The following is a 56,573-nucleotide window of genomic DNA, read 5'->3' as shown; positions in this document are numbered from 1 at the left end:
GCGAAGGCGAGTGGCTGGCCATGAGCGACGACCCGGAGTGGGGCGGCCAGGGCCTTCCCCATGCGGTCTCCATGGCGGCCAACGAGTACTTCTACGGTGCCTGCAACGCCTTTATGCTCTACAACATGCTCTCCCACGGCGCGGCCAAGCTCATCGAGAGCTACGGCACCGAGGCCCAGAAGAAGCAGGTCCTGAAGAAGATGTTCTCCGGTGAGTGGTCCGGAACCATGCTTCTTACCGAGCCCGAGGCAGGCTCCGACGTTGGGGCCCTCACCACGGTGGCCACGAAAAACGACGACGGCACTTATTCCATCTCCGGCAGCAAGATCTTCATCTCCGGCGGTGAGCAGAACATGGTGGAAAACATCATCCACCCGGTGCTGGCCCGCATCGAAGGGGCTCCCGAAGGCACCCGAGGTATCTCCCTGTTCATGGTTCCCAAGTACCGCATCAACGAGGACGGCAGCCTGGGCGAGTTCAACGACGTGGTCTGCACCGGCATTGAAGAGAAGATGGGCCTCCACGGCAACTGCACCTGCTCCCTGACCCTGGGCGGCAAAGGCCAGTGCATCGGCACCCTTCTGGGCGAAGAGAACAAGGGCATGGCCGCCATGTTCCAGATGATGAACGAAGCCCGTCAGATGGTGGGGCTCCAGGGCTTTGCCAACGCCACGGCCTCCTACATCCACGCCCTGAACTACGCCCGTGAAAGGGTCCAGACCAAGGGGCTCACCGATCCGTCCGGGTCCGCCCCCGTGACCATCATCCACCACCCGGACGTCAAGCGTCAGCTCCTCATCATGAAGTCTTACGTGGACGGCATGCGAAGCCTCATCTACTTCGGCGGCCTCTGCCACGACAAGATCGCCATGAGCGAGGACCCGGACGAGCGAAGCAAGTACAGCCTCCTTCTGGAAGTGCTCACCCCGGTCATCAAGGGCTACATCACGGACAAGGCCTTTGAGGTCTGCAGCCATGGCATCCAGGTGTACGGCGGCTACGGCTACGTGGAAGAGTTTCCCGTGGCCCAGCTTTTGAGGGATTCGCGTATTTTCATGATCTACGAAGGCACCAACGGCATTCAGTCCATGGACCTTCTGGGCCGCAAGCTCGGCATGAAAAAGGGCAAGCCCTTCATGGACTTTCTGGAGACCATCCACCACACCATCGACCAGGCCAAAGAGATTCCCGACGTGGCGCCCCTGGCCGAGAACCTCCAGGCCTTTTTCACCAAGTACACCGAAGTGACCGCCGCCATCAGCAAGGCCGCCATGTCCGACAAGGTGCTGGACGCCTATGCCTTCTCCCATCCGCTCCTGGAGGTGACCGGCGATCTCACCATGGCCTGGATGCTTCTGTGGCGCGCCACCGTGGCCGCTCCCCTTGTGGAGAAGAAGAAAAAGGATGCCGCATATTACAAGGGCCAGGTCACCACCGCCCGGTTCTTCATCAACACCATGCTGCCCGCCGCCATGGGCAAAATGGATGCGATTCAAACCTGCGATGGTGCCGTGACCGCCATGGACGACGCAGGATTCGGGGGGAAATAGCATGACGGGCCCCGCCGCCACTTCGGGGCCTCCTTGCTGTTGAGAGAGGAAAGCCGGGGGGAGCCTTTTTGCAAAAAGGCTTGCCCCCGGATCCCGGATCGGAAATAGTTGTGAAGAGTTATCCATCTGCTTTGCACGGGTAAAGCGTGGTGGCCGATGCGGGATCCCGAAGGCTGTGTGTGTTGGTATATTTTATGATGATGTTGTTTTTTTGTAAGTAAAACTCCTGTGCAACAGGCAGTCCCGTTTGGTGTTCCGGACCGAAGGCCAAAGGGGCCTGCACCTTGGAGGCCAGGGGCGATGATTGCCCTGGCCGCCGGGGGCACATGGGAAATGGTTTTTGCGTTGGGAGATGCCCCGGGAATCGTGCGACACCATGCATGGCATTCATTTTAGGGCATGCCAAGAATAAATGACACATGACGGGATCATCCCATAAATCCTCAGCATGATTTTTTGATCGTTGCTTTGACACATAATGAATTTAAGGCGGCGTTTCGTTATGTATTATTATTTTAGGGCATAGCCCTTAACGGGATAGGCACAAGATGACGGACACGACCAAGACGGCACTGGAAGGGTTGGGCAGCAAAGAGAAGGCGACGCTGGCCATGGACATGATGCATCGCATTATCATGCATCACGTCCTGTGGTTTACGGAGGTGAGGCATCAGATGGGCACGGAAAAAGCCCACGACACCCTCTGGAAAGCTTTGGAGACAAGCCGGGGTATCCAGCTGAAACGCCTCTCCAAGACCCTAGGCTTCGGCCTCACCGACGGCATTCCCGATGCGCTCCTTAACCTGGATGACGAGGCCATGGACGCGTTTCTGGAGTCCATTTCCATCAACTGGCTGGCCAACGACGGGGTGTGGTTCCAGTCCGTGGAGTTCACCCACGGGATGAACGACGCCAAGCGTTGCAACGACTCCTGCTGGGCACATTTTTCACCCTTTGAGGCCTCGGCCGTGAAACGGTTTCTGGGGCTCTCTGAAACGCCCGGGCTGGAAGGGCTCAAGGCGGCCTTGAAATTCCGCATGTACGCGCGGATCAACGAGCAGTCCATTGTGGAGGAAGAGGAAAACAGCTTTGTTTTTCAGATGAACAAGTGCCGGGTCCAGACCGCGAGGCAGCGAAAAGGCCTGGACGACTACCCCTGCAAATCCGCAGGGCTTGTGGAATATCCCTCTTTTGCCAGGGCCATTGACCCGCGCATCCGCACCGAGTGTGTGGGATGCCCGCCGGACGCCCATCCCGACACCTGGGTCTGCGCCTGGAAATTTATCCTGGACCCGGAAGGGGGACGCTAAGCACCACCGATTATCGGGGCCGACCGTAACGGGTCGGCCCACACCGATGTTCTGGCTCAAATCTCTCCTTAATTCATGATGTTTCGGTTCTCTGCATCGATGTGACCCATGAATTGTACCAGCATTTCTTCCTGCCCTCTAACGTCCGACCGCGTTGGGGGTTCCACCGTGCTGTGAGCCAGAGCTTTTTTTCAAGGCACCGCCGTTGCTCGTTTTGAGGGACGGCGGTGTTTTTTTGTGAATAGGAAATAGGAAATAGGAAATAGGGGATAGGGCAAAAAGGCGAAAGGCGAAGGGCGAAAGGGGAAAGGTGAAGGGTGAAGGGTGAAGGGTGAAAGGTGAAAGGTGAAAGGTGAAAGGTGAAAGGCGAAGGGCAAAAGGGGGACGGACGGCGTGAATGCCACAGTGCTTTGCCCTGAGGAACGAAGGGGAGAGCGCTGTGGCAATCTGCTTTCAAGGTGGCTCACCTTGCCGCCGGAGGCATGTTTTTTGCCTTTTTTAATCGTTAATGGTGCCGCCGGATGAGCTTTCCGATGGTGAGGCCCTGGACCACGATGGAGAAGATCACCACCACGTAGGTCATGGTGACCAGGCCGTCGCGCACCGGGATGGTGGCGGGCAGGGAGAGGGCAAGGGCTACGGAGATGCCGCCCCTGAGGCCTCCCCAGGTGAGGATGGAGAGGGCGCCCTTGGCAAAGGGGCGGAAAGGCTTGAGCAGGGCCAGGGCCCCTGTGAGGGAGACGAACCGGGCCACAAGGACGATGCCGAAGGCCAGGACACCCAGGGCCAGGAATCGCTTGCTTACGGTGAGGATGAGGATCTCAAAGCCGATGAGCAGGAAGAGGACGGCGTTGAGGGTCTCGTCCAGGAGCTCCCAGAAGGTGTCGAGGTGCTCCCGGGTTTTGTCGCTCATGGCAAAGGCCCGCCCCCGGTTTCCGATGAGGAGGCCGGCCACGACAATGGCGATGGGACCGGAGAGGTGGAGGGCAAGGGCCAGGGCGTAGCTGCCGGTGACCAGGGCCAGGGTGATGAGGACCTCCACCTGGTAGTTGTCCACCTTGGCGAGCATCAGGTAAGCGATCCAGCCTGTGACCAGGCCCAGGACGAGGCCGCCGGCTACCTCGGTGGCGAAAAGGGCCGCCACGTGGCCGAAGGAGAGTTCTGCCTCGCCCGTGGCGATCTCCAGGATGGTGAGGAAGACCACCACCCCGATGCCGTCGTTAAAGAGGGACTCCCCGGTGATCTTGACCTCCAGGCTTTTGGGCGCTCCCGCTGATTTGAGGATTCCCAGCACGGCCACCGGGTCCGTGGGAGAGATGAGGGCCCCGAAGAGGAGGCAGTGGATGAAGGCCAGCTCCAGGCCCATGAGGCTTGCGGCACCGTAGACCAGCACAGCGGTGACAAAGGTGGAGGCCACCACCCCCACCGTGGCAAAAAGGGCGATTTCAATCTTGTTTGCCAGCAGGTCGTCCATCTCCACATGCAGGGCCCCTGCAAACAGGAGAAAGGAGAGCATCCCCACCATGAGGGTGGTATTGAAGTCAATACCGGAGATGAGCTTTCCCACCCCCGGGTCCAGCCCGAAGGGTGCCACCAGGATGAGTCCAAGGGACATGAGCATGGCGATCATCATGATGCCGATGGTGGCGGGGAGCTTGATAAAACGGTCGTTGATGAAGCTGAAAAGAGCGGCCAGGGAGATGAGGATGGCAATGGCGTTGAACAGGTGCATGGGTAGGGTCCTGAGCGGGATGGTGATCATGGGAATCAGCTGACGGCCGCCCGTTCATTTTTGCCTCCGGCGGCTTTGCCGGAGGCATGGTGATGGCGCGGCGACAGTTTACGTTGCTTTATGCGGGTATTTCGTCTTTGAGGGCAATGCCCCACTCCGTTGCAAGGAGGTCGGGTCGGTGGCCGGCAAGGCTTCGCTCGCCTGCCCACTGCATGAACTCGCTGTCCCGGGCGGCGCCGGTGCACAGGAGGCCCTGGGCGGGGCGGATGCCGGCACGGCCCAGGTCGAGGCGGTCCGAGTCCCAGCAGACCCGCACGGCAAGGTCGCCGGTGATGAGGCCGTCGGTGTGGGCTTCGCAGGCGTGGGTGAGAAGGGCGAGCTGGTCTTCGTCTAAGGGGACGAGCCCCTCTTTGTGGAGGCGGCGGGCCAGCTCAGCACCCCGGGCTCCGTGGCCGGGGTCAAAGCTTTCGGTTTTTCTGCAGGCATCGTGGAACACGGCAAAGTGTTCCACAACGGCGAGGTCAGCGTCGGTGAGGTCGGCCAGCAGGCGCCCGTTTTCAAGGACCCGGGCCCAGTGGGCAAGGCCGTGACGTCCTTCCAGGGGTTGGACGTACTGGGCAACGATGGCCTCGATGAGAGGTTTGGAGATCACGAGAGTCACCTGTATGCGGTTAAATTGACAGAAAGATCACTATAGGTGGGTTTGGGGGCGAAAGGCAAGGTGATTGGCGGTTTTTCCGCTTTTGGGACAAAAAAAGGTTGCAAAAGGCCGGGGGTTGGTGCATGTTTCTGCTCGTAGAAACAAAAAGGGCGGCCGGACCGGTAAGGGCAGGACCGCGAAAGAGACGATACAGACCCAGGAGAGTAGATATGACCACCGACATCCGCAGCCTTGAAATGCCCAACGCCGAAGGTTACTTCGGAGATTACGGCGGAAGCTTTGTGCCCCCCGAGCTCCAGGCCATCCTCGACGAGATCACCGTCGCATACAACGAGATCAAGGACGACCCCGCATTTGTGGCGGAGCTGACCACCCTCATGAAGGACTTTGTGGGCCGCCCCAGCGCCCTGTTCCATTGCAAAAATCTCTCCGACAAGATCGGGGGCGCTCAGATCTACCTGAAGCGTGAAGACCTCAACCACACCGGCGCCCACAAGATCAACCACTGCCTCGGCGAGGCCCTTCTGGCCAAGCGCATGGGCAAGAAAAAACTCATTGCCGAGACCGGTGCCGGGCAGCACGGCGTGGCCCTGGCCACGGCCGCTGTTCTCGTGGGCCTGGAGTGCGATATCTACATGGGGGTCATCGACATTGAGAAAGAGAAGCCCAACGTCACCCGCATGAAGATCCTCGGCGCCAACGTGATCCCCGTGACCCGCGGCACCCAGACCCTCAAGGACGCCGTGGACGCCGCCTTTGAAGCCTACCTCGCCGATCCGGTGACCCAGCTCTACGCCATCGGCTCCGTGGTGGGGCCCCACCCCTTTCCCATGATGGTCCGCGACTTCCAGAAGATCATCGGCATTGAGGCCAGGGCCCAGTTCCAGGAAAAATACGGCACACTGCCCAACCATATCGTGGCCTGTGTGGGGGGCGGTTCCAACGCCATGGGGCTTTTTACCGCTTTTCTCGACGACAAGAGCGTCAAGATCCACGGGGTGGAGCCTTCGGGCAAAGGCCTTGAAGACGGTCAGCACGCAGCCACCCTCACCCTGGGCAAGCCCGGGACCCTGCACGGCTTCAAGTCCTATCTCCTCCAGGACGACGCCGGCGAGCCCCTGCCTGTCTACTCTGTTGCCAGTGGCCTTGATTACCCCGGCTTAATTCAGCACAGCCTCTTGAAAGACATCGAGCGGGTGGAGTACGTCACCGCCGGTGACGAAGAGACCATCGACGCCCTCTTTGAGCTCTCCCGCACCGAAGGGATCATTCCCGCCATCGAGAGCGCCCACGCCGTGGCCTACGCCATGACCCTGGCCAAGGACCTCCCCAAAGAGGAGTCCATCCTTATCAACCTCTCCGGCCGCGGGGACAAAGACATCGATTTTGTGGTGGAAAACTACGGAAAGAAATACGGTGTCTAAGCCTTGGGCTTATAGACAGAAAAAACAGTGACCGTGTGTTTCGATAAAACACGATCAACAGCGAAAAATAAAAAAAGGCCGCCCACAGAGGGCGGCCTTTTTTGATTTTTGGGTAACGATTCAGTTGGCCTCCGGCGGGTCGCTTTTTGAAAAAAGCTCCGCAAAAACGTTCCGATTGGATGCTCGTTATGTTGAAAATGATCGGAAAACCAAATGAACCATTTGCCCCCGGCAGGGCCGACGGAGGCAAATTTGAGTTGACTCGTTACCGTTTTTTTACCGAAAAAGCTCCATGGCCACCCAGGTGTTGTAGCCGATGTAGGCGGCCACCAGGGCAGCGCCTTCGAATCGATTGATGCGGCCCGACCCCTTGAACCCGTAGCCGATGACAAACATGGAGAGGGTCAGGGCGCCCATGGTGAGGGCATCCCGGGTAAGGACCTCCGGGCCCACATCCAGGGGGTGGATGGCCCCTGCGATGCCCACCACGGCCAGGGTGTTGAAGAGGTTGGAGCCCAGGACATTGCCCAGGGCGATGTCGTGTTCTCCTTTGCGGGTGGCAATGACTGAGGATGCCAGTTCGGGAAGGGAGGTGCCCACGGCCACGACGGTGAGGCCGATGATCAGGTCGTTGACCCCGAAGGCATGGGCCAGCTCCACGGCTCCCCAGACCAGGACCCGTGAGGCGATCACAAGGGCCACCAGGCCGGTGGCAAGCCGGATCAGGGCCTGGGAGAGGGTCTTGGTATCCGATGCCATGCCCTGCTCTGTTTCATCGGCCAGGGTATCCCCCCGTCGCCTGAGGCCCTGGTGGATGGTCCAGGCCATGAGCCCGCCGAAGATGCCCAGAAGGACCCAGGCGTCTGCGGCGCTGATGTGGCCGTCGGCGATCTGGAAGGCGGACAGGGCGGTGATGGCGGTGAGAAGGGGCAGCTCTTTTTTCAGGACCTGGGACTGGACGGTGATGGGGGCGATGAGGGCCGTGACGCCCAGGATCAGGGCGATGTTGGTGATGTTGGAGCCGTAGGCGTTGCCCAGGGCCAGGCCGGGGTTGCCCTGGGTCGCGGCAAGGGCCGAGACCACCATCTCCGGCGCCGAGGTACCGAAGCCAAGGATCACCATGCCGATGAGAAGGGGAGGCATGCCCAGGTGCCGTGCGGTGGCGGCGGCTCCGTCCACAAAACGGTCTGCGCTCCAGACAAGGAGGGCTAAGCCGGAAATGACAGCAAGTAAAGCGAGGGGTGTGAGGGGTATCAAAATATGTAAGCCTTGTAAGGTCAGCTGGTTAAATGCGGTGACGCAGATGGCATGTGCCCGGATGACACGATGCCCTGGAGACTTTTATCAACCATGTGTACCGTAGCATAAACAGAGGTGCAAACAAATTCATCTGGAAAAGGAGGGTGTGGGATGACACACATCATGATTCTGGCAAGGGACGCCTTGGTTTATCAGCCGCTGGTGGCGGCCGCAGGGCTGTCCGACGTGGTTTTGCATGCCTGCGAGACGGTGGCCGAGGCCATGGAGATCGTGGGGGGCTGCGAGGTGATCCTGGGCCAGCCGGACATGGTGGCCCGGGTGCTTCCCGAAGCACGCAAGCTGGTGTGGGTGCAGTCGACCTTTGCCGGGGTGGATGCCCTGTGCGCCCCCGGGCTTCGCAGGGACTATCTCCTGACCGGGGTCAAGGGGATCTTCGGGCCCTTGATGAGCGAATACGTCTTCGGGTACATCCTGGCCCGGGAGCGCAAGGTGTTCGACGTACGGGCCCATCAGCTTCAGAAGGCCTGGCGTCCCCTTTCGTACCGGAGCCTTCGGGGGATGACACTGGGGGTGTGCGGGCTGGGGTCCATCGGCGCTCATGTGGCGGAGACCGCCCGTCATTTCGGCATGAAGGTGGTGGGCTACCGCCGTAGCCCCAAATCGTTTTCCGGTGTTGACCATCTCTATTTCGGGGACGCATTCCATGGGTTCCTGGCCCGGTGCGATTATGTGGTGTCCGTTCTTCCCGCCACTCCGGCCACCCGTCACCTGTTTGACAGAAATGCTTTTTCCGCCATGAAGCCCTCTTCGGTGTTCATGAACGTGGGGCGCGGAAGCACGGTCTGCGAAGCGGACCTTTTCAATGCCCTTGCGGGCCGGCAGATCGCAGGGGCTGTGCTGGATGTCTTCGAGGAGGAGCCCCTGAGCCCGGAGAGCCCGTTGTGGACGTCAGATCAGGTGGTGGTGACCCCACACATTGCCGCCTGCAGTTTTCCCGAAGAGGTGGCCGGGATTTTTATCCGAAATGTTGAGGCCTGGCAAAAGGGCTCGGCACTTTCGTATCCCGTGGATTTTGAGCAGGGGTATTGATGGCCTTTACGGGCCGTCAACGGGTTCTCTCACCAGGTGGCCGTCTCCCTGGAAACCGAACCGGCGGTACCAGGCATCCAGGGCGTCGCTGCCCAAGGGGGGCGGGGTGTCCGTGGGACAGGGGATGGGGCTGAGGCTGAGGGCCACGCTGAAGCGGTTTGCCTGGCTGCAGAGTTCATCCAGCATGGTGGTGCCGTGGCCGCTGCCGGGGATGAAGGCCCCCACATGGTAGAGGTGCACCACTTCACGGTCCTGCTGGGTCATCACGGCCAGGGCCACGATGCCGATGGGGGTGCCGCAGAGGGCTTCAAAGACAAAAGGGAAGATCTCCGTGAGGCCGGGGCCGTACCCCACGCTGAGGGCGACCCGACCGGGAAAGCGGGTGTAGAATGAGAGGACAAAGGCATGGGCGGGGCTTGCCATGGGCGGATCTCCATATGTGATGCTGCACGTCGGGGTTTGATGGCTTGCAGCAGACACACAGAGGAGAAATAAGAGTATGGAGTCCGCATGGTGGATTTTTTTATATCACGTGTGGTTATAGCATGCTGGTGACTGGTGGCAACCCCTAACCCGGATATTTCATGAGAAAACGACCGCCCCAAATATGTAACATGTAATTTATCGTTTTCTGGTCGATTCTCTTACCCTTCGGGCGACACGGGTGCACCCACCTTCTGAGTTATCAGAGCCTTGAATATTGGGTGCACTCGACTCGTGAAACAGACCCGCCGGAGGCAACCTGGGGCCCAGGGGGGCCCCCTGGGCCACGCAGGCTTGTTTTTCAACCTACATGGCTTTGTCTGCTTCGGTCATGCCGAGGCCGATCTCATCGGCCACCTTTCGCATGCCCAGGATGGTCTCGGTGATGAGCTCGGAGATCTCCATGCCGAGCATCTCGGCCCCTTTTTCGATGATGCTCCGGTCCACGCCCGCGGCAAAGCTTTTGTCCTTCCATTTTTTCTTCACGGATTTCGCCTTCATGTCCATGACGCTTCGGGAGGGGCGTACCAGGGCAGTGGAGGCCACCAGGCCGGTGAGCTCGTCAATGGCGTAGAGGGTCTGCTCCAGTTTGGTTTCAGGCTTCACGTCGGTGACGATGCCCCATCCGTGGCTGATTACGGCCCGGACCCAGGCCTGGGGCCATCCGGCGCCCGAGAGGATCTCTTCCGCCTTCTTGCAGTGTTCATCCGGATACATTTCGTAGTCGATGTCGTGGACAAGGCCGATGATCCCCCACTCGTCGGGGTCTTTTCCGAATTTTTCGGCAAAATGGCGCATGACGCCCTCAACGGAGAGGGCGTGGCGGGTGAGGCTCTCGGAGGTGTTGTAGGTTTTGAAAAGTTCCAGTGCGTCGCTACGGGTGGGAAGGCTCATGACGGCTCCTTGCGCTTGGGTGACGGGTCAGGGGAAGGGCACGGACAGTCTCTATCACATTGGGGGCGGGCCCTATTCCCAAAAAAATAAAGATAACCCTTTTGTTTCCAAAGGCAAGGGGGGCCTTACAATTGCTCGTGCTGGTGGCGCCTCAGGGTGGTCTCCAGGACCTTGTTTTCATACTCCAGAAACTCTTCCAGGTCTTTCATGCCGTAGTTCAGCAGTTTTTTGATCCCGAACAGGGCCTGGGGGCTGCGATGGGCGAAGGCGTGGGCGGTTTCCAAGGCGCTGGTGCGAAGATCCTTCTCTTTGACGACGCGGTTGACCAGGCCCAGCCCCAGGGCCTCTTCCATGTTGATGTCACGGCCCGAGTAGAGGATCTCCGCGCACTTGGCGGGGCCCAGGAGGTGGGAGAGAAAAAAGACTCCCCCGCCCTTGGGGGGCAGGCCCAGCTCCATGCCGGGGTTCTGAAAGAGGGTCTCTTCGGTGGCGATGCGATAGTCACAGGCCAAAGAGAGGTTCATGAAGAGAAAGGCGGTGTCCCCGCCCCCGGCATGCACCACAAAGGGGTTGAGTTTGTAAAGCTTCATGATGAACTGGTTGAGGCCGTTGTAGAGGCGCTTGAGCAGGGTCTGGTCGGCGATGGAGGTGGTGCCGAGGTACTGGCGATAGAACTCCAGGAACCTCTCTTTGTCCAGGCGCTGTGGGGAGGCCAGGATCAGGAAGACACGGATGGTGGGGTCCCTGGAGACGGACTCCAGGTAGTCCAGAATACGGTTTTTAGCCGTGAGGTCCGTGAGGTGGTGGAGCAGGTGCTTATGAAAGGTGAGGACCTCCACTTCTTCGATCCGCTGGCAGGTAAAAAGGTCGGTGTTGTGTTGCAGGGGAGGGTGGATCATGGCGTACCTCCGTGTGGGGTGGCCGCTTGGAAAGGGAAGCGGCGGGTCAATGGGGCTTTGGGCAGGAACAGATCAAAATCCGTGCCTGGTGGGCCCGGGGAGGTGAAAGGGCTTGTTCCGGGGAATCGCCACACCGCTGAAAACCATGGAAAACCAACGCTTCACCGCGGCGATGCCATGGGAACCCACCGTTCTCCGGCAAAGGAGACGGCCCTTGGGCGTCGGTGCATGGGCGGGAAACGGGTGAAACATGCTGACACCCTGCAAAGTCGCCTGACAGCCATGGGCCATAAAACCCCTTTTACGCCCCTGATCCATCTCTATCAGATCCCTTTGGCTTGGGCAAATGTATAAGTGCTTGAAAAATAAGGGCCCAGGGCGTATTTTTAAAAGACCCCTCCTTCCTTAGAGTGTTTCTCAACGCATGGCCTTTTTTCCATAAGGATACCCTTCCATGGTTGTCAAACCCACCCTTTTGGTGAGCAAGTGCCTGGGCTTTGAAGCGTGTCGTTACAATGGGCAGGCGCTCTCGGACTCCTTTGTGACGCAGTTGAAACCCCATGTGACGTTTACCCCTGTCTGCCCCGAGGTGGAGATCGGTCTCGGGGTGCCGCGTCCTCCCATCCGCCTTGCCAGGATTGAGAAGAAACTGCACCTTTACCAGCCCGCAACGGAGACGGTTCTTACCGATACCATGGCGGCCTTTTCCCAAACCTGCCTCGACGCGCTTCCCGAAGTGGATGGGTTTCTCCTGAAAAACCGGTCCCCCTCCTGCGGCCCGTCAGACGTCAAGGTGTACGAGGGGCTGGCAAAATCTGCCAAGGCAAAGCGGGGCAGCGGGTTTTTTGCCACCGCCGTCTTTGATCGGTTCCCCGGCCTTCCCGTGGAGGACGAGGGTCGGCTGAAGAATTTTGAGCTTCGAGAGCAGTTCCTGATCCGGATTTTTTCACTGGCCAGATTTCGGAAGGCCCGACAGAGTGGACGGATGCGGGACCTGGTGGCCTTTCACAGCACCCACAAGCTTTTGCTCATGGCCTGGAACCAGACCCGGTTCCGTGCCTGCGGCAAGATCACGGCCAACCATGAGAAGCGCCCCGTGGCCGAGGTGTTCTCCCTGTATGAGGAGGAGCTTAAAAAAGCCCTGGCTGCACGGCCACGGGCACCTTCCATGATCAATACCCTGTTGCACGCCTTTGGCTGGGTCTCCGATGGCCTTTCCAGGGAAGAGAAGGCCTATTTCCTGCAGAGCCTTGAAGAGTACCGGGATGAGCGAATTCCCCTTGCCGCCCTGCTTCGTCTGATCAAGGGGTATGCCGTTCGCTTTGAGCAGGCGTACCTCCTGAGCCAGGTGATCATGGAGCCATTTCCCAACGCCCTGGTGAAGATGTCGGATTCCGGCAAGGGGCGTTGAGATCGGAACGTGGTATCGGGCCGTCGGGCTTTCCCCGGATGTTTCCGTGAACGGTTCAAGGGAACAAACCTTCGGGGGATGCCGTCCCATGGGGTATTTTCCCGTTGTGAAACAAGGGGATGATTTTTTTTGTCCGGGCGACAGGGCCACGGTTGGGCTCTCTGGGCGGTATGATCCCCGGCCAGGGGCTTTTATGGTTGACGATGCCGGGTGGTGTCTGGTTTTTAATTGGGTTTGGCGGGGGATGTGTTTGTGTGTAGACACTTTGGTTGGTGGGGTGTGTCAAAAAGATGGGTGTGATTCGATTCAAGTCGAGCATCGGTGTACAGCTGACGGTCACTCTTTCGATGGTGCTTTTGCTTTTTGCGGTTCTTTTTGCCATGTTCACGACCCGCCATGTCCAGCAGTTCGGGGACACCTTTGCCGATCGGGCCGTGAATACCCTGCACCACCGGGTGGAGTTGAACCTCACGGAGCGGGTCCGGCAGCGGGCCCTCCATTACAACCATTTCTTTGAAAAGGTCGCCCAGAATTCGGCCCTGCTTGCCGAAAAATCCCGGGACCTCGTTTTTGCAGACGGCCCCGGCGGGTCCTTCCCCTGCGGAACCCTTCCCCCGTTATCACCCCTTTCCACCGGGACCCTTGCGGGCCCTTCGGATGCACCTTCCCTTCTGCTTCGCCTTCCGGGCGGAGATGCCGGAGGGGCCTTCCCGCCAAGCGATCGCCACGCCTGCCTTCTCCCCTATCTCGAGATCTTCGGTCACACCTCCATGCCCACCGCCGCAGCCTACGTTATCTACACCAGCGGATTTTCCCAATACTACCCGAATACCGTGTCCCGGGAGGCCTTTGTCGGGCTTACCATGGAGGGCATTATGAGACAGCGGTGGTTTTCGGCGGCCACCCCGGAGGAGAACCCGTCTCTGGCGACGGTCTGGACCCCTGTATACAAGGATGACGCCATGGGCGGGGTGGTGGCCACGGCATCCACCCCTGTGGTCACAGAGGCTGGGGAGTTCAAGGGCATTGCCGGCATCGACCTGCCCGTGTCCGATATTTTTGACCCGCTGGTGCATGAAGAGGCCGGCTCCAAGGACGTGGAGGGGATGTTCTGGTTCCTTGTGGATGAAGGGGGGACCCCGCTGCTGTTTCCGAAGCGGGCCCTGGCAATGTTCGGGGTGCGGGATCCATCCGACGGAAACGGCATGGGGAGCCTTTTGACCTCGTCGTTCAGCGAGGTCAGGCGCTATGCCCACGGGGTGATGAGCCTGGACAAAGGGGTGGGGCACCTCCGGCTTGGCGGGCGGGTCTGGATTGTCTCCCACCATGTGCTGCCGGGCATTGGGTGGGTGCTGGGAAGTGCCGTACCCGAGGATGCCCTGTTTGCCGGCCTGGAAACGGCCCGGGCCGACTACGGCCGAGCCACACGGCGCATGGGCTGGGAGATCGTGATGGGTGCCGTTATCTTTACCTCCCTGGCCCTGGGGCTCTTCTATTTTGTGCTGAGGGAACGCCTGGTCCGCCCGCTTCGAATGCTGGAGCGGCAGGCTCAGCGGGTGAGCCGGGGGAACCTCGACGGAAAGACCGTCGTTCTGTCGGGCAAAGATGAGATGGCTCGCCTGGCGTTTTCCTTTAACAGCATGGTCGATTCGCTCAAAGAGGGACGGGCTTTTCAGGAGCAAACCACAGAGCACCTGGAGGCCATGGTGCGGTCCCGGACCCGGGAGGCGGAGGGGAAGGCCCGTGAGCTTCATACCGCGGTGACGGAGCTGACCACCATTTTTTCAAACAGCATGGTGGGGATCATGCTGCTCAAGGGGGGGCGAACCCTCTGGAAAGCCAACGACAGGATGGCAGAGATCCTCGGGTACGGTACCCCCGGGGAGATGGAGGGGCTCTCCATGAGGGAACTCCATCTCAGCGAAGATGCCTTCAGAAGGTACGGGGCCCATCACTACGACGCCCTGGTCCACGGGGGCAGGACGCAGATCGACTATCGGCTGAAGCGCCGTGACGGCTCTGCGGTGTGGTGCAGCCTTTCGGGAAAGGCCGTGGATACCCATGTGCCCCCGGACCTCAACAAAGGGGTGCTCTGGGTGGTGGACGACATCACCGAGCGAAAAGCCTCGGAGCAGGCAATTCGCGAGAGCGAGGAGCGGTTCCGGGAGATGGCCGAGCTGCTGCCCTGCATTGTCTGCGAAGTGGACCTGGCCCTTCGTGTCACCTACGTCAACAGCCTGGCGCTCAAGGCCTTTCAGATTCAGCCGGAAGATTTCGAGACCCCGGGCATCGCCCTTGATCCCTTTCACCCGGACGACCGGCCGCGGGTCATGGGGCGGGTGGAGATCACCCTGGCCGGGGGGGATGTGGAGCCCGCCGAGTACCGCATGATCAGCCGGGCTGGTGAGGAGAGGCGGGTGTTGCTGCACTCGGCCCCCATCGTCAAAAACAGCGCTGTGGTGGGTATCCGGGCGAGCCTTGCCGATGTGACGGAGTACCGCTCCATGCAGGAGGCCCTGCTCAAGCAGGGCAAACTGGATCTCATCGGTTCGTTTATCGGGGGCATCGCCCATGACTTCAACAACCTGCTTGCCGTTATGGTGGGGCGTGTGGAGCTGGCATCTCTCTGCCTTGACGAGGAGTCGCCGGCCATGAAGCACCTGGCGACCATGGATGAGGCCGTGCAGCGGGCCCGGGACCTGGTGGAACAGATGATCACCCTGTCGGCCCGGGGGGAGAGGGTGGATGCCACGGTTTCGATTCAGGAGGTGCTTCGCCGATGCGTGAAACAGGCCGGGGGACAGGGGGCCGGTGTGCACCTTGACCTGGCACCCGAAACGCCTCTGGTGGCCGTGGACGGGGCCCAGATGGGACAGGCCATCGATGCCGTATTGGAAAATGCCCTGGAGGCCTGCGGCGGGAAAGGGACGGTGTGGGTGAGCTGCGCCTGTTCCGACAAGGGGCCGCGGAGGCTGCCTGCTCCCGGCGGGACCTCTTGTGTGGACGTGACGATACGTGACTCGGGGTGCGGCATCGCCGAGGAGCATCTGCCCCATATCTTTGATCCGTATTACACCACCAAGGAGCGAAGCTCCCGCAAAGGGATGGGGTTCGGCCTTGCCGTGACCCACGCGGTGGTAACACGCCACCGGGGAACCCTTACCGTGGATTCCCGCCTTGGCGAGGGGACAACGGTCTCTATCTGTCTCCCCGTTGAAGGCGCCGCCCCCGCGTGAGGATCAGAGACCGGATATGCGGTCCATGAAAGCGGCCATGGCAAAGTCTTTTTCCGTGAGCCCCTCGGTGTCGAAGGTGGTCAGGGTGACGTCCACCCGGCCGTATACATTGCCCCACTCCGGGTGGTGATCTTCTTTTTCGGCCTTGATGGCCACACGGGTCATGAATCCGAAGGCCGCGTTGAAGTTTTTGAAGCCAAACCGCTTTTTCAAGGTATTTCCTTCCAGGTGCCAGGGCACCTGACATGCGTCGTTCAACTCCTCAAGACGCATGCTGATCTCCTCTTGGGACAAACCATTGGATTTCATGAAACCTCCAGTGTCTGCGGGCGGTCTGACGCCCTGTCTAACGCATGTCCATGCCGAGACGGCCATACCCTTCTGTCCGAATCTTCCACGGGTCGAATACGCCCACACAACAGGCTGTAATAAAGCATCATTGCCCTTGAGCGGTCGTTTGTTCATGAAATACCCGGGGTAGGCGAAAGCCGTCCAGTGATTCGCCGGATTGTCAGTGCTTCCATGAGTAATCAAATGGTGCAGTGGAATCAAGGGGAAATACACCTTTTTTCTCTTTTTCGGCCCGGCCGACCGGGATGAGATGTACCGGTCGGCCGGAGGCGTTGCACCGGGGCTGAGCGACCGATGCTGTCTTTTGGGGCGATGGCTGCACGAAGGTTCAGAAGGTGTAGAGAAGCTTCATGTTCCAGTCGTGGAAACTCACCAGGGAGAGGTCGTCTATGCCGGCAGTGCCTGCCAGCTCCACTTCGAGGGAGAGGGTGTCGTTGAGGGGCCAGTCAATGCCCATGTTGCCCCGTGCGCAGGCATCGGAGCGGGAGAGCTTTCCGTGGTTGGCGGTGCCGTCATCGCTGACATGGATGTCCAGGTAGCCCAGGCCCGCAGAAAGATAAGCCCGTGCGCGGTCCGAGGAGACGGGGTACCAGCGGAGCATGACGGCGACCTGCCGGACGTCCACATCGTCGTCGGTAAGGGGGTTGGAGATGTCGAAATCGTCGAGGAACAGGGTCTCCAGAAGCAGGGCCCAGTCGGTGTGTATGTGGTGCCCGGCCACAAAGCTGGCCCCCGAGGACTTGTCGAATTCAAAGTTCTTGCCCGCAAAGTGGGCGCCGACCCCCATGAAGGTGCCGCAGTTTGCGGCAACGGCGGGCTGGGTGAGCAGGGCAAGCAGGCCGACAATCAGTAGAACGCGTCGTGTCATGGTGTCTCTCCTTTTTTAGCGTGGCAGCGATGGGTGTGGTGATGGACATTTACTGACACGAGGAAAAGTACACAAAGCGTGCCGAACGTCTCGCCCTTTGGCTTTTTGTGGGAACGGTGCGGAGGTGCTTTTGGATCTGATCGGTGGGTTTTGTTTCGATTTCAGGAGGATGGGAGGTGGTGCGATGGCACGGGGAATTCTCAGGCATCCGCCACGGGGCGGGCGGGAGGAGTACAGCAGGGGGAACCCTTTGTTGTCAGGGGTGTCCGTGGGCTTGCCAAGGTGTCGTGCCCGGGTTGGCACGGCATGGTTTCAAGGGGATGGGGCGGGAAAAAGGGCGGTGAAGCGGTGACGCCGGTGGGCAAAAATACGTTCAAGGGTCCTGCGGACCACCAGGGCGTGGACCAGTTCGCCCAAAGGGCCGAAGGGAAGGCGGTAGCGCACGGTGTCCGTCATGAGGACACCCCCCGGCACCTCCCGGAGTTCATGGTGATGGTACCAGAACCGGTAGGGGCCGAGGCGCTGTTCGTCCACAAAACGAAACGGGGCCTTGATGTGCTTGATCTCCGTCACCCACCGCCTGCGCCCGAGAACGGGCAGGCCGATGCGGTACTCGATGATCAGCCCGTCTTCCATGGCCTCCGGAACGTCGGAGACGATCTCGAACCGGAGCCAGGGCGGGGTGATGGTGTCGAGGTTGGCCGGGGCCTGGACAAAGGCCCACGCCTTGTCAAGGGTGGTGGGAAGGAGCTGGCTTTGCCTGAGGGTGTGCATGGCCGTCCTGCCTTGTCTGACAGATGAGTCGGCCCGGTTTCGGCCGCAGTTGAAGTTATTGCTCTTCGATGCGCCAGCCGGGGCCACAGATGATTTTTTTGCCTTTTTCGTCGATGAAGGAGAAACCGCCGCCGCCCCCGCCTTCGGAGGGGAAGGGAAAGACTTTAAAGCGACCCTCCCAGGTTTTCTTCGAGCCGTCGTAGAGGGTATGGGTGATGACCCTGTCCAGCCCCACGGCGTCGGCTCTTAAGTCCTTGACGCTTTTTTTGATGTCCTCACTGGGGATAAAGAAGGTCCAGGCGATCCATCCGGCGATGATGAGCACCACTGCGGCTCCGAATCCGAATTTCCATTTGCTCATGGTGTAGCAGTCCTTTTTTTGATGGGTGTGTCGGGTGGGATCAGTTAAACGCCCCCGGCTTGATTGCGGGGCCTCTGCATGACCGAAATTTTTCCCAGTATACGGGCGATTTGGCCGGATCGCAAGCCTGGGCGGCGGATTGGGTACCAGGTCAGAGAAAAAGGGGCTTGATCCGTCAAGAGGCGTTTGGGTATAGTCATCAGATTCAGAACATGGTGGTTGTCAGAACGGCCCGGAGACGTTTCGGGACCTGGCACCTGCCCCCATCATTACCAACCGCCTGTTCCGTCAGGCTGTGTAGCAAGGGAGCACCATATGGAGATCAAGCGCTATGAAACCAAGGCCCGCATGAGCCGCGCCGTGGTTTACAACAACACCGTATACCTCTGCGGCCAGGTGGCCAAAGACGCCTCAAAGGGCATTACCGAGCAGACCGCCACCACCCTCGAAAAGATCGAGGAACTCCTTGAGAGCGTGGGGTCCGACAAGGACAAGATTCTGTCCGCCACCATCTACATCAAGGACATGGCATACTTTGCGGACATGAACGCTGTCTGGGATGCCTGGGTCACCCCGGGTATGGCACCTGCCCGCGCCTGTGTTCAGGCCGCCATGGCACGTGAAGAGCTCCTCGTGGAGATCTCCATCGTCGCCGCCGTGTAGATGTCCCGGATAAAAAACCGGCCGCAGGGTGCACGATGCCTGGGGCCGTGTTTTTCCGATGGTTTTCTCCACTTCCTCTGGGCTGCCTGCCTCCCCTTGTCGATCCTTCGAATCAATGCGAAATGCCTCATGCCTGCCCCAGTTTTTTCCGGGTGCATTGTCTTTGTCAGTATAAAATAATGAAAAAAAGGCTGTCTCGGGTTCAGAAACGGTGGCGAAAAGCCGATGACTTGAACGGTTTGGTATGTTTTAAGGCCCGTCGCCGTCCTTGCCCCAAGGACGGGGTTCATGCGGCTTTTTGGTGGGAAATACCGGTACGGGCTTTCCGGGCCGGGTCTGGGGGGGCAATGCATCTTTTACGGAATGGGAGGGCCGGGCATGGTCCGTCGTTGCTGCTGGGGGCGCTGTGCGTCCTTCTGTCGCCGATCTGCGCCTGCGCTCTGGAGCCGGTGTCCCTTCAGCTGAAGTGGACCCATCATTTTCAATTTGCCGGGTACTATGCTGCCCTGGAAAAGGGCTTTTACGAGGACGAGGGCCTGGGGGTGACGCTCCTGGAGGGCGGCTCCCGAAAGCAGGGGCCGGTGAGGACCGTGACCCAGGGAAAGGCCACCTACGGCGTGGCCGGTTCGGAGCTGCTCATGTGGCGTCTCAACGGGATGCCTGTTGTGGCCCTTGCTCCTGTGTTCCAGCACTCTGCCACGGTGATTCTCGTGCGGCGGGATTCGGGCATTTCATCGCCCCAGGATTTTGCAGGGCGTCGCCTCGAAATGGGCGAAAAAGCCAACGACGCCGAAGTCTGGGCCATGATCCGGGCCGAAGGGCTGAATCCGGGCCAGTTTACACGGGTTCAAAACGATTTTTCAATTGAGGATCTCATCGCAAAACGGGTGGACGGGCTCTCCACCTATGACACCACCGATCCCTTTGTGATGCGTCAAAAACAGATTCCCTACCGCGTGATCCGCCCCCTTCAATACGGCATCGATTTTTACGGCGATACCCTGTTTACAACCGAAGCGGAAGTGCGCAAACACCCCGATCGGGTGCGCCGTATGGTGCGGGCGTCCATGAAGGGGTGGCGCTACGCCTTTGAGCATCCCGATGAGATCATCGACCTCATCCTTGGGACCTACGTCAAAGGGGCGGACAGTCCCTCCCGCGAGCACCTCGTCTATGAATTCGAGGAGATGAAGCAGCTTGTTCTTCCGCGCCTGGTGGAGCTTGGGCACATGAACGAAGGGCGCTGGAATCACATGGCCGAGACCCTGGTGCAGATCGGCCTGGCAGAGCCGGGGTACGATTTGTCCGGGTTTTTCTACAAGGCTGCCGCCCCGATTCCCTTTGACTGGGACCATTGGGCGGTGAGGGGGGGCGGGGTGGCGCTGATTCTGGCCGTCTCCGTGGGGGTCTGCCTCTGCTTTTACAATCGGAGGATGCGGGCGGAGATCTGCCGACGCATCCAAAGCGAGGAGGAGCGCGAGCAGCTCATCACAGAGCTGACCCAGGCCCTGGAAGAGGTCCGGGAACTCAACGGCCTGCTCCCCATCTGTTCCAGCTGCTTTAAGGTAAGAAACGACAAGGGGTACTGGGAGAAGCTGGAGAGCTACATCGAAAGCCACACCAAGGCACGCTTCAGCCACGGTATCTGCACCGAGTGCATGAAGCAGCGCTATCCCTACCTGTTTGATGAAGAGGAAGATGCCGACGGGGACGCCGACGCCCTGTACAACGAAGAATCCGGCACCCTGCCCCCGTCGTCGTAACGGTTCTGGCTATTCGTTTTCCATGGCCTGCCGGGTCGGTATGTCAATGACAAAGCTGGCCCCCCCGAGGTCCCCCTGGCCGATGCGGATGGTGCCGTTGTGATCCATGACGATGCGCTGGCTGAGGCTGAGTCCGATGCCGGTGCCCTCGCTTTTGGTGGTGTAAAAGGGGTCGAACACGCAGTCCCGGATTCGCTGGGGCACGCCGGGACCGGAGTCCGAGACGCTGATGAGCACCCGCTCCGACTCCATGGCTGTGTTCACCTGGATGACCCGGGGGCCGGGCAGCTCTTCCATGGCTTCGGCGGCGTTGTGGATCAGGTTCATCATCACCCGAAGCAGCAGGTTGCTGTCTGCGTAGCAGGGGAGGGGCTCTTTGCTGAGGCTTGTCTCCACGCGGATGTCGTTTTTTCGAAGGGAGGCCTCGGTGAGCCCCAGGGCATGGGTGACGGGTTCGTTTGCATCCATCACCCTGAACAGGGGCATGCCCGGCTTGAGAAAGTCCATGGCCCGCCTGATGACCGTTTCAATGTCGCAGGATGCCTCCTTGAGCTGGCGGATGCATTTTTGGGTCTTTTCTTCCTGGCCGGGGTCCCCGGCGACTTTCTCCAGGACGCCCAGGTAGAGGTTGATGCCGGACAAGGGGTTGCGGATCTCATGGGCGATGCCTGCGGTCACCCGTCCCAGGGAGGCCATCTTGTCCTTGATGCCCACCATGTGTTCCAGCTCCTTGGCCCGGGTGACGTCGATCATGTTGAGCAGGACAGACTCCTTTTCCTGGTAGACGATGCGAGCCGCCCTGCAGTGGACCCACCTTGTTTTGGGCCCTTTGTCGCCCTCGGTGGACGGCAGGAAACAGAAGTCGGACTCGTTGCAGGTGACCTCGCCGTTTTGGACCACCTCGATAAACCGTTTGATGCTCTCCCTGTCGTCATCGTGGGGGGCAATGTGGCTGAAGACGTCTCCGTTGTCCTGCATGGGGCCGAAGAGCCTCTCCTGTTCCGGGTTCTGATAGACCACGCGGTTGCCCTGGATGATGGAGATGCCCACCGGTGAGTTGACGACCAGGTCAAGGAACTGCTTTCGGCTTGCCTTCAGTGCCTTTTCCGCCCGTTTGAATTCCGTGATGTCGGTGACAAACCCGTCCACGGAGAGGAACTCGTCCCGGGGGCCGTAAAGCCCCACCCCCTGCTCCCAGACCCACTTTTTTTCCCCTGATGCCGTGGTGATGCGGTAGACCAGCCGATACGGTTTTTTTTCCGCCAGGGCCTCCATGATGGTCTCCCGGTTGGGGCCGATGTCGTCGGGGTGGACCACTTTTTGGGCGTAACAGAGCTCCATGCCCGGTGCGCACAGGCTCTTGTAGCCGGTGAGCTCCTGGCACCCCTCGCTGGTGTAGTCCATGGGCCAGTTCTCTTTGTCCACGCGGTGGCTGAAGGCCATGCCCGGGAGGTTGCTTACCAGGGTGGCCAGCCTGTGCCTGTTGGCCCGCAGCTCTTTTTCCGCGGACTGCCGTTGGGCCAGCTCAAGGGTGAGCTCCCGGTTTTTTGCACTGAGCCGTTTGCGCAGGATGAGGTTCCAGGCCATGGCAAGCCCGCATGCGGCAATGGCAAGGGGAAGGGCCGGGGACAAAGGGGGAGGCGGCTGGGAAAGGGGTGTTTCGGCAAAGGCCGCCCCGGGCAGGAGCGTGGCCGCCAAACCGGTTCCCGCAACTGTGCAGATCATGGCACACAGCCTGTTGGTGACAGTGATAAGTGAGCGCATAATATCCTGATATCCCATGATGATGGTGTAAGTATGGAGGTATGATGGCACACTTTGTAGGCAAATAGAATATCAATAATAATTTATTTTATAAAATTTAGTATTCCATGATGACGACCTCTCCGGCATGACCACCACCCGCAACATGGCAGGGCCGTGATTTTTTCCTTTGACTCTCCCCCAGGGGCGGGCTTCAGGGTGTCGGTCATGTGAACGCGGAACAACAGAACAGAGAAGGCGGAGTATGTACAATATCGGCACATTTTCACGGATCACGGGCCTGACCATCAAAGCCCTCAGGCTCTACCATGAGCGGGGCATTCTGGTGCCCCGTTTCGTGGACGAGAAGAGCGGCTACCGGTACTACAACCGGGACGACGCGGCCAGGGCCCGCGTGGTAGTGGCCCTCAAGGCCATGGACTGCTCCTTGTCGGAGATCCGGCACGTCATGGCCCACTGCGCCGATGAGTCCGACCTGGTGGGATTCCTCCAGAACAAAAGGGAGGCCCTCCAGGCCGAGATCGCAAGGCTCCACGACATCTCTTCTGTCATTGACCGCATCATCAACCGAGAAAGAGAGGTCATTAAGATGCAAGGAAAAACGTTTGAGGTGGAAGTGAAACGCGTGGAACCCCGGCTGGTGATTGCCCACCGCTGGACCGGTGCGTGGCAGGATATCGGCGAGGTGGTGCTCAAACTGCGCGGCGCAGCGGAACAGGCGATTTCAGGCCCTGTGGTAAACCTCTGCTACAACGATGAGTACAAAGAATTCGACGCCGACATTGAGGTGTGCATGCCCCTGTCACAGCCCGTGGAAAGCCCCTGGACCTGCCGCACCCTCGAAGGGGGCGAGTTTGCCACCCTGCTGCACCGGGGTCCCTTTGAAACCCTGGGAGAGAGCTACCTCCGGGTCTTTGACTGGATCGACGCCTCAGGCCGCAAAGCCGGCCTGCCCACCCGCCAGGTGGTCCACAAAGGCCCCGGTCCCCTCCTTGAAGGGGACCCCGACAATTACCTGACGGAGGTCCAGGTTCCTCGACCGCAGCGACTCTTCAGCTCAAAAAAAGCCTCCGGCGGCAAGGTGGGGGCACCTTGAAACCCTATGGCGAATGCATGGAGGGAGACATCATGCATTCGCTTTCGGGGCATTCGCGTGGTGTGTGACATTTGCAGGAGAGGCCCATTTTATTCTTCTGGAAATACGATGAAGGGCATTTAAAGGCCAGGGTTAACGCATTTAGATTTTGCTCCCGGCGGTCCTGCCGGGGATCAAGCTTTTGAAAAGTTAGACAAATAGGCCATAATGAAGCCTTTTCCAGGCTTCGTCGAAACAATTTTATGATTTTCACAATAGGAACGTTTTTTGCGGAGCTTTTCTTCAAAAAAGCGACCCGCCGGAGGCCACTGAGTTGTCACATGCGTTGGCCCTGTTTAAAAAAAGCGGATTGCCCTTGTGCTTCCCCCATGATTGCGATGCCTGGAAGAATCGACTGGGATGGTTATGAAACAGATTGATTTTTTTTGCCTGATAAGCTAGCGTGCTAACAAAAAGCGGATTGGCCATTCTGCCGTCTCATTTTACCCAAGGAATATACCATGAAAGGGATAGATCCCAACGAAAGCCTCGGTTTCCAATGCAACCTCACGGTGAAAGCCTTTGTGAACTCCCTTGAAGAGAGGCTCAAAGGGACCGGGGTGTCGCCGTCTCAGCACCGGGCCCTGGCTCACCTCATTGCCCTGGGGCCTTTGCCCCTCACCGACCTGGTGAAGCGGCTGGGCATTGCCACGCCCACCGGCGTGCGCCTGGTGGATCGCATGGAGCGGGACGGCTGGGTGACGCGGGAGCCGGACCCCGAGGACAGCAGGCGTAAAATGCTTGTCCCCACGGAAAAGGCCCATGAGGTCTGGGCAACCATCTCGGTGGTTTCAAAGGAGATGCTGGACCAGGCCTATCAAGGCGTGCCCCCTGAAGAGATCGAGAGGGTCATCGCGGTGCTTGAAAGGGTGCGGGAAAATCTCTCCAGTTCCCATTAACCTCCGGTCCCCTTTTTTTATTGTAAAACCTAGCGTACTAACATTGCGGGGAAGTGCTTATGTTTAACATCATGTTGTACCTGGCAGCTTTTGTGTTGCTTCTGATCTCCTACGCCAAAGACAAAGGAAAGACACGGAAGGCTCTGATGAAAGCCTGGAAGTCGTTTGAGAACCTGATGCCCCAGTTTCTCGTCATTCTGCTGGTCATCGGGTTTCTCCTGGCGGCCGTTGGCCCTGAAACCATCACCCGCCTTTTGGGGCAGAATTCCGGCTGGGTGGGGATGGGCATGGCTGCCCTCATCGGGTCTGTGACCCTTATTCCCGGCTTTGTGGCCTTTCCGCTTACGGCGGCCCTATACGAACACGGGGGAGGGCTCATGCAGCTGGCTGTGTTTGTCTCCACCCTCATGGGGGTGGGGGTGGTGACCCTTCCTGTTGAGATGGGGATTTTCGGGCTGCGGGTCTCCCTGGCCCGCAATCTGTTGAACGTGCTGCTGGCCTTTGGAGTGGCCGTGGTCATGGGGGTGGTGCTTACATGAGACCTTTGCTTAAACGCTACCGTGTTTTTCTTTTGATGCTCGCGGCCTTGGGTTGCCTCGGTTACGTTAACGCAGACCTTGCCGCACGTTCCCTGGGGCATTCCGTGGATTACCTCGTGGAGATGATGTTGGTGATTCCACCTATTTTTGTGCTTTTGGGTATTTTTGATGTGTGGGTGCCTCGGGAAACCATCGTGAGGCTCATGGGCGGGGAGTCCGGTGCCAAGGGCACGCTTCTGGCCCTCTGTCTGGGCTCGTTTGCTGCAGGACCGCTTTACGCAGCGTTTCCCGTGGCCGGGGTGCTGATCAAAAAAGGGGCGCGCTTTTCGAATATCATGATCTTTATCGGGGCCTGGTCCACCACCAAGGTTCCCATGCTTCTCTTTGAAGCCTCATCCATGGGCTGGGATTTCATGCTGTGCCGACTGGTGATGAACCTGACGGGGCTCATAGCCATTGCCCACATTCTGGATGCGCTGTTGCCCGAGGAGCACAAGGCCCTGTCTCCTACAGGCTCATGATGCGCCTGGCGCTCTTCGATGAGGATCATGGCGCAACAAGCCGCAAATACGTTCCGGTTGCCGATTGAGAGCATACGACGTGCCAACCAATGTGGAGATGACCTAAATCTTTTTTAGACCTGTTTGTCAAACCCAAGGCATCTAAATTGGCAAAAGTTTGGCCCCCGGCAGGGCCGCCGGAGGCTTTTTTTTTTTTTCTTATTTTTTCCCCCCGCCTAGGTAGGCTTCCCGGACGCTGGGGTTGGCCAGGAGGGCGTCGGCGTCGTCTTCCAGGACGATGCGACCCACCTCCATGACGTAGCCCCGGTGGGCGAGTTTGAGGGCTGCCTTGGCGTTTTGTTCCACCAGGACCACGGTGACCCCGCTTTTGTTGATCTCGGCCACGGTCTCGAAGATGGCTTTCACCAGAATGGGGGCAAGGCCTAAACTCGGCTCGTCCAGGAGGAGGATCCGGGGATTGTTCATGAGGGCCCTGCCGATGGCGAGCATCTGCTGTTCGCCGCCGGAGAGGGTGCCTGCCAGCTGGTTTTTCCGCTCTTTGAGGCGGGGGAACAGGTCAAAAATCCAGCGCCGGGTCTCTTCCACCCGTTTGTGGCTTTTGGCGGTAAAAGCGCCCAGGTTGAGGTTCTCCTGGACGGTTAAGGTGGAGAAGACGCGGCGGCCCTCCGGGGACTGGGTGAGCTTTTCCTCCACCACCTTGTGGGCGGGCATGGTGTGGATGGGTTTTCCGTCGAACCAGATCTCGCCTTCCGAGGGTTTCAAGAGCCCGCTGATGGTCATGAGGGTGGTGGATTTCCCGGCGCCGTTGGCCCCCAGGATGGTGACGATCTCCCCTTCGTCCACGTGCAGGTTGATGCCGTGAAGGGCCTCCACGGTGCCGTATTTCACATGGAGATTTTTTACGTCTAAAAGCACGTTTCGCCCTCCTCCTCATCGTCGTCGGTGCCCAGGTAGGCTTCGATGACCTTCTTGTTGGTCTTTATCTCTTCGGGCAGTCCCTCGGCGATTTTCTTGCCGTACTCAATCACCACCAGCTTTTCGCAGGCCTGCATCACCAGGCTCATGTCGTGCTCGATGAGAAGCACGGTGATGCCGCGGGCCTTGATGCGGGCGATGATGTCGATTAAGGCGTCGGTCTCCTGTTCGTTCATGCCCCCTGCCGGTTCGTCCAGGATGAGCAGCTTGGGCTGGGTGGCCAGGGCCCGGGCGATCTCCAGGAGGCGCTGGTTGCCGTAGGAGAGGCTGTCGGACCGGGTTTCGACATCTTCCGAGAGGCCCACGAAGTCCAGCTCGGCAAGGGCCAGCTTGATGGCCTCTTTTTCTTCCCGCTTTTGAAAGGGCGTTTTCAGCATGGCGGCGATGGAGCCGGACGTCATGCGGCAGTGGCACCCGGCCAGGACGTTTTCCAGGGCCGAGAGGGTCTTGAAAAGCCGGATGGTCTGGAAGGTCCGGGCCACGCCCATGGAGACGATTCTGTTGGGGGCCATCCCGTTTAAGACGTGTCCGTTAAAGATCACCTTGCCCTGGTTGGGCACGTAGTTGCCGGTGATGAGGTTGAAGACCGTGGTCTTGCCCGCCCCGTTGGGGCCGATGAGGCCGAAGACGTCCCCGGCCTCCACGTCGAAGGAGACCTCGTCCACGGCCCGTAAGCCGCCGAAGTCCTTGATGAGGTTGTCCAGTGTTAACAGGCTCACGGCATCTCCTCCCGTATCTTGTCAAGGGGGTACGTCCTGGGCCGTGGAGGCAGGAGCCCTTCGTTTCTGAAAATCATCATGATCACCATGGCCGCGCCGAAGATCAGCATGCGGGCCTGGCTGAAGTTCCCGAAGTCCAGGGAGAGGGTGACGCCGAAGTGTGCAAAGAGGCTGTTGATGAGGTCGCTGACGGCGCTCATGCTTCGGAAGATCTCGGGCAGGCCGATGACGAGAAAGGCCCCTAGGATGACCCCCCGGATGCTGCCGGAGCCCCCTAAGATCACGATCATGAACATCACCACCGACTCCCAGAAGTTAAAGGACTCCGGGGCGATGATGGTCATCTTGGCCGCGTAGATGGTGCCCACCATGCCGGCCCACACCGCCCCCAGCACAAAGGCGATGAGCTTGTAGTAGGTGGTGTTGATGCCGCTGCCCTCGGCGGCTACGTCGTCTTCCCGCAGGTAGTTCAAGGCCCGGCCGAACCGGGAGTTTTCCAGGCGGTGAAAGAGAAAGACCGTCACGGCCATGAACCCCCAGATGAGGTAGAAGAACTCGTGGGGTTTTCGGATCTTGAAGCCGAAGATGTAGGGCCGGTCGATGCCGAAGATGCCGTTGGCCCCTCCGGTGATGCCGAAGACGTTGTTGATGAGGGCGATGCGCACGATCTCCACAAAGCCGATGGTGACGATAAGGAGGTAATCCCCTCGCAGATGGATGATGGGCCGCGCCACGATCAGGGCCACGAGCCCTGCCATGAGCCCTGCCACGGGCATGAGCCAGAGCACGGGGATGTCAAAGGTGGTGTTTAAGATGGCGGTGGTGTAGGCCCCCACCGCGTAGAAGGCGGCATGGCCCATGTGGAACAGGCCGGCGTGGCCCAGGATGATGTTCAGGCTCAGGGCCAGCAGGGCGTACATGCCGACGCTGTTCAGCACGTCCACCCAGTAGGCGTTGAGAAAGGCCGGTGAGATGGCCAGCAGTGATGCAAGTGCAATGTAAATGGCGTTTCGTTTCATACGGTCATGGCCTCGCTGTAAAAAATTCGGTCCAGGGTTGATAAAGGCGTGGTGGCGGGCCGTGGGCGGCCCACGTGCGGGACAGGTCCCGTCACACTTTTTCCGCAACCCGTTCGCCCAGGAGGCCGGTGGGACGAACGATAAGGATGAGGATCAACACGACAAAGGCGATGGCGTCCTTCCAGGCGATGGAGATATACGCCGCGCCCAGGGCTTCGATGACCCCCAGGAGCAGGCCGCCGAGCATGGCCCCGGGGATGTTGCCGATACCGCCCAGGATGGCCGCGGTAAAGGCCTTGAGACCGTAGATCCAGCCCATGGTGAAGTTGATCTGCCCGTAGTAGAGGCCCACCATGAGACCGGCCGCGCCCCCTAAGGCCGGGCCGATGAGAAAGACGATCATGATGACGGCGTTGACGTTGATGCCCATGAGCTTGGCCGCGCCCTGGTCGATGGCAACGGCCCGGATGGCTGTGCCTGTTTTGGTCTTCTGGATGAAGAAGTAGAGGGCGGCCATCATCACCACGGAGGTGAGCAGGATCAGGATGCGCAGCAACGGCACGTTGAGGCCGAAGATGGGGATCACCACCTTGGGCAGGATGTCGTGGGGGTAGACCTGGTAGCGGGCGCCGTAGATGAGCATGACGGCGTTCTGGAAGAAGATGGAGGCGCCCAGGGCCGAGACCACGGCCGAGAGCCGGTGGGATTCGCGCAAGGGGCGGTAGGCGATGCGTTCCAGGATGATGCCCACCACGGCCACGAGGCCCATGACCATGATGGCCAGGGCAAGGACCACGCCGAAGGGGCCCAGTCGGTCGGTGAGGCCCAGGGCGGAAAGCAGAGTGAGCCCCAGGTACGCCCCGATGGTGAAGAGATCGCCGTGGGCAAAGTTGATCAGTTTCAAGACGCCGTAGACCATGGTGTAGCCCAGGGCGATGAGGGCGTAAATGCCCCCCACGGCCAGGCCGTTGGTCAGCTGTTGAAAAAACAGTTCCATCTTACTTCTCCGGTGGTACATCACGCGGCAGAGGCACCGGGAACCCGATGCCTCTGATGCGTGTTGGGATTTCTATCAACCCGGCGATTGCATGCACCCATCGATAAGGTTGTCGCCGGGGTGATAAGCATGCGAGGCGCCTCGCCGTCTTCAGCCTGTTCGGGCGAGGCTGTCGCCCCTTACGGCTGCAGCACGAAGCTCCCCTGGCCGTCAACCTTGTAGAGACGGTAGAGATCGCCTACGCGGTCCCCTTTTTCGTTGAAGGAGAGCTTGCCGGTGAGGCCGGGCATGTCCTTGAGGTCGTTGTGGAGGTACTTGGCAAGGACCTTGGTGTCGGTGGAGCCGGTGGCCTTGATGGCGGCTGCGATGGCGTTGAATCCGTCACCGGAAAGAACCGCCCAGACCGAGCCGGGGACTCCGTTGTACTTCTTGGTGTAGGCGGCAAGGAAGGCCTTGGCTTCGGCGGAGTCCAGGTCCTGGGGAACAGGGGGGCTCAGGAAGAAGAAACCTTCGGCGGCTTTTTTGCCGGCAATCTTGACCAGGTCGGGGTTGTTAGTGGCGTCGCCGCCGATAAAGGGCACATCCCAGCCCATCTCCATCTTCTGGCGAAGGAGAAGGCCCGCTTCGGGGTAGTAACCGGTGAAGAGGACGGCGTCGGGGGCCGAGGCCTTCATCTTGGTGAGGATGGCGCTGTAATCACGCTCTCCGGCGGTGAGGGCTTCGTAAAAGACGATTTCCGCAGGCTCTTTTTTCAGCAGCGCCTTGGCTTCGTCGGCCAGACCCTTGGCGTAGGTGGTGTTGTCGTGGAGGATGGCTACTTTTTTGAAGCCCATGGTCATGAGGGTCTTCACCGCCACCTTGCCCTGCTCGTCGTCCCTGGGGCAGGAGCGGAAGAAGTAGTCCAGTCCCTTTTCCGAAAGGCGGATGGCCGTGGAGCCGTTGGCGATCTGGATGATCTCCTCTTCGTCGTAAATGTTCTGGGATGCTTCGGTGATGGAGGAACCGTAGGTGCCGATGACGGCGATGATGTCGCGGGTGGCCAGGCGCTGGGCGGCCAGGGCGGCCGTACGGGGATCGCCGGCATCGTCTTCGGTGATGATCTCCACCTGCTTGCCGAGGAGCCGACCTGCAGGCTGTAGCTCCACTAGCAGCTCGACGATTTGTTTCATGTCCTGGCCTTCGCTGGCCCAGGAACCGGTGAGGGGACACATGAGGCCGATCTTGATGGTGGCGGCCGCGGCAATGGATGCCGTCAGGGAAAAACACAAGGCAAGAAACAGAACTCTTTTCATAAACACATCTCCTCATTGTTGGTCTCGGTGTGACGGGATCCGGTCCCACCCGGATCCGGACGGACAGGCGACGAGGGTCATGCAAACCGGTGTCGGCCGGGGGCCGGCCGGCTGTTTGCCCTGTCCGGTCATGCCTACTGGTCTCTTTGCGTCAAGTTGTCTCATATTACTATTGTGCGTTAGTAACGAGATATGACGAGGCCCGTGCATAAGCCGATGAACCCATGGGCACATTGCCACAACGCTTTATGGAAACGGTACGTGGATAGCTGGATACAGCGTTGGGGTTGGGTTGTCCTTACGAACGGTCATTTAACTTCTATTTTCATAAAACATCAAGTTTTTTCTATGGATTGCCTTGTATTGACTTGCTCAAATGTTCCTTGAATTAAGGCCTTCTTTGTCGGCTTTTCGATGATATGGGGCTAATATTATATTTGATTCTTCTGAAGATTTAGAAATTGTGAAGGCGGGTTGCTCGCAGGGTGGGGATGGTAATGATGGGATGGGTGGGGGAACTCGCAAAGGGTGGCCTAAGGGTTCCCTTTCCGGGTATACTGAAATCGGGCCCGGAATCACAGCCGGGTGACGGTGCCGTTCACAGGTCAAGGAGGTGCTTTCATGAAAGAGCTTCGTCCTGTCGGAAATATGGCAACCCTTGAGCTCCATACCGATCTTTGCGCGGGATGCGATTTTTGCGTCGTGGTCTGCCCCCAGGGCGACCTTGCCAGGGAGGGGCCTGAAACGCGCGCCGCCCGTCAAGACAACTGCCTGGCCTGCGGGGGCTGCGCAAAGAATTGCCCGGTGGCCTCAGCTTCCGCCAAGCCCGGCGTGGGCTGTGCCGCCTATATCCTCTCCGGCTGGGGCAAGGTGGGGACGCCTTGACATTCTGTGGCTACGCATTTCCCTTGTACAAAAGAAATCGCGGATAATAGAGATCCCAGTGGATGGAGGCGCACCGCAGGCCAAAGGCCAGGGCCAGGCCGTAGTAGCGGTTGAAGGCGTGGTCCGGTGCCAGGTGAAGAAGTAGGCAGAAGAGGGAGGCGCCGAGGAGGGCTGGGGTGGCGTAGAACTCCCGGCCCAAAAGCAGGGGCATCTTGCCGGTGAGGATGTCTCGAATCATGCCCCCGGCGATGCCGGTGGTCAGGCCCATGAGCACGGCCACGGGGTAGGAGAAGCCCAGGGAGAGGGCCTTTTCTGCGGCGGTGATGGTGAACAGGCACATGCCGAAGGAGTCGGCATAGAGAAACAGGGTGTAGGTGTTGCTGACAAAGCGGATAAAGAAAAAGGCGATGAGGGCGGCTGCCACCGAGACCCAGAGGTAGGTCTCGTCCCCGATCCAGAAGATGGGGTTGGCGTCCATGAGGATGTCCCGGATGGTGCCGCCGCCAAGGGCCGTCACCACCCCAAGGAGGATGATGCTGAACAGGTCCATGTCCTTTTTGCCCGCCGCCACCACCCCGGTGACGGAAAAGGCGGCAATGCCCACCATGCCGATAAGATAGATGATCATGTGTCGTAGCCTCAGCTGCGCGTTGGGGTCGTCTATTCGTGGGAAACTTTTCCCCGTGATTTTTTCAGGTCGCCGCGACGGGTCTTGGCCTTGAGGCGCCTCTCCCTGGCATTTTTCGATGGCCGGGTGGGGCGCCTTTTTTTGGGCACCGCGGTCACCCCCCGGATCAGGTTGATGAGGCGCTCCAGGGCTGCCTGGCGGTTCATCTCCCGGCTGCGGTGCTCCCGGGACTTGATGATCACCATGCCCTCGTCGGTGATGCGGTGGTCGGACAGGGCCAGGAGCCGCTCCTTGTAGACCTCGGGCAGGGAGGATGCCCGGATGTCGAACCTCAGGTGAATGGCCGTGGCCGAGGTGTTGACGTGCTGGCCCCCGGGCCCCGACGCCTTGACGGCGGAGATCTCCACCTCGTCGTCACCAAGGGAGAGTCGCTGTGTGATCATGATTGGCAAAACATGGACTCCTTCGGTATCGGTTCAGGTAACTATTCAGCTTAAAAAAGCCTCCGGCGGCCAGGGAATAAATTTCCTGGATCCAGGTTCGGGAATGCTCTATCGCCTTCGCTTGACGCGCCGTAGCCCGGTGACGTTGGTTCAGTGGTGATACGCAGACACGGGCGTAAGTGGATTTCTCAGGTTCATCCCATTTCCTGACGGGCTGTGCCCGTGTTGAAGGGCAATCCCCTGGCCCAGGGTACCCTTCGTTCCCAGGCTCCGCCTGGGAATGATGCATGGAGGCTCTGCCTCCACGATTGAGGTTGCGTAACACTGTATATTCTGCTCGTTATGCCGCCATGCCTCACACCTGCAAGGCGGAGCCTTGCAACCGACACCCCCAGGCAGAGCCTGGGAGCGAGGTGTCCGGCGGCCAGGTGGGGGCACCTGGAAACCCTGTGGCGAATGCTTGAAGGCAGACATCAAGCAACCGTTTTTGGGGCATTCGCGTGGGATGTGGCAACCGTGTTTTACAGGAAAGACCTGTTTGTCAAACTTTTCAAAAGTTTGGCCCCCGGCAGGGCCGCCGGAGGCATAATTCCCCTGTTTATTCTTTTGCGCTGTGGTACCACGCGGAAATGGCTGCAGCCGCTTCGGCCGGGTCGATGTTGGGCACGGTGAACAGGGGCGGGGCGTCCACGGCCTTGTAGACCTTGTCGTAGTAGTCCACCATCACCTCATTGAGAAACCCGCGATAGTCCCCGGCGTCGATGGCCGCGCACCATCTCTCCACCGTCTCTTTGCCCACCCGGCGCGTGAGGAACCGCACCGCGTCTTTGACCATCTCCTCCACCTCTTTTCCCCCTTTGCCGAAGTACTCTTTCTCCAGACGGGCCAGTCGGGTCTCAAGGGGGCAGGTGAGGCCGATGTGGGTCTCCTTTTCAAGGGCCTTGCAGACGGAGGGGGGCAGGTTGAACCGGCCGATTTTGGAGCTCTCCATCTCGGTGAGAAAGGGAGGCAGGCTGCCGTCGGGGTTTCGGTGCTGCAGGATGTTGACGTAGAGGTTGGTCTCGAAGTCTCGCTGGCTCTTGGCCAGGGACTCCCCCATGAGGTTGAAGCGGATCTCCCCGAAGACCGAGGCGGCGTGGCCTGCCGCAGCTTCCAGGTGGAGGACGGGCAGGTCCGGGTGGTGTGCCTGGATGTGCTCCAGCAGCTCGGATTTCCCGCAGCCGGTCTGGCCGGAGAAGGGGTAGAGGGTCAGCGTGGTTTCGTACAGCATGGTGTGCACCTCTTTGCGGAAGGCCTTTTGCCCGCCGTTGAGGCGCACGGCGTCGATGCCGTTCTGGTTGAGCATGCTGGTGGTGTAGCGGCTTCGGCCCCCGCCCCGCCAGCAGTAGAGGATCACGGGCCCGCCCTGGGCCAGCTCCCGGACCTTTTTAAGGTAGGCCTCTTCCTTTTGCCGGGCCAGGTGCCAGGCGTAGGAGAGGGCCAGGTCTTTGTCGTGACGCTTGTAGATGAGACCCACGTTGTGCCGTTCCTCGTTGGTGAGGATGGGGATGTTCACGGCAAAGGGGAGGCGCTCCCGTTCAAACTCGGCCTCGGACCTCACGTCGATGAGGGTGTAGGGCCCTTTTTTCCCGTGGGCCAGGTCCGTGAGAATTTCCGTGAAGTTCTCCTGGGGCATCACCCGCTCGATGGCGGCGATGTCCTTAAAGTGAACGTGGGGGAGCTCTAAGGGCAGCACCTGTTTCAGCAGGGCCGCCAGCTCCTCCTTCTGGTCGTGATCGTGGTTGTCTGTGTCGCTATCGCTATGGGTCATGGGGGGTGTTTCCCTTATTCTTCGGTTCTATGGGTGACGGATGTCACCGCAAAACGAATCAAGAGGGTGCGTTGCGATGGCTTCCTGTATCTCATTGTTGTGCCCGCTTCTTATCAGAAAGGGGCCGGGGGATGCCACCGGAAAAAACAGCACCCCCGAGCCGGGGTCACAGGGTTTGCCGGATTTCGTCCCAGAAGGCCAGGGCATGCTCCGGCAGGGTGGTGACGGGACGACCCGTGGCCAGGGCGCTGTGGTAAACCTTGGCGATTTTTTCCAGGAACTCGGCGTTCCTCAGGGCCTGCTTGAGGGAGCCCCCCAAGCTCAGGGCGCCGTGGTTCTGCATGATAAAGCAGGCACAGCCGTTGGTGACGGCATCGCCCACCTGGGCGGCCAGGGCGTCGGTGCCGCTGATGGCGTACGGGATCACCGCCACCTGGTTGCCGATGTGCATGGTGATCTCGTCAAAAAGGGGGGGGATGGGGGTGTTGAGCACCGAAAAGATACTGGCGTGGAACTGGTGGGTGTGGGCCACGGCCCCCACGTCCGGCCGCGCCTTGTAAATAGCGGCATGCATCCCCGCCTCGATGGAGGGCTTCAGATCCCCTTCCAGCCGGTTGAGGTCGAAGTCCAGCAGGCAGATGTCCTCTGGGGAGAGTTCGTTGTAAGGCACGGACGACGGGGTGACGGCAAAAAGGTTTTCACCGGGCACCCGCGCTGAAACGTTGCCCCCGGAGCTGAGGTGGGAGCCGAAGTAGTTGTTTTCCGAAAGCCAGAGGGCCGAATCCAGGACCTCCTGCTTGATGTCGATGGTTGCGTCCATATGTATAGAGAATCCTTCCTGGCACCACCCGGGCGATACCGGGAGGCCTTCGTTTTTCAATGTCTTCTATGGTTAAAGTGAGTGGAAAAAGCATGCCTCCGGCGGCGAGGGTGGCGAAGCCACAATAGCAAAAACACCTCGAAAGCTTATTGCCCTTGCACGTTGCCCTTCGTTCCTCAGGGCAACGTGCAAGGGCCTTCGACTCGGGCTGCGCCCGACATAAACGCCGATGGCTTATGCGGGCTGGCTCACAAGCTTCGACGCCACAGGATACGTTGTCGCTACTTGGTCATTGTCGATTTTACCGCACTGCCTCCGGCGGCCCTGCTGGGGGCAAAGCGTTTAATCCGCCTTCGCCCACGTCCAAGGGGTACGGCGCGACAAGCGAGAGGGAAAGCGCATTCGCCCCCTGTCTTCGAGGTGTCACACCTCGCCGCAGGAGTTATTCCGGTTAAAGGCAAGCGGCTCCCTAATGCCCTTCATCGGGTTTGCAGAAAAATAAAATGGGCCTCTCCTGCAAAAGCGGTTGCCATATGTCACAGGCCACGCGAATGCCTCGAAAACGTCTGCATGATGTGGCCCTCCATGCATTCGCCTTAGGGTTTCCAGGTGCCCCACCTGGCCGCCGGAGGCCTGGTTGTTCAACCCGCTTTATCCATGGAAGGCAATCTAACGTAATGCCCAAACATTTTAGTATAGGCCCCCGGCATGGCACCGTAAAGAAGATTGTGGTGCGGGCTTGTGTCTGCCTGCGGGATACGATAAGAATGGGGAATTTCTTCGTAAATATCGATTGGATTGCAACAGGGCGGTGACCCATCGCCCGGGGAGTGTCGTTATGTTCGGATGGTGCGGAACCGTGCTTCGTGTGGACCTGACCCACGGGACCCTGGAAAAAAAAGAGCTGGACCGTGAGGTGGCCAAGGCCTTCCTCGGGGGCCGGGGCCTCAACGCTAAAACCCTGTTTGACGAGGTAGGGCCCGGAGTGGACCCCCTGGGGCCGGAGAACCTTCTCTGTTTTGCCACCGGGACCCTGACGGCCACCACCATGGGCCTCTCCAGCCGTCTCCATGTCAGCACCCTGTCCCCTTACAGCGGGATCATGGGGGACGGAAACGTCGGGGGAACCATGGGCAACGTGATGAAGCGCGCCGGCTACGATCAGCTCGTGGTGAAAGGTGCCTCGGATAAGCCCGTCTATCTTCTCATCGAAGACGGGGAAGTCTCCCTCCATGACGCCGGGGACCTCTGGGGACTGGACACCTGGGCCACCACCGACATCCTCGTGGAGCGTCACGGCAAGGGTGTGTGCGTGGCCTGCATCGGCCAGGCCGGCGAGAACCTTGTGCGCCTTGCCTCCACCATGGTGGACAAGTACGCCTCGGCCTCCCGGGGCAGCGGGGCGGTGTGGGGATCCAAAAACCTAAAAGCCATTGTATTGAGGGGAACCGGGCGTCCTGAGCTCTTTGACCGGCCCGGGTTCCTCGCCCTGTCCAAGGAGGACAAGCAGTTCATGGCCAAGGATCGGGTGCAGCAGGAGGTGGCGGCGGTCTACGGCTCCCACTACGGCATCACCCACTGGTATCCCGGGTACCGCAACTTTGAAAAGGAGCTTTCTCCCGAGGAGGTTCCGGCCCAGATTCGCCACGACGCGTGGAAAGAGTACGAGATCGATCGCGTGGGCTGCCAGAGCTGCCATATCAAGTGCAAGAACCTCTACAAGATTCCCAAGGGAGAGCGCAAAGGCGAGGTGGGGGAGGGCCTGGAGTACGAGGCGGTCTACTGCCTGGGCACCAACTGCGGGGTGGACGACCCGGTGGCCATCATGGAGATGGAGAACCTCTGCGATGCTTACGGGGTGGATGTCATTGCCATCGGTAACACCATCGCCCTGGCCAAGGACCTCTACAACCGGGGCATCATCGACGATGAGGTGACGGGCGGCCTCGACCTCTCCTGGGAGAACGCCGAAGACCAGGTGGAACTGGTCCACAAGACCGTCATGCGCGAAGGATTCGGCAATCTCATTGCCGAGGGCATGTACTCCCTGGCCAAGATCGTGGGCAACGGGGCCATGGAGTATTGCTATCACACCAAGGGCCTGGGGCGCGGGGTCTACCCTGCGGGCCTCTTCTCCCTGGCACACGCCATCGCCACACGGGGTGCCGACCACCTGCGCGGCCGAAGCTGGTCCTGCGGGGAAAACTCCGATGAGGACGTGCTCAAGGACCTTATGGACAAAGGCATCATCACCGATGATCCGGTCCACTCCATGATCCATGGGGAGCGGGTGACCACCCTGGCCGACACCATCGGCCGATGCAAAGGCGCGGTCAACACCTGGACCTGTGCCTTGCCCCTTATCTGGAAAGGGTCCCTTTTTGACGGCCTGGCCGACATGCTCACCAAGGCCACGGGCGTTACCTACACCGGCGCCATGGTGGAAGAGGTCTCCGACCGCATCGGGGCCGTGGAGCGCGCCTTCAACGCCCGCCAGGGGATCACCATCACCCACGACATGCTGCCCCAGCGCCCGGACTTCAAGCACTCCCCGGAAGGGGTCAAAGAGCGGGAAGAGCACATGGCCCTGGTGCGGTCCTGGTACCGGGAAAACGGTTACGACCCGGACACAGGGCTGCCCACGGCCGAAACCTATGGCCGCTTGGGCATCCGGGATGTGGGAGACACCCTGGCCCGGGACGGGGCCTACACATCGTGGGACGGCCCCCTGCTGATGGAGGCAGACGCCTACCCCCGGGGGGGAAAGCGGTTCTAACCGGGTTCCCACATGCGACGTTCCTTCGTTACACCGGAGCATAGACGCAGAGAGTGACGCCTGGTCTTAAAATAAAAAAGGCCCGTAAGCGGTTCCCGGAAGGGACCGTCTGCGGGCCTTTTCATGTTTAATAAAGGAAATAAACGGGAACGCTGTGTTACAGCAGCCGCTTGTCGTCGGGGATGTCGCAGGTGTTGCTGGTACCGCATTGGGAGCAGTCGCAGCTGCACCCTTTCTTTTTTCCGGTGAACGTGTGGTAGAGGGACCGCGCGGTAAAGAAAAAAGCGGCGGCCACCACCAGAATGACGATAGCTGTGTCAAGCATGAAATCGGCCTCTCTATTAAAGGGGTTGCGGCCCATGGTGTTGATGGGCACGGGGGCGGTGTAAGCCGCTTGGCACCCCCTACGGGTGCATGAGAAAGATAGGGAGTGTCTGAGGATGTGTCAATGTAAAAAGTTTGGCTATCCGAAAAATATTTTAGCAAAAAAGAAGGTCTTTGGGTCAAAGTGTTTTACTGATTTTCCGGTTAACTATTTGAAATGATATGTTTGACTGGCCTGGCGTGGTGTGTGAGGGACCTCGTTGACCGATTGAAATCGTTGAAAAAAAGAGTTGCATGGGGTGAGGTGGTGTGCTATCAACCCCATAAAAACTTTGGCTTGCCAAAAAAGAGGCTTCCCGAAGGAACCGTGAGGTCATCGTTCCCCGAAAGCACCTCCCCGCAGATGAGATGCGGCAGGCACGCGGACCGGGGGCGCCTGTTCCCATGCGGATACAGGCAGCGACGACGTGGGGCATGAAGCCCCGTTTTATCTTTTCTTAACGGCAGTGTGACACTGGCATGAAGTGAGGCAACAATGGCAGAGATGATGAGTTTACGTAAGATGAAGGTGGATCAGAAAGGCGTGATCCGCATGGTCACCGGCGAAGGCGAACTGGGCCGGAGGATCCGTGACATGGGCATCGTTCCCAACACCGAGTTTACGGTGGTGGGCAAGGCCCCCCTTAAAGACCCCGTGGCCATCCGGCTCAGGGATTTTACCCTGACCCTCCGGAACAGCGAAGCGGATTTTATTTTTGTGGACGCCCTTGAAGCGTAGCACCGGCAGCCCTGCACAAGGCGCTCCGTCTGATGTAATCAAGGGGCGGCCTGGGCGCATGACATGGACATCTTACAGCAGGTAAGCAGAATTATCATGGACAAGCATTTGACGCTGGCACTGGCCGGCAACCCGAACTCCGGGAAGACCACCATGTACAACTCCCTCACCGGCGCGCGCCAGAGGGTTGGAAACTATCCGGGCATCACCGTGGAACACCGCGAAGGAGATGCCCGCCATAACGGTCACGAACTCACCATCGTGGACCTTCCCGGCACCTATTCCCTCACCGCCTACACCCCCGAGGAGCTCGTGGCCCGGGACTACATTGTGGAGCGTCGTCCCCACGCCGTGGTGAACATCCTTGACGCCACCAGCCTGGAACGAAACCTTTACTTAAGCCTTCAGTTTATGGAACTCGGGGTCCCTGTGGTCCTGGCCCTCAACATGATGGACTCGGTTCGAAAGCAGGGCAAAGAGATCGACACGGCCCTTCTTTCACAGCGCCTCGGCCTTCCCGTTGTGGAGACCGTGGCCCGTACCGGCGACGGCAAAGACGAACTCATGGAAGAGGCCATCCGCTTTGCCGAAGAGAAGCAGGGCCAGTGGGCTCCCCTTGCCATCTCCTACGGACCGGACCTCGACCCTGTCATCGACGAGATGGTGGCCGTGGTGGAAAAGAACGCCTTTTTAGCCAAGCGCGCACCGGCCCGCTGGGTAGCCATCAAGTATCTGGAGAACGACGAGCAGGTGATCAAGATGGGGGAGAGAAAAGACCCCGAGACCGCCGCTGTCCTTACGAAGATGTCCGAATCCGTGGCCCGGCACTGCCGCTCCACCTTAAAGATCAGCCCTGAATCCCTCATTGCCGACTACCGGTACGGCTACATCGCCGCCCTGATGAAAGAGGGCGTGGTCCGTGCGGTACGTCCCCAGGCGCGCCTCCAGTTTTCCGACCAGCTGGACAAGGTCCTGACCCAGCAGTTCATGGGGCCGGCCATCATGGTGGCCATTCTCTATGCCATTTTTTATGCCACCTTCACCCTGGGCGAGATCCCCATGGGCTGGGTGGAGACCTTTTTCGCCTGGCTCTCGGATGCGGCCACGGCTGTTCTGCCCGAGGGCTTGCTTCAATCCCTTGTGGTGGACGGCATCATCGGCGGCGTGGGGGGCGTCTTGGGCTTTGTGCCCCTGATCATGGTGATGTTCATGATGATCGCCTTCCTTGAAGACTCCGGTTACATGGCCCGCATGGCCTATATGATGGACCGCGTCATGCGTGCCTTCGGCCTGCACGGATCTTCGGTCATGCCCTTTATCGTCTCCGGCGGTATCGCAGGCGGCTGCGCCGTGCCCGGCGTCATGGCCACCCGGACCCTGAGAAGCCCCAAAGAGAAGCTCGCCACCGTGCTTACGGCTCCCTTTATGAGCTGCGGCGCCAAGGTGCCGGTGATTATCCTCATCGCCGCCGCCTTTTTCGAGAACTCCGCCTCGGTGATGTTCTGGACGGTCCTCGGCGGATGGGCCGCGGCCCTGGTGGTGGCCAAGCTCCTGCGATCCACGGTGATCAAGGGCGAGTCCACTCCCTTTGTCATGGAGCTGCCTCCCTACCGCATGCCCACCCTGAAAGGGCTTCTCATCCACACCTGGGAGCGTGCCTGGTCCTACATCAAGAAGGCCGGTACCGTGATCCTGGGGATCTCCATCCTCATCTGGGCCATGATGACCTTCCCCGGACTGCCTGAAAGCGAGACAGCTCAGTACGCGTCCCAGCGCACGGTGGCAGAATCCACCCTGAGCGCCGACGCCCTTGAGGCTCGCCTCGCCGAGATCGACAACAGCGAGTCCCAGCACGCCCTCAAGCACTCCGTGGCAGGCAAGATCGGCACCGGCATGGAGTCCCTCACCCAGCTTGCAGGGTTTGACTGGCGAACCAACATCGCCCTGCTGGGCGGCTTTGCCGCCAAAGAGGTCATCGTTTCCACCCTGGGTACTGCCTACTCCCTGGGCGAGGTGGACGCCGAAGAGGCCGAAGGGCTCTCCACGCGACTGGCCGCCGACCCCACCTGGAGCGTGGCAACCGCCGTGGCCCTCCTGGTCTTTGTGATGCTCTACGCACCCTGCTTTGTCACCGTGGTGGTCATCGCACGAGAGACCTCCTGGAAATGGGCCACCTTCAGCGTGGTCTTCAACACAGGCTTTGCCTTTGTACTCTCGGTGATGGCCTACCAGGTCACCCGGGCCATCATGGGCGGCTAAGGCTGCAAAAAAAAAATAAAAGCACAAAAAACAGCCTCCGGCGGCAAGGTGTGCCACCTTGAAAGCAAATTACCGCCGGGCTTTGTCCCTCGTTCCTCGGTTCAAATCCCAGCGGTATTCTGGCGAACCATTGTGTGATTATTTATTTCCGACAGCCTGAGCTGGCGAGCGTTCCAGCTTACGCTGACAGGCCGCACCCGAGAACCGTGGCCTGTGATACCTGAATTTCCTTGATTGATTGAGATGCCGTTGCGATGTGCCCATGGGGTGAATCGCAGCGGCTTTTTTTTTGGGGGCGTAACGCCCTCTCCTGATAAGTTTTTACGGGCAAAGCCCGTCAGCACATTGGACGAACCCAAGGAACGAGGGCTCGGAGCATGTGCGAACCCGGGGTGCAGGGGACTTATCCCCTGCCCGTCGGAGGCATCGCTTGAAAAGGTGCCCATCCGACTGTAAAATGCCCCCATGAATATGAAACTCTTTGATACCCATGCCCATCTTCAGGATCCCCGTGTGGCAGGGGATATGGACGCCATGATGGCCCGGGCCCGCTCCGTTGGGGTTGCCCGCATCCTCTCCTGCGGTACCCGGGAAGAGGACTGGGGGGCGCTGGGCGGCTCGCCGGGCGTGCACACCCGAGATCCTTCCTGCCACGGGTGCATCCCCTGAGTTCATCGAGAACCTCTCCCGGACTGGAACCAATGTGTTAGCCAGGCAGCGCATGACAGATGATGCAGCCGCCGTGGGGGAGATCGGCCTTGATTTTGCCGTGGACGGCCTGGACCGGGGCAAGCAGGAGGCGGTGTTTCTCTCCCAGCTCAGGCTGGCCAAAGCCCTGAAGCGGCCTGTCTCCATGCACTGCCGCAAGGCCTGGGGCCGCCTGGTGGAACTCCTCAAACAGGAGGGGGGCCTGCCCCACGGCGGCGCCATCCATGCCTTCTCCGGCTCCGTGGAGATGGTGCGCGAGTGCCTGCGCCTCGGCGCCTGTTTTTCCTTTTCCGGCTCCATCACCCGCCCAGCCAACCACAAGGCCAAAAAAGCTGCGGCTGCCGTGCCCGACCATTGCCTCCTCATTGAGACGGACAGCCCGGACATGCTTCCGGCAGAGGTCCCCGGGCCTTTGAATGAGCCCGCCCATGTGATACACGTCGTGAACACACTGGCCGCCGTGCGGGAAACCACCCCTGACGAGATCGCTCAAATCACCTGGGAGAATGCGGTGCGGTTGTTTGGAGACGGCTGAAAGCGTATCGTCTATGGTGAAAACCATTTGCAAAAGCATGCCTCCGGCGGCGAGGTGGAGCCACCTCGGAAGCATATTGCCCTTGCGCTTTGCCCCTCGTTCCTCGGGCCAAAGCGCAAGGGCCTTCGGCTCGGGCTTCGCCCGACATAATCGCTGGTGGTTTATGCCGGCTGCTTTACAAGCATCGAAGTCACAGGATACGCAGCCATAGTTTGCTTGTTATCAGGTTTAACCGCATTGCTTTCGATGTAGAGTCTTGACGGATCGAAAGCTTGCAGCGAGACACCATCCAAGAAAGAGTTGCGCAAAGGGTTGAGACCGAGAAGCGAGGTCTCAACCCTTTGTGTCAGCGGAACGTTTTTTGCGGAGCTTTTTTTTAAAAAAGCGACCCGCCGGAGGCATCTACAGACATGACGACACCAACGCGCCATGCGCGAACAGAGCAGCTTCTCGGGCGAGATGGGCTGGACAGATTGCGGGAAGCCCACGTAACCATCTGCGGGCTGGGGGCGGTGGGCTCCTTTGCGGCCGAGGCCCTGGCACGGGCCGGGGTGGGGAAGCTGACCCTGGTGGATTACGACGTGGTGAGCGAGAGCAACATCAACCGCCAGCTCTACGCCCTCTCCTCCACGGTGGGCATGAAAAAATCGGCGGTGGCCGAGGCGCGCATCAAGGACATCAACCCGGAGTGCGAGGTGACGGTTTTTGACTGCTTCATCAACGAAGAGACCACGGACACGATCCTGGAGCGCCCCATGGACGTGGTGGTGGATGCCATCGACAGCCTCTCCTCCAAGGTGTTTCTCATCATCAACGCCAAAGAGCGCAATATTCCCATCGTGGCCAGCATGGGGGCCGCAGGAAAGCTCGACGCCAACCTCATCACCTCCGGCGATATCTCCGAGACCCGCATCTGCCCCCTGGCCAAGAGCGTGCGCCGACGGCTCCACAAAAAAGGGGTGTTTGAAGGCGTGCGCTGCGTCTACTCCACCGAACCCGCCCGCAAGAACCCGTCCACCACCGGCGAAGAACCCACCGACGACGGCCAGCGCATCGCCCCGGTCCTCGGCAGCATCTCCTATCTGACCGCCATTTTTGGTCTCAAAGCCGCCGGAGAAGCCATCGGGGTTATTCTGGATGGACAAAGCGCATAACCTCGGGTCTCCTGCACCTTGTTTCGTTTAAATAAGCCTCCGGCGGGTCGCTTTTTTGAAAAAAAGCTCCGCAAAAAACTTTTCTAATGCACGAAACAGGCAACATTCTTTCGGCGGAGCCTGGAAGGCTTGCTTAAGATCTGTTTGTCAAACTTTTTAAAAGTTTGGCCCCCGGCAGGGCCGCCGGAGGCTCGTTTGGCCTGAATGATACAAAAAAGCCCTCAGCCAATCTGTGGAGATCAGCCGAGGGCTTTTGTCATAGGGGTGCATGGTCATATCTCGGATCCATGCGGCAGTGGGCTACAAGCCTACAATTTTTCCAGGAACCTCACCAGGTGGCGATGGAAGGTCTCGGTCTGGTTGAGGTAGGTGGGGTGGCCGCCTTCGGGGAGGATCACCACCTCACTGTCTGCCAGGACGCTGTCCAGGATGTGGGCGTTTTCCACGGGGACGATGGGATCATTGTCCCCCCAGATGATGAGGAAGGGCAGGGAGGTGCCTTTGAGGGCACCGGCGTTTTCGGGAATGCCCAGGGGGGCGGGAGCCACCACGGCGGAAAAATCCGAGGGGTGCTCGGAGACCACGGGCAGGGCGTACTCGCCGCTGAAAGAGGGCGCCACGATGATGGGGGCTTTGACCCCTAAGGCCTCGATAATCAGGGGGAGGACCTGCTCCTTTTCGATGTCGGCGGCAGGTGACTGGCCGTAGCCGGGCAGGTCTACGGCGATGGCGTCAAAGCCTTTGTCTGCGAGCAGATCAAGGGTACCCAGCTCTTCCCAGTTAAGGGATGAAAAGCGCATTCCGTGAAGGAAGATCACGCTTTTTTTGTTTCCTTCGCCGCTCCTGCGAAGAAAGATATCGGTTTCCTGGATACGAATGGTCTGGTGGTTGGGCATGGGTCACATCTCCTCATGGTTCTGATGTTTAAATAAGCCGGTGTGCCTGTGAGGCGGCTGCATGGATGATGTCGCTGTTCTGATATATCAGATATCAGAACAGTGTGGAAGCAGACTTTTTTTCAAGGGGGGCTGGCCGCAGGGGCCTCACCTTTCCCCACTTCATGGGGTGGTCGCGCGGAACCCTTTTGTATGATGGCATATGTGGCGTCTGTCATCTCGTGTGTTCTCATCAAAGCATCATCACAATGTTCAGAAAACCACGAAATCGGCGAAAAACCAAGGACAAAAAGCGGGGCGGTTGCATCCTTTTAGTGGGGGGGATATAGATGGCTGAGAGCTGACGCTAAGGCGAAAGGCAAAAGGGCAAAAGGCTAAGGGCTAAAGGTGGGAGGTTCGGGTGGCCTTTGATTTTGTCGCTTCATTTTATAACCCCACGATGTGACACAGGCGGTGGTATGGATGGGTACAGGGTTCCGGTGGGAAGGCACCGGGTGGAAGAGAAGATCGGGGGGAGCCTGTTTATCGCAACGGCCGAGAGGGTCTCGTCCGCGGATGAGGCAAAGGGGTTTGTGGAGGCGATGAAGCGGGAATTCCGGGATGCCACCCACAACTGCCACGCCTTTGTGGCAGGGTCGCCGGGCTCCTCGGTTTCGGGCATGGGGGATGACGGCGAGCCTCGTGGCACGGCGGGTCCGCCCATGCATCAGGTTTTGCTCCATTGCGGTATCGGTGAGATCGCCGTGGTGGTGACCCGATATTTCGGGGGCACCAAGCTGGGCACCGGAGGGCTGGTGCGGGCATACGGCGGCATGGTAAAACGGTGTCTGGAGGAGATACCCACCACCTTTTTCGCCACCTCCGAGCCGGTGAACTTGACCGTGGCCTACGCAGACCTTTCGGCGGTGAAACGTGAGGTGGCGGCCCACGGCGGCGAGGTGCTCAGCGAGTCGTTCACGGCGGTGGTGGGGCTGTCGGTAAGGCTTCCCGAGGAGTCGAAGGTCGGTTTTTTTGAGCGTGTGTCACGCATGGCAACCATGACGGAGGAATAGATGGCGGTGGATGATTACATCCGGGGCATGACCGGGCACGAGGTGTTCTCGCACCATATTGCCGCCCACAAGGTCATCCCGGGGCGCGAGGCTTCCCTTGGGGAGCTTGACCCGCCGTTGCCCGGCGCCCTTGAGGGGGCGGTAAAGGGGATGGGGGTGGAGCGCCTTTACAGCCACCAGGTGGCGGCCATCGAGGCCATCAGGCGGGGGGAACACACGGTGGTGGCCACGCCCACGGCCAGCGGCAAGAGCCTTATTTACAATCTTCCGGTAATGGAAGCGGTCCTCACCCAGCCAGACACCCACGCCCTCTACCTTTTTCCCCTGAAAGCCCTGGCCCAGGACCAGCTCAAGGGCCTTGAGCGCCTCACCTCGGCGGTGTTTGCCGCAGACCCGGTGACGGCAGCCATCTACGACGGGGACACCCCGCCCCATGCCCGCAAGAAGATCCGTACCCGCCCGCCCCATGTCCTCATGACCAACCCGGAGATGCTCCATCTCTCCATCCTTCCCTACCATGCCTCCTGGGCCACCTTTCTTCGGGGCCTGCGGTTTGTGGTGGTGGACGAGGTCCATACCTTAAAAGGGGTGATGGGCTCCCACATGGCCTGGGTGTTCCGGCGCCTCAAGCGGATCTGCCGGTATTACGGCTCGGACCCCTGTTTTGTTTTCTCTTCGGCCACCATCGGCAACCCGGCGGAGCACGCCTCAAGCCTTGCCGATGTGGAGGTGTCGGCCATCACCCAAAGCGGGGCCCCTGCCTCCACCAAGCATTTTATCCTTCTCAACACCCCGGAAGGGGCCTCCCAGGCGGCCATCAAGTTGATTCATTCGGCCATGCACCGGGAGCTCCGCACCATTGTCTACTGTCAGTCCCGGAAGATGACCGAGCTCATTGCCATGTGGGCGGCGTCCAAAAAAGCGGATTTCGGGGAGAAAATCACGGCCTACCGCTCCGGCTTTCTGCCGGAGGAGCGCCGGGAGATCGAGCGTAAGATGACCGAAGGGGAGCTTTTGACGGTGGTCTCCACCAGCGCCCTGGAGCTGGGCATCGACATCGGCGGCCTGGACCTGTGCATCCTTGTGGGCTACCCCGGGAGCATCATGGCCACCTGGCAGCGGGCCGGGCGCGTGGGGCGAAGCGGCCGCGATTCCCGGGATGCTCTGATTGCCCCAGGATCTGGACCAGTACATGATGACCCACCCGGACCTCTTTTTCTCCATGGACCCGGAAAAGGCGGTAAACCCGGCCAACGAGGTGCTCATGGCCAAACACCTGGACTGCGCGGCCGCCGAGCTCCCCCTGCGGCGGGGCGAACCCTTGTGTCGCCAGGAGGCCGTTGCCGACAAACTCTCCCGCATGGAGGCCTTCGGGTCCCTTTTGGCCAGCGCGGACGGGGACCTTCTCTTTTCCCACCGGAAGTTTCCTCAGCGGTCCGTGGCGCTTCGGGGCACGGGGGATACCTTCGACATTGTCGATGCGGAGAGCCGTGAGCTCATCGGCAGCGTGGACGGGCACCGGGCCGTGCGGGAAACCTACCCCGGGGCGGTGTACATCCACCGGGGGGACTCCTACGTGGTAACGGAGCTGGACCTGGATAAGCGAACGGCCGTGGCCCAGAAGCAACGCGTCCACTATTTCACCCGCATCCGCAGCCACAAGGCCACGGAGATCCTTGAGGTGAGCAACCGCAAGCCCCTGGGCAACGCCTGGGTGGGCGTGGGCAAGCTGAAAGTCACCGAGACCATCACCGGCTACGAAAAACGGCTGGTCAAGGGCCAGCGGCTCCTCACCGTGATTCCCTTGGACCTTCCTCCCCAGGTGTTCGAGACCGAGGGGCTCTGGCTGGAGGTGCCCGAGGCCGTGCGGGTGGAAATGGAAAAAGAGCAGCGTCATTTCATGGGGGGCATCCATGCTGTGGAGCATGCCGCCATCGGGATTCTGCCCCTGTTTGCCATGGCAGACAGAAACGACATCGGGGGGATCTCCATTCCCCACCACCCCCAGCTTGGAAAGGGCGCGGTCTTTATCTACGACGGCTTTCCCGGGGGCATCGGCATCTGTGCCGGGGTGTTCGGCCAGGCCGAGGCCCTCTTTGACCGGACCCTGTCGGTGATCCGGGACTGCCCCTGCGAGACCGGCTGCCCGGCGTGTGTCCACTCTCCCAAGTGCGGCTCCGGGAACCGGCCCATCGACAAGGAAGCCTCCCGGGTGCTCCTTGAAAAGCTTCAAACACCCCTTGCTCCGGCCCTTCTCTCCGGGGAGCCTGTCCCCCGGTTCCCCGCACCCAAACCCGAGGACTCAAGGGGCAAACCCCCGATTCCGAAACGCTACGCCGTGCTGGACGTGGAGACAAGGCGATCCGCCGAAGAGGTGGGCGGCTGGGGCCGCGCCCGGTTCATGGGGGTGAGCGTGGCCGTGCTCTACGATTCCAAGACCGATGCCTACACCGCCTGGACCGAGGATCAAATCCCGGAGATGGCCCGGCTCTTGAAGAAGATGGACCTGGTGGTGGGCTTCAACATCCGCCGGTTCGACTACGATGTGCTTTCGGGGGTGTGCGGCGCCGATTTTCACAGGCTCCCCACCCTGGACATGCTCGACGAGGTGCACAAGCGCCTCGGGTATCGCCTCTCCCTGGACCATCTCTCCAGCCACACCCTGGGCGCTGAAAAGAGCGCCGACGGCCTGGCCGCCCTGGCCTGGTGGAAGGAAGGGCGCCTGGACCTCATCGAATCCTACTGCCAGAAAGACGTGGCCCTGACCCGCGATCTGTACCTTTACGGTCGCGATAAGGGGTACCTTCTCTTCCAGAACAAAGCCCGGACCCTGGTGCGCCTTCCTGTGGTCTGGTAAGTCAACTCCCGGACATTGCAAACAAATTGACGTTGCCTCGCGGCTGCGTGTATACTGGTTCAACACGCATCATTGTTGTTGATCGAACAACGTCTTTCCTCCTGTTGTCTCTTCCGGGGCATGGACATGTGAAGGGCGGCTGATGCCTGCCCTTTGTTTTTTCCTTCCCCGTCGACACCCATCGGACGGCTGCGTGCCCTCCGCGAAAAACGCTTCCCCGTGTGAGGCCGCTGAAAGCGGTATGGCCTGTAAAAGGACTCATCACACGGCGTTTTGTACGCGGTTGGCCATGTGCAGCCTGTTCCCTGTGACCTAAAATCCCCTGCGCCGGAGTTTCATACCCCATGAAGTTATGGCGTTACATTTTGTTCTGGGCCCTTCTGGTGGCCGCCCTTTCCGTGGGGCTCTGGTTCGGCGTGCATTTTCTGAAGGGAGAAATGCGTCATAAGGAGCGGGTGACCACCTTGCGAGGGTTTCGTGCAGAGTTAGGGGAGATGATTTCCCACCGCTGGGAGGTTATTGAGAGCCTGAGCACCGAGCCCATGCTCCGTGGGGTGCTCTCCGGTGAGCCCCATGCGGAACTGGAACACCTGTTTGACATGCTGGCCCATGCAGAGCACGTGGCCCTTATCTACCTGATGAACAGCGAAGGGCTCACTGTGGCGAGTTCTGTCTACGACGGGGAGAAGAGGGTGACGGGGCTGAACTATCGGTTCCGTCCCTATTTCAAGTATGCCATGACCGGGCGGCGCATGGTGTACCCGGCCGTGGGGGTGACCACCCATCGGCGGGGGATTTACATGTCCATTCCTGTCTGGGACAGGGGCATGGACCCCGTGGGCGTTCTGGTGTTCAAACTGGATCTGGAGGCGGTGGATGCCCTGTTTCAGGAGGTCTCGTCCCCTGTGGTTCTTATGGACCCTTTTGGGGTGGTGTTTGCAAGCAACACGCCGGAGTGGCTCTTTCATGTTTCAGAGCCCCCTACGGAGGCGGAGAGCGCAGGTGTGGACCTGAAACGGCAGTTTGGGGGGCGGCCCCTGAAGCTTCTGGGGTGGGACCCGGGACAGCCCGAGGTGTTGGTGGGGGCTGAGCGGTATGAGGTTGTGTCCGAGGCCATACCTGCTTTTCGATGGACGGTGGTGGGGCTGTTCTCCGGCGATCCGTACCCGCCATTTCCCCCCGGCCAGTTGATGATGACCCGGGTCGGTTACCTGGCGGGGCTCTTGCTGGTGACCCTGGTGATCAGCCTTTGGGCCACGGTGCGCAGGCGCCAGCAGGCGGAGCTGGTGCTCATCAAACACCGGGAGACTCTGGAGGGTGTTGTGAACAGGCGGACCCTGCAGCTTGAGGTGGTCAACGACACCCTGGTGCGGGAGCTGGAGGAGAAACGGTTTGCGGAAGTCGTCGGCGAGAACGAGACATCGTTCAAACGCGCCAACCGTATTGCCGGGCTGGGAAGCTGGGAGTGGTTCCTGACCGAGGACAGGGTGGTTCTCTCCGATGTGATGGTGGCCATCTACAGGGGCGAAGACAAAAGCGAAAGCAGCAGGATTGAGGGCCGGTTTGAGGAGGTCATACAACGCATGGTGCACCCGGAAGACTCGGAGATGGTGGTGCGGGCGGGGCGAAAGATGGCCGAGACAGGTAAGGGGGAGCCCCTGGAATACCGTATTGTCCGGGGCAACGGGGATATCCGCTGGATCCGGGCCGAGGTACCGGAGGTGAAGGAGTTTCGGCGATCCGGGGAGGTGGTTTCCCTCATCGGCACGGTGCAGGACATTACGGAGCGCAAGCTCAGCGAGAATTCCCTGCTGCGTTTCAAAGCGGCCATGGAGCAGTCCGTGGACGGCATTGCGGTGGCAGACCTGGAAGGGGTGGTGGAGTTTGTGAACCCCTCCTGGGCCAAGATGCACGGGTACCGTACCGAGGAGCTGGTGGGGGTGAACCTGGAGTCGTTTCATACCCGGAATCAGGCCGAAGGCCCCTTACGGGATTTTCTGAAAAAAGTGAGACGCTACGGCAGCTGCGAGGGGGAGATCGACCACGTGGCCCGCAACGGCCGGGAATTTCCCACCTGGATGAGTTCTTCCCTTATGGCGGATCATGAAAACAACCCCATCGGCATTGTCTGGATTTGTCGGGAGATCAGCACCCAGAAGCACGCCGAGGCGATCCTGAAGCGTGCCAAAGAGGAGGCCGAAGCCGCCACCCGGGCCAAGAGTGTCTTCCTGGCCAACATGAGCCACGAAATCCGCACTCCCATGAACGGGGTCATCGGCATGATCGATATCCTTTTGGACACCGGGCTGACTCCTGAGCAGAAGGAGTACGCCGAGTCGGTGAAGTCCAGTGCCGATGCCCTGTTGATTCTTATCAACGATATCCTCGACCTTTCCAAGATCGAGGCGGGCAAGCTGGACATCGAGGCCATCGATTTCAACCTGCGCCATGTGTTGGAGCCCCTCAGCGATGTCATGGCCATCAAGGCCGGGGAAAAGAGCATCGCCTTCGGTTGCCTGATCCAGGACAACGTCCCGGTGCACCTCAACGGGGATCCGGTGCGATTGCGGCAGATCCTCACCAACCTGGCCGGAAACGCCGTTAAGTTTGTGGAAAAGGGCAGCGTGATGATCCGGGTGGCCCTGAAAGAGAAGACGGGCAAGGGCGTGAGGCTCTTTTTCGAGGTGGCGGACACGGGCATCGGTATTGAGGAGGAGGCCCGCTCCAGGATCTTCGACTCCTTTTCCCAGGGGGACGTTTCCACCACCAGGCGGTACGGAGGCACAGGGCTGGGGCTTTCCATCTCCCGGCAGCTTACCCGTCTGATGAACGGCAACATCGGGGTGGAGAGCCGTCCGGGACAGGGGACCACTTTCTGGTTCACCGCAGAATTCGACATCCAAACAGAAGCGCGGGAAGAGTGGTTCCACTCCAGCGACGTCCTTGAGAACGCCCACCTCCTTGTGGTGGACGATAACGCCGTGAACCGGTGGGTCTTTCGGGAGTATGCCCGATCATGGGGAAGCCGGGTTACCGAGGCGGAGTCCGGGGAGAGCGCCCTGCTGATGGCGGAACAGGCACGCAAGGACGGAACGCCCTTTGATGCGGCCATCATCGACATGCAGATGCCGGGTATGGACGGGGCCTCTTTGGGCGGTGCTTCAAAGACGGAGACCACCCGCACCTCCTTTGATGGCCACCTCCATCGGTCAGAAAGGGGACGCCGCGCACATGGCGGAGCTGGGCTTTTCTGCCTGCCTGACCAAGCCGGTGAGGAAGAAAGACCTGTATGAGCGGTTGAATCAGGTCCTGCATCGTGGTGAGGCAGGGGACCAGAGCCCGGATCTTCGAGAGCGGGAGACAAAGGCCCGCGGTGTGTCGGTGGAAACCATGCCCGGGATTCCCGCCATCCACGTGCTGCTGGCCGAAGACAACCCCATGAACCAGCGGGTGGCCGTGAGCATGTTGAAGAAGCTGGGGCATACGGTGAAGGTGGTGAGCAACGGACTGGAAGCGGTGGACGCTTTCGGCAGTGAAGCCTTTGACCTGGTGCTCATGGACGGGCAGATGCCGGTGATGGACGGGCTGGAGGCGACCCTGGCCATTCGGCAGCTGGAGCAGGAGGCCCTGGAGATCCCGGAACCGGGGCACGGGCCTGTGCCCATCATCGCGGTGACGGCCAACGCCATGGCCGGGGACCGGGAACGGTTTCTGGAGGCGGGCATGGACGAATACATCACCAAACCCATCAAGAAAAAAGAGCTCGAAGAGGTGATCGTCCGGGTCATGGGGGAACGGGAACAGCCATGATGGGGGGAAGGGGCGAGGGCGTGGATGAACACGGGGAAAAGTTGGGTGATGTGGCCGGAGATGCCTTCCGGTCGGGCCGGGCCCTGGACCGGGAGGAGATGGATGCCACCCTGGACCTGGTCCGGGCCATTTTGCCCAGGGACCCTGTCACCCGGGGGCACAGCCTGCGGGTGATGGATTATGCCCTGGCCCTGGCCCGGCGGGTCAAGCTGCCCCGTATCGTGTTTCCCCACCTGGTGTTCGGCAGCCTGCTCCACGATTGCGGCAAGGGCGGGGTTTCGGACCATATCCTGCAAAAGCCGGGCCCCCTGACCCCCGCGCAGATGCGCCTGATGGGCCTGCACTCCGAGCGGGGCCATGCCATCACCCGGTGTGTGGGGCCCCTGGAGACCGCCTCGCTTTTTATCCGCCAGCACCATGAGCGCTGGGACGGGCAGGGATACCCCGACGGGCTGCGGGAGGAGGGGATACACATCTGCTCGCGGATCATCACCCTGGTGGACGTGTTTGATGCCTTGACCACCCATCGCCCCTACCGGAAACAGATGCCGGTCCAGGCGGCCCTGGGCGTTATGCGAAGCGGCCGGGGGAGCCGTTTTGACCCGGAGCTCACCGATACCTTCCTGGCCATGATACGCGAGAAAATGGTGCCTGTGAGCCGGGGGCGGACCACCTTGTTTCGTCCCTGGTTCACCCCTTCCCTGGTGGCGGGGGACGCCTCGGCCTCCCTTCGCCATGCCCTGGCGCGAAGCCTTTCACCCTGCCCTGTTCAGCTGACGGTGGTGGGCTCCGGTGAGGAGGTGTTCAACCAGATGGAGGACGGGCCTGTTGAGATGATCCTGCTTGGGGAATCCCTCGGGGACATGACCGGGGCCGAGTGCCTGTGGCTCAGCAGGGAGTTTGCGCCCCGGGCTGTCCGGCTCATGCTTTGCCCCTTCAACCGGCTGGAGGCCCTGGTGGCCCATCGGGAGCAGGCCGGGATCTATCGTTTCGTGGTGGTACCGTGGCAGGAGCGGGCCTTTCGGGAGCTGGTGGAGGAGGCCCTGGTGTGGCGCCAGATCACTGCGGCGGTGAAGGGGGCGTGAGGCGGGGCGGGGACGCCGCGGTGCTTTGGAAGCCCGGGCATCCCCATTGCCGGTCAGGCGAGTTCAAAAAGGGGGGTGGAGAGATAGCGCTCCCCGGTGCTGGGGAGGATCACCACCATGCGTTTTCCCTTGGATTCCGGGCGCCGGGCCACGGCAAGGGCGGCATGAACGGCGGCTCCGGAAGAGATACCGCAGAGGAGGCCCTCCTGCTTGGCCAGGAGCCGGGCCGTGGTAAAGGCCTCTTCCGAGGGCACGGTGACCACCTCGTCCACCACGGACAGGTCCAGGGCGCCCGGGACAAACCCGGCACCGATGCCCTGGATCTTGTGGGGGGCTGCAGCGCCCCCCGAGAGGACGGGGGACTCGGCCGGTTCCACGGCAATGGCCTTGAAGTCGGGGTTGACGCGTTTCAACACCTGGCTGATGCCGGAGATGGTCCCGCCGGTGCCCACACCTGCCACGACCATGTCCACTTCGCCGTTTAAGGCATTCAGGATTTCGGGGGCCGTTGTCTTTCGGTGGATCTCCTGATTGGCAGGGTTTTCGAACTGGTTGGGCAAAAAGGCGTTGTCGCTTTTTTCCACGAGGTCTACGGCCGCATCAATGGAGCCTTTCATGCCCTTGTCCCCCGGCGTGAGGATCAGCTTGGCCCCGAAGTGGGTGAGGAGCTTGCGCCGTTCAACGCTCATGGTCTCCGGCATGGTGAGGCAGAGGCGCAGGCCGCGGCGGGCGCAGAGCATGGCCAGGGCGATGCCGGTGTTGCCGCTGGTGGGCTCCACGATGAGGGTCTCGTCATTGATGCGCCCGTCCCGGATTCCGGCCTCGATCATGGCAAAACCCAGGCGGTCCTTGACGCTCCCTCCGGGGTTGAAAAACTCCAGCTTGGCGTAGATCTCCACGGGCAAGCCTTCGGCCATGCGGTTGAGGCGGACCAGTGGGGTCCTGCCGATGGATTGGTCTACGGTTTTATATTTAAACATGAGGTCTCCTTTGATGTGCGTGTCGCTTTGGACCGTTACGGGCTAACACCGTTGCGGTTCGGGCATAGCGATGAGAGGCAGCGAAGCCCATATCGCCGGTAAGGCTGACTTAACCGCTACCGTCGAACCCGTTTTCGAGGTGGCTCACCTCGTTTTTGACCCGTTGGAGTCCATGTAGATGAGCTCCGGGGTTTCGATGAAGACCTTGGTGTCCGCGGGCACCGATGAGGTGAGCCAGACGTTGCCGCCGATGGTGCAGTTCCTGCCAATGGTGGTCTTGCCGCCCAGGATCGTGGCGCCGGAGTAGATGATGGCGTTGTCTTCGATGGTGGGGTGGCGCTTTTTCCCCTTGAGGTGTTCGCCTGCTCCGGGGGGCAGGGAGAGGGCCCCTAAGGTCACGCCCTGGTAGATGCGCACGTTTTCGCCCACGAGGGTGGTCTCTCCGATGACCACACCGGTGCCGTGGTCGATGGCGAAGCGCTTCCCGATGCGGGCGCCGGGGTGGATGTCGATGCCCGTGGCGCTGTGGGCGATCTCGGTCATGATGCGCGGCAGGATGGGCACCCCGAGTTCGTAGAGCTTGTGGGCCATGCGGTAGACGCTGATGGCGTAAACCCCGGGGTAACTGAAGATGATCTCGTCCACGCTGTGGGCGGCGGGGTCGCCGTCCCGGGTGGCCCGGACGTCTTCGGCCAGGGTGCGCTTGATGTCGGGAATGGCCCGGAAGAATTCGAGGACCGCCTCGTGGCCTTCGCTGGCGCAGGAGGTGCAGGACTTGTTGTAGCGGTAGCAGTCGTGCCTGAAGGAGAGCACCACCTGCTCGGTGAGCAGGTCATACAAGGTGGTGGTGAGCTGCCCGATGCGGTACGTCAGGTTCAACGGGTCGATCTTTTTTCCGGCAAAGTAGCCGGGGAAGAGGACCTGCATGCCCACCTTGATGATCCTTTTGGCGTCGTGCCGGGAGGGGATGGGCTCGTAGCCCACGTGCTTGAAGCACTCGGGCTCGTTGCAGCTGTCGATGATCTCTCGGGTGATGTCCGGCATCAACCGGCGAAATCGTGCGATGGACTCGTTTTCCGAACGGCAGCGGTCTGCTTCCTGGGGATATATTGGATTCATGGGACTGGTATGCTCCGATAAAAGGTGATCAATAGTTGGTGGGGTCAAGCGGCATTCATACCTGCCCGGCCTTAATTGACGTACATACCACATTGTGGTAGCTTGGGGCAACGTTGCTCGATACCAAATTTTATCGGAGAATCCATGGACAGTAAAGAGTTCGCGGCCATACGCGGCCGGTTGGCCAAGACCCAGAAAGAGATGGCGGCACTGCTGGGCCTGTCGGTCAAGGCGGTCCACAGCTACGAGCAGGGGTGGCGCTCTGTCCCCGCCCATGTGGAGAAGCAGCTCCTCTTTCTGCTGGCCCGGAGAAGGGGGCAGAGCGTTTCTCCCTGCTGGGCGGTGAAGGGGTGCGACCCCGCGCGGAAAAGGAGGTGTCCTGCCTGGGAATTCCAGGCAGGGGACATGTGCTGGTTTCTCTCGGGAACCTCCTGCGATACCCAGGGGACCCTCTCCTGGGAAGAGAAGATGAAGCAGTGCCGGCGCTGCCCCGTCTTGAACTACACAACCCTCCTCGGATTGAGAGAACACCATGACCGACCCCTTGAAACGGAAGTTTGCCACCCGCGTGATCCATAGCGGCCAGGAGACCCACGCCTGGGAGGGGGCCACCCTGCCCCCCGTTTATCAAAGTGCCTCCCACAGGCACCCCACGGCCGAGAGCCTCTCCGATGCCTTTTCAGGCCAGGGGGGCCATATCTACGGCCGCCTCTCCAACCCCACCAACGACGTCCTCGAAGCCAAGCTCAGCGACCTGGAGCAGGGCAAGGGCTCCCTTGTCATGGCCTCGGGCATGGCTGCCGTCAGCAACACCTGCATGGCCCTCTTGCGGGCCGGGGACGAGTTTGTGGCTGGTCGATCCCTGTTCATGTCCACCTGGCTGCTCTTTACCCGTATTTTTAAGAAATACGGCATCACCGCCCGCCTGGCCGATCCCACGGACCTGGGCGCCATGGAAGCGGCCATTACCGAAAAGACCCGTTTTCTCTATATCGAGAGCATCGGCAACCCGGCCATGGACGTACCGGACATTGAAAAAACAGCGGTCCTGGCCCACGCCCACGG

50 protein-coding genes and 1 pseudogene (2 of these 51 cut by a window edge) are annotated in these 56,573 nt (G+C 60.2%); 27 read left to right on the top strand and 24 right to left on the bottom strand.

All coding sequences use genetic code 11. The annotated features are described in order from the left end of the window. Both ACOYW2_RS22865 and ACOYW2_RS22860 read left to right on the top strand, forming a co-directional pair. Positions 1-1,550: the 3' portion of an acyl-CoA dehydrogenase gene (locus ACOYW2_RS22865; RefSeq protein WP_482420167.1), read on the top strand. Its footprint begins 253 nt before the window's first position; only the last 1,550 of its 1,803 coding nucleotides appear in the window; its start codon lies off the left edge, out of view; the stop codon is at positions 1,548-1,550. Positions 1,551-2,098: 548 nt separating this feature from the next. Continuing rightward, positions 2,099-2,860, top strand: a complete 762-nt coding sequence (locus ACOYW2_RS22860; protein WP_482768110.1) for a DUF6125 family protein — start codon at positions 2,099-2,101, stop codon at positions 2,858-2,860. Between the two features lie 505 nt (positions 2,861-3,365). On the opposite strand, the gene ACOYW2_RS22855 is transcribed toward ACOYW2_RS22860, so the two are convergent. Both ACOYW2_RS22855 and ACOYW2_RS22850 read right to left on the bottom strand, forming a co-directional pair. Continuing rightward, positions 3,366-4,622: a cation:proton antiporter gene (locus tag ACOYW2_RS22855; protein ID WP_482768109.1), complete on the bottom strand. Its 1,257-nt coding sequence runs from the start codon at positions 4,620-4,622 to the stop codon at positions 3,366-3,368. 88 nt (positions 4,623-4,710) lie between these two features. Then, positions 4,711-5,244, bottom strand: a complete 534-nt coding sequence (locus ACOYW2_RS22850) for an HD domain-containing protein (RefSeq protein ID WP_482768108.1) — start codon at positions 5,242-5,244, stop codon at positions 4,711-4,713. Positions 5,245-5,462: 218 nt separating this feature from the next. Between ACOYW2_RS22850 and trpB the strand changes: the two genes are divergently transcribed. After that, positions 5,463-6,677: a tryptophan synthase subunit beta gene (gene trpB, locus ACOYW2_RS22845; RefSeq protein WP_482420163.1), complete on the top strand. Its 1,215-nt coding sequence runs from the start codon at positions 5,463-5,465 to the stop codon at positions 6,675-6,677. Between the two features lie 276 nt (positions 6,678-6,953). Here trpB and ACOYW2_RS22840 read toward each other — a convergent pair whose 3' ends face one another. Further along, entirely contained in the window at positions 6,954-7,934 is a 981-nt protein-coding gene (locus ACOYW2_RS22840; RefSeq protein WP_482768107.1) for a calcium/sodium antiporter, read from the bottom strand. A gap of 153 nt (positions 7,935-8,087) precedes the next feature. On the opposite strand from ACOYW2_RS22840, the gene ACOYW2_RS22835 reads away from it, so the two are divergent. After that, positions 8,088-9,026: a D-2-hydroxyacid dehydrogenase gene (locus ACOYW2_RS22835; protein WP_482768106.1), complete on the top strand. Its 939-nt coding sequence runs from the start codon at positions 8,088-8,090 to the stop codon at positions 9,024-9,026. 6 nt (positions 9,027-9,032) lie between these two features. Here ACOYW2_RS22835 and ACOYW2_RS22830 read toward each other — a convergent pair whose 3' ends face one another. From ACOYW2_RS22830 to ACOYW2_RS22820, 3 genes are all read right to left on the bottom strand, one after another. Further along, positions 9,033-9,449, bottom strand: a complete 417-nt coding sequence (locus ACOYW2_RS22830; RefSeq protein ID WP_482418229.1) for a hypothetical protein — start codon at positions 9,447-9,449, stop codon at positions 9,033-9,035. Between the two features lie 366 nt (positions 9,450-9,815). Next, positions 9,816-10,403 (bottom strand): HD domain-containing protein, encoded by a 588-nt coding sequence (locus ACOYW2_RS22825; protein ID WP_482768105.1) that lies wholly within the window; start codon positions 10,401-10,403, stop codon positions 9,816-9,818. Positions 10,404-10,528: 125 nt separating this feature from the next. After that, complete coding sequence (locus tag ACOYW2_RS22820) at positions 10,529-11,302, bottom strand: enoyl-CoA hydratase/isomerase family protein (protein ID WP_482768104.1); 774 nt, start codon at positions 11,300-11,302, stop codon at positions 10,529-10,531. 454 nt (positions 11,303-11,756) lie between these two features. Here ACOYW2_RS22820 and ACOYW2_RS22815 point away from each other — a divergent pair, with 454 nt between their 5' ends. Together ACOYW2_RS22815 and ACOYW2_RS22810 are read left to right on the top strand one after the other, a co-directional pair. Next, positions 11,757-12,713, top strand: a complete 957-nt coding sequence (locus ACOYW2_RS22815) for a YbgA family protein (protein WP_482768103.1) — start codon at positions 11,757-11,759, stop codon at positions 12,711-12,713. A gap of 290 nt (positions 12,714-13,003) precedes the next feature. Continuing rightward, the gene (locus tag ACOYW2_RS22810; RefSeq protein ID WP_482768102.1) at positions 13,004-15,949 is read left to right on the top strand and encodes a PAS domain S-box protein; all 2,946 of its coding nucleotides are present in this window, start codon (positions 13,004-13,006) and stop codon (positions 15,947-15,949) included. A gap of 3 nt (positions 15,950-15,952) precedes the next feature. Here the strand turns inward: ACOYW2_RS22810 and ACOYW2_RS22805 are convergent, their stop codons facing one another. From ACOYW2_RS22805 to ACOYW2_RS22790, 4 genes are all read right to left on the bottom strand, one after another. Continuing rightward, positions 15,953-16,258, bottom strand: coding sequence for a 4a-hydroxytetrahydrobiopterin dehydratase (locus tag ACOYW2_RS22805; RefSeq protein ID WP_482768101.1), 306 nt, complete (start codon positions 16,256-16,258; stop codon positions 15,953-15,955). 370 nt (positions 16,259-16,628) lie between these two features. Then, positions 16,629-17,168, bottom strand: coding sequence for an outer membrane beta-barrel protein (locus tag ACOYW2_RS22800; protein WP_482768100.1), 540 nt, complete (start codon positions 17,166-17,168; stop codon positions 16,629-16,631). Positions 17,169-17,480: 312 nt separating this feature from the next. Then, positions 17,481-17,942 (bottom strand): SRPBCC family protein, encoded by a 462-nt coding sequence (locus ACOYW2_RS22795; RefSeq protein ID WP_482768099.1) that lies wholly within the window; start codon positions 17,940-17,942, stop codon positions 17,481-17,483. A gap of 55 nt (positions 17,943-17,997) precedes the next feature. Further along, positions 17,998-18,303, bottom strand: coding sequence for a hypothetical protein (locus ACOYW2_RS22790; protein ID WP_180142373.1), 306 nt, complete (start codon positions 18,301-18,303; stop codon positions 17,998-18,000). 315 nt (positions 18,304-18,618) lie between these two features. On the opposite strand from ACOYW2_RS22790, the gene ACOYW2_RS22785 reads away from it, so the two are divergent. After that, positions 18,619-18,966, top strand: a complete 348-nt coding sequence (locus tag ACOYW2_RS22785; RefSeq protein ID WP_482420153.1) for a RidA family protein — start codon at positions 18,619-18,621, stop codon at positions 18,964-18,966. A gap of 449 nt (positions 18,967-19,415) precedes the next feature. Next, positions 19,416-20,729, top strand: a complete 1,314-nt coding sequence (locus ACOYW2_RS22780) for an ABC transporter substrate-binding protein (protein WP_482768098.1) — start codon at positions 19,416-19,418, stop codon at positions 20,727-20,729. A 9-nt stretch (positions 20,730-20,738) separates the two neighbouring features. Here ACOYW2_RS22780 and ACOYW2_RS22775 read toward each other — a convergent pair whose 3' ends face one another. Next, entirely contained in the window at positions 20,739-22,493 is a 1,755-nt protein-coding gene (locus tag ACOYW2_RS22775; protein WP_482768097.1) for an ATP-binding protein, read from the bottom strand. A gap of 244 nt (positions 22,494-22,737) precedes the next feature. Between ACOYW2_RS22775 and ACOYW2_RS22770 the strand changes: the two genes are divergently transcribed. The 4 genes from ACOYW2_RS22770 (at position 22,738) to ACOYW2_RS22755 (ending at position 25,587) form a co-directional block, all read left to right on the top strand. Further along, the gene (locus tag ACOYW2_RS22770; RefSeq protein WP_482768096.1) at positions 22,738-23,589 is read left to right on the top strand and encodes a MerR family transcriptional regulator; all 852 of its coding nucleotides are present in this window, start codon (positions 22,738-22,740) and stop codon (positions 23,587-23,589) included. Positions 23,590-24,089: 500 nt separating this feature from the next. Then, entirely contained in the window at positions 24,090-24,527 is a 438-nt protein-coding gene (locus ACOYW2_RS22765; RefSeq protein ID WP_482418217.1) for a MarR family winged helix-turn-helix transcriptional regulator, read from the top strand. 59 nt (positions 24,528-24,586) lie between these two features. Then, positions 24,587-25,066 carry a hypothetical protein gene (locus tag ACOYW2_RS22760; protein ID WP_482768095.1) on the top strand — a complete coding sequence of 160 codons (480 nt, stop codon included), beginning with the start codon at positions 24,587-24,589 and terminating at the stop codon, positions 25,064-25,066. Then, entirely contained in the window at positions 25,063-25,587 is a 525-nt protein-coding gene (locus ACOYW2_RS22755) for a permease (RefSeq protein WP_482768094.1), read from the top strand. Before ACOYW2_RS22760 ends, ACOYW2_RS22755 begins: the two co-directional genes overlap by 4 nt. A 198-nt stretch (positions 25,588-25,785) precedes the next feature. On the opposite strand, the gene ACOYW2_RS22750 is transcribed toward ACOYW2_RS22755, so the two are convergent. The 5 genes from ACOYW2_RS22750 to ACOYW2_RS22730 all read right to left on the bottom strand — a co-directional run bounded on the left by ACOYW2_RS22750 (position 25,786) and on the right by ACOYW2_RS22730 (position 30,589). Continuing rightward, entirely contained in the window at positions 25,786-26,502 is a 717-nt protein-coding gene (locus ACOYW2_RS22750) for an ABC transporter ATP-binding protein (RefSeq protein WP_482768093.1), read from the bottom strand. Continuing rightward, positions 26,493-27,281, bottom strand: a complete 789-nt coding sequence (locus ACOYW2_RS22745; RefSeq protein WP_482418214.1) for an ABC transporter ATP-binding protein — start codon at positions 27,279-27,281, stop codon at positions 26,493-26,495. The genes ACOYW2_RS22750 and ACOYW2_RS22745 overlap by 10 nt, the downstream gene beginning before the upstream one ends. Further along, positions 27,278-28,300 carry a branched-chain amino acid ABC transporter permease gene (locus ACOYW2_RS22740; RefSeq protein WP_180142402.1) on the bottom strand — a complete coding sequence of 341 codons (1,023 nt, stop codon included), beginning with the start codon at positions 28,298-28,300 and terminating at the stop codon, positions 27,278-27,280. Before ACOYW2_RS22740 ends, ACOYW2_RS22745 begins: the two co-directional genes overlap by 4 nt. Positions 28,301-28,391: 91 nt before the next feature. Continuing rightward, positions 28,392-29,297 (bottom strand): branched-chain amino acid ABC transporter permease, encoded by a 906-nt coding sequence (locus tag ACOYW2_RS22735; RefSeq protein ID WP_180142405.1) that lies wholly within the window; start codon positions 29,295-29,297, stop codon positions 28,392-28,394. A gap of 179 nt (positions 29,298-29,476) precedes the next feature. Then, positions 29,477-30,589: a branched-chain amino acid ABC transporter substrate-binding protein gene (locus ACOYW2_RS22730; protein WP_482768092.1), complete on the bottom strand. Its 1,113-nt coding sequence runs from the start codon at positions 30,587-30,589 to the stop codon at positions 29,477-29,479. A gap of 621 nt (positions 30,590-31,210) precedes the next feature. Between ACOYW2_RS22730 and ACOYW2_RS22725 the strand changes: the two genes are divergently transcribed. Then, positions 31,211-31,474 (top strand): 4Fe-4S dicluster domain-containing protein, encoded by a 264-nt coding sequence (locus ACOYW2_RS22725; protein ID WP_482418212.1) that lies wholly within the window; start codon positions 31,211-31,213, stop codon positions 31,472-31,474. Between the two features lie 10 nt (positions 31,475-31,484). Here ACOYW2_RS22725 and ACOYW2_RS22720 read toward each other — a convergent pair whose 3' ends face one another. From ACOYW2_RS22720 to ACOYW2_RS22705, 4 genes are all read right to left on the bottom strand, one after another. Further along, a complete protein-coding gene (locus ACOYW2_RS22720; protein WP_482418211.1) occupies positions 31,485-32,102 on the bottom strand; it encodes a trimeric intracellular cation channel family protein in 618 nt (205 codons plus the stop codon). A 32-nt stretch (positions 32,103-32,134) separates the two neighbouring features. Further along, entirely contained in the window at positions 32,135-32,545 is a 411-nt protein-coding gene (gene arfB / locus ACOYW2_RS22715) for an alternative ribosome rescue aminoacyl-tRNA hydrolase ArfB (RefSeq protein ID WP_482771074.1), read from the bottom strand. Between the two features lie 598 nt (positions 32,546-33,143). Beyond that, positions 33,144-34,355 carry a tRNA 2-selenouridine(34) synthase MnmH gene (mnmH, locus tag ACOYW2_RS22710; RefSeq protein ID WP_482768091.1) on the bottom strand — a complete coding sequence of 404 codons (1,212 nt, stop codon included), beginning with the start codon at positions 34,353-34,355 and terminating at the stop codon, positions 33,144-33,146. Positions 34,356-34,521: 166 nt separating this feature from the next. Then, positions 34,522-35,175 carry a class II aldolase/adducin family protein gene (locus ACOYW2_RS22705; protein WP_482768090.1) on the bottom strand — a complete coding sequence of 218 codons (654 nt, stop codon included), beginning with the start codon at positions 35,173-35,175 and terminating at the stop codon, positions 34,522-34,524. 838 nt (positions 35,176-36,013) lie between these two features. Between ACOYW2_RS22705 and ACOYW2_RS22700 the strand changes: the two genes are divergently transcribed. Further along, a complete protein-coding gene (locus ACOYW2_RS22700) occupies positions 36,014-37,951 on the top strand; it encodes an aldehyde ferredoxin oxidoreductase family protein (RefSeq protein ID WP_482768089.1) in 1,938 nt (645 codons plus the stop codon). 157 nt (positions 37,952-38,108) lie between these two features. Here the strand turns inward: ACOYW2_RS22700 and ACOYW2_RS22695 are convergent, their stop codons facing one another. Then, entirely contained in the window at positions 38,109-38,276 is a 168-nt protein-coding gene (locus ACOYW2_RS22695) for a FeoB-associated Cys-rich membrane protein (protein ID WP_180142424.1), read from the bottom strand. Between the two features lie 543 nt (positions 38,277-38,819). Between ACOYW2_RS22695 and ACOYW2_RS22690 the strand changes: the two genes are divergently transcribed. The 5 genes from ACOYW2_RS22690 to ACOYW2_RS22670 all read left to right on the top strand — a co-directional run bounded on the left by ACOYW2_RS22690 (position 38,820) and on the right by ACOYW2_RS22670 (position 43,709). Then, positions 38,820-39,053: a FeoA family protein gene (locus tag ACOYW2_RS22690; RefSeq protein WP_281374520.1), complete on the top strand. Its 234-nt coding sequence runs from the start codon at positions 38,820-38,822 to the stop codon at positions 39,051-39,053. 96 nt (positions 39,054-39,149) lie between these two features. Further along, positions 39,150-41,312, top strand: coding sequence for a ferrous iron transport protein B (gene feoB / locus ACOYW2_RS22685; RefSeq protein WP_482768088.1), 2,163 nt, complete (start codon positions 39,150-39,152; stop codon positions 41,310-41,312). Positions 41,313-41,777: 465 nt separating this feature from the next. Further along, positions 41,778-41,981, top strand: a complete 204-nt coding sequence (locus ACOYW2_RS22680; RefSeq protein WP_482771112.1) for a hypothetical protein — start codon at positions 41,778-41,780, stop codon at positions 41,979-41,981. Beyond that, entirely contained in the window at positions 41,953-42,555 is a 603-nt protein-coding gene (locus ACOYW2_RS22675) for a TatD family hydrolase (protein ID WP_482771073.1), read from the top strand. Before ACOYW2_RS22680 ends, ACOYW2_RS22675 begins: the two co-directional genes overlap by 29 nt. A gap of 410 nt (positions 42,556-42,965) precedes the next feature. After that, positions 42,966-43,709: a tRNA threonylcarbamoyladenosine dehydratase gene (locus ACOYW2_RS22670; protein ID WP_482768087.1), complete on the top strand. Its 744-nt coding sequence runs from the start codon at positions 42,966-42,968 to the stop codon at positions 43,707-43,709. A gap of 308 nt (positions 43,710-44,017) precedes the next feature. On the opposite strand, the gene ACOYW2_RS22665 is transcribed toward ACOYW2_RS22670, so the two are convergent. Further along, positions 44,018-44,605, bottom strand: coding sequence for an alpha/beta fold hydrolase (locus ACOYW2_RS22665; protein ID WP_482768086.1), 588 nt, complete (start codon positions 44,603-44,605; stop codon positions 44,018-44,020). 458 nt (positions 44,606-45,063) lie between these two features. On the opposite strand from ACOYW2_RS22665, the gene ACOYW2_RS22660 reads away from it, so the two are divergent. The 6 genes and pseudogenes from ACOYW2_RS22660 to ACOYW2_RS22635 all read left to right on the top strand — a co-directional run bounded on the left by ACOYW2_RS22660 (position 45,064) and on the right by ACOYW2_RS22635 (position 53,409). Next, positions 45,064-45,657, top strand: a complete 594-nt coding sequence (locus tag ACOYW2_RS22660; protein ID WP_482768084.1) for an IMPACT family protein — start codon at positions 45,064-45,066, stop codon at positions 45,655-45,657. Next, positions 45,658-46,743: pseudogene (locus ACOYW2_RS22655) on the top strand (DEAD/DEAH box helicase); the annotation flags it as partial. A 106-nt stretch (positions 46,744-46,849) separates the two neighbouring features. Then, positions 46,850-48,514: a Zn-binding domain-containing protein gene (locus ACOYW2_RS22650; RefSeq protein ID WP_482768083.1), complete on the top strand. Its 1,665-nt coding sequence runs from the start codon at positions 46,850-46,852 to the stop codon at positions 48,512-48,514. Positions 48,515-48,858: 344 nt separating this feature from the next. Then, positions 48,859-51,807, top strand: coding sequence for an ATP-binding protein (locus ACOYW2_RS22645; protein WP_482768082.1), 2,949 nt, complete (start codon positions 48,859-48,861; stop codon positions 51,805-51,807). After that, positions 51,746-52,324 carry a response regulator gene (locus ACOYW2_RS22640; RefSeq protein ID WP_482768081.1) on the top strand — a complete coding sequence of 193 codons (579 nt, stop codon included), beginning with the start codon at positions 51,746-51,748 and terminating at the stop codon, positions 52,322-52,324. The genes ACOYW2_RS22645 and ACOYW2_RS22640 overlap by 62 nt, the downstream gene beginning before the upstream one ends. Further along, complete coding sequence (locus ACOYW2_RS22635) at positions 52,321-53,409, top strand: HD domain-containing phosphohydrolase (RefSeq protein ID WP_482420133.1); 1,089 nt, start codon at positions 52,321-52,323, stop codon at positions 53,407-53,409. Before ACOYW2_RS22640 ends, ACOYW2_RS22635 begins: the two co-directional genes overlap by 4 nt. Before the next feature lie 53 nt (positions 53,410-53,462). On the opposite strand, the gene cysK is transcribed toward ACOYW2_RS22635, so the two are convergent. After that, positions 53,463-54,389, bottom strand: coding sequence for a cysteine synthase A (gene cysK, locus ACOYW2_RS22630; protein ID WP_482418199.1), 927 nt, complete (start codon positions 54,387-54,389; stop codon positions 53,463-53,465). 144 nt (positions 54,390-54,533) lie between these two features. After that, the gene (gene epsC, locus ACOYW2_RS22625) at positions 54,534-55,508 is read right to left on the bottom strand and encodes a serine O-acetyltransferase EpsC (protein ID WP_482768079.1); all 975 of its coding nucleotides are present in this window, start codon (positions 55,506-55,508) and stop codon (positions 54,534-54,536) included. 144 nt (positions 55,509-55,652) lie between these two features. On the opposite strand from epsC, the gene ACOYW2_RS22620 reads away from it, so the two are divergent. Beyond that, a complete protein-coding gene (locus ACOYW2_RS22620; protein ID WP_482768078.1) occupies positions 55,653-56,087 on the top strand; it encodes a two-CW domain-containing protein in 435 nt (144 codons plus the stop codon). Further along, positions 56,041-56,573, top strand: the 5' portion of a protein-coding gene (locus tag ACOYW2_RS22615; protein WP_482768077.1) for an O-acetylhomoserine aminocarboxypropyltransferase/cysteine synthase family protein. 727 nt of this gene lie beyond the right edge of the window; 533 of the gene's 1,260 nt are visible here — the first part of the coding sequence; its start codon is at positions 56,041-56,043; its stop codon lies beyond the right edge, outside the window. The genes ACOYW2_RS22620 and ACOYW2_RS22615 overlap by 47 nt, the downstream gene beginning before the upstream one ends.

It is taken from the genome of Desulfoluna sp. CLI2B (assembly GCF_056847375.1).
Note: the sequence above shows the minus strand (reverse complement) of the source record. Positions and strands in the feature narration are given on the sequence as shown.

Bases quoted from the DNA above. Each gene is read 5' to 3' on its own strand.
- ACOYW2_RS22860 (WP_482768110.1), top strand. From the start codon at position 2,099: ATGACGGACACGACCAAGACGGCACTGGAAGGGTTGGGCAGCAAAGAG.
- ACOYW2_RS22855 (WP_482768109.1), bottom strand. From the start codon at position 4,622: ATGATCACCATCCCGCTCAGGACCCTACCCATGCACCTGTTCAACGCC.
- trpB (WP_482420163.1), top strand. From the start codon at position 5,463: ATGACCACCGACATCCGCAGCCTTGAAATGCCCAACGCCGAAGGTTAC.
- ACOYW2_RS22835 (WP_482768106.1), top strand. From the start codon at position 8,088: ATGACACACATCATGATTCTGGCAAGGGACGCCTTGGTTTATCAGCCG.
- ACOYW2_RS22830 (WP_482418229.1), bottom strand. From the start codon at position 9,449: ATGGCAAGCCCCGCCCATGCCTTTGTCCTCTCATTCTACACCCGCTTT.
- ACOYW2_RS22825 (WP_482768105.1), bottom strand. From the start codon at position 10,403: ATGAGCCTTCCCACCCGTAGCGACGCACTGGAACTTTTCAAAACCTAC.
- ACOYW2_RS22820 (WP_482768104.1), bottom strand. From the start codon at position 11,302: ATGATCCACCCTCCCCTGCAACACAACACCGACCTTTTTACCTGCCAG.
- ACOYW2_RS22815 (WP_482768103.1), top strand. From the start codon at position 11,757: ATGGTTGTCAAACCCACCCTTTTGGTGAGCAAGTGCCTGGGCTTTGAA.
- ACOYW2_RS22810 (WP_482768102.1), top strand. From the start codon at position 13,004: ATGGGTGTGATTCGATTCAAGTCGAGCATCGGTGTACAGCTGACGGTC.
- ACOYW2_RS22805 (WP_482768101.1), bottom strand. From the start codon at position 16,258: ATGAAATCCAATGGTTTGTCCCAAGAGGAGATCAGCATGCGTCTTGAG.
- ACOYW2_RS22800 (WP_482768100.1), bottom strand. From the start codon at position 17,168: ATGACACGACGCGTTCTACTGATTGTCGGCCTGCTTGCCCTGCTCACC.
- ACOYW2_RS22795 (WP_482768099.1), bottom strand. From the start codon at position 17,942: ATGCACACCCTCAGGCAAAGCCAGCTCCTTCCCACCACCCTTGACAAG.
- ACOYW2_RS22790 (WP_180142373.1), bottom strand. From the start codon at position 18,303: ATGAGCAAATGGAAATTCGGATTCGGAGCCGCAGTGGTGCTCATCATC.
- ACOYW2_RS22785 (WP_482420153.1), top strand. From the start codon at position 18,619: ATGGAGATCAAGCGCTATGAAACCAAGGCCCGCATGAGCCGCGCCGTG.
- ACOYW2_RS22775 (WP_482768097.1), bottom strand. From the start codon at position 22,493: ATGCGCTCACTTATCACTGTCACCAACAGGCTGTGTGCCATGATCTGC.
- ACOYW2_RS22770 (WP_482768096.1), top strand. From the start codon at position 22,738: ATGTACAATATCGGCACATTTTCACGGATCACGGGCCTGACCATCAAA.
- ACOYW2_RS22765 (WP_482418217.1), top strand. From the start codon at position 24,090: ATGAAAGGGATAGATCCCAACGAAAGCCTCGGTTTCCAATGCAACCTC.
- ACOYW2_RS22760 (WP_482768095.1), top strand. From the start codon at position 24,587: ATGTTTAACATCATGTTGTACCTGGCAGCTTTTGTGTTGCTTCTGATC.
- ACOYW2_RS22755 (WP_482768094.1), top strand. From the start codon at position 25,063: ATGAGACCTTTGCTTAAACGCTACCGTGTTTTTCTTTTGATGCTCGCG.
- ACOYW2_RS22740 (WP_180142402.1), bottom strand. From the start codon at position 28,300: ATGAAACGAAACGCCATTTACATTGCACTTGCATCACTGCTGGCCATC.
- ACOYW2_RS22735 (WP_180142405.1), bottom strand. From the start codon at position 29,297: ATGGAACTGTTTTTTCAACAGCTGACCAACGGCCTGGCCGTGGGGGGC.
- ACOYW2_RS22730 (WP_482768092.1), bottom strand. From the start codon at position 30,589: ATGAAAAGAGTTCTGTTTCTTGCCTTGTGTTTTTCCCTGACGGCATCC.
- ACOYW2_RS22725 (WP_482418212.1), top strand. From the start codon at position 31,211: ATGAAAGAGCTTCGTCCTGTCGGAAATATGGCAACCCTTGAGCTCCAT.
- ACOYW2_RS22720 (WP_482418211.1), bottom strand. From the start codon at position 32,102: ATGATCATCTATCTTATCGGCATGGTGGGCATTGCCGCCTTTTCCGTC.
- arfB (WP_482771074.1), bottom strand. From the start codon at position 32,545: ATGATCACACAGCGACTCTCCCTTGGTGACGACGAGGTGGAGATCTCC.
- mnmH (WP_482768091.1), bottom strand. From the start codon at position 34,355: ATGACCCATAGCGATAGCGACACAGACAACCACGATCACGACCAGAAG.
- ACOYW2_RS22705 (WP_482768090.1), bottom strand. From the start codon at position 35,175: ATGGACGCAACCATCGACATCAAGCAGGAGGTCCTGGATTCGGCCCTC.
- ACOYW2_RS22700 (WP_482768089.1), top strand. From the start codon at position 36,014: ATGTTCGGATGGTGCGGAACCGTGCTTCGTGTGGACCTGACCCACGGG.
- ACOYW2_RS22695 (WP_180142424.1), bottom strand. From the start codon at position 38,276: ATGCTTGACACAGCTATCGTCATTCTGGTGGTGGCCGCCGCTTTTTTC.
- ACOYW2_RS22690 (WP_281374520.1), top strand. From the start codon at position 38,820: ATGATGAGTTTACGTAAGATGAAGGTGGATCAGAAAGGCGTGATCCGC.
- feoB (WP_482768088.1), top strand. From the start codon at position 39,150: ATGGACAAGCATTTGACGCTGGCACTGGCCGGCAACCCGAACTCCGGG.
- ACOYW2_RS22680 (WP_482771112.1), top strand. From the start codon at position 41,778: ATGAATATGAAACTCTTTGATACCCATGCCCATCTTCAGGATCCCCGT.
- ACOYW2_RS22670 (WP_482768087.1), top strand. From the start codon at position 42,966: ATGACGACACCAACGCGCCATGCGCGAACAGAGCAGCTTCTCGGGCGA.
- ACOYW2_RS22665 (WP_482768086.1), bottom strand. From the start codon at position 44,605: ATGCCCAACCACCAGACCATTCGTATCCAGGAAACCGATATCTTTCTT.
- ACOYW2_RS22660 (WP_482768084.1), top strand. From the start codon at position 45,064: ATGGATGGGTACAGGGTTCCGGTGGGAAGGCACCGGGTGGAAGAGAAG.
- ACOYW2_RS22650 (WP_482768083.1), top strand. From the start codon at position 46,850: ATGATGACCCACCCGGACCTCTTTTTCTCCATGGACCCGGAAAAGGCG.
- ACOYW2_RS22645 (WP_482768082.1), top strand. From the start codon at position 48,859: ATGAAGTTATGGCGTTACATTTTGTTCTGGGCCCTTCTGGTGGCCGCC.
- ACOYW2_RS22640 (WP_482768081.1), top strand. From the start codon at position 51,746: ATGGCGGAGCTGGGCTTTTCTGCCTGCCTGACCAAGCCGGTGAGGAAG.
- ACOYW2_RS22635 (WP_482420133.1), top strand. From the start codon at position 52,321: ATGATGGGGGGAAGGGGCGAGGGCGTGGATGAACACGGGGAAAAGTTG.
- cysK (WP_482418199.1), bottom strand. From the start codon at position 54,389: ATGTTTAAATATAAAACCGTAGACCAATCCATCGGCAGGACCCCACTG.
- epsC (WP_482768079.1), bottom strand. From the start codon at position 55,508: ATGAATCCAATATATCCCCAGGAAGCAGACCGCTGCCGTTCGGAAAAC.
- ACOYW2_RS22620 (WP_482768078.1), top strand. From the start codon at position 55,653: ATGGACAGTAAAGAGTTCGCGGCCATACGCGGCCGGTTGGCCAAGACC.